The sequence below is a fragment of the Spinactinospora alkalitolerans genome (assembly GCF_013408795.1).
GTDB lineage: Bacteria > Actinomycetota > Actinomycetes > Streptosporangiales > Streptosporangiaceae > Spinactinospora > Spinactinospora alkalitolerans.
Genome location: NZ_JACCCC010000001.1, coordinates 2744777 through 2800594, shown reverse-complemented (window position 1 = coordinate 2800594; position 55818 = coordinate 2744777). Strand labels below are relative to the sequence as shown.

General features: G+C 73.4%; 57 protein-coding genes (2 of these 57 only partly in view). 22 read left to right on the top strand and 35 right to left on the bottom strand.

The features are described from left to right. On the bottom strand, positions 1-1019 hold the 5' portion of the coding sequence (locus HDA32_RS12355) for an MFS transporter (protein ID WP_179643326.1). It extends 226 nt beyond the left edge of the window; only the first 1019 of its 1245 coding nucleotides appear in the window; the start codon lies at positions 1017-1019; its stop codon lies beyond the left edge, outside the window. A 43-nt stretch (positions 1020-1062) separates the two neighbouring features. Beyond that, on the bottom strand, positions 1063-1707 hold the full coding sequence (locus HDA32_RS12350) for an ArsR/SmtB family transcription factor (protein ID WP_179643325.1): 645 nt from the start codon (positions 1705-1707) through the stop codon (positions 1063-1065). Positions 1708-1835: 128 nt separating this feature from the next. On the opposite strand from HDA32_RS12350, the gene HDA32_RS12345 reads away from it, so the two are divergent. Next, positions 1836-2498, top strand: coding sequence for a class I SAM-dependent methyltransferase (locus HDA32_RS12345; RefSeq protein ID WP_312863155.1), 663 nt, complete (start codon positions 1836-1838; stop codon positions 2496-2498). A gap of 14 nt (positions 2499-2512) precedes the next feature. On the opposite strand, the gene HDA32_RS12340 is transcribed toward HDA32_RS12345, so the two are convergent. Beyond that, positions 2513-2800 carry a sulfurtransferase TusA family protein gene (locus HDA32_RS12340; RefSeq protein WP_179643323.1) on the bottom strand — a complete coding sequence of 96 codons (288 nt, stop codon included), beginning with the start codon at positions 2798-2800 and terminating at the stop codon, positions 2513-2515. Positions 2801-2862: 62 nt separating this feature from the next. Between HDA32_RS12340 and HDA32_RS30615 the strand changes: the two genes are divergently transcribed. Beyond that, positions 2863-3417, top strand: a complete 555-nt coding sequence (locus HDA32_RS30615; protein ID WP_246334310.1) for a tyrosine-type recombinase/integrase — start codon at positions 2863-2865, stop codon at positions 3415-3417. A 148-nt stretch (positions 3418-3565) separates the two neighbouring features. Here HDA32_RS30615 and HDA32_RS12330 read toward each other — a convergent pair whose 3' ends face one another. From HDA32_RS12330 to HDA32_RS12320, 3 genes are all read right to left on the bottom strand, one after another. Continuing rightward, the gene (locus HDA32_RS12330; protein ID WP_179643322.1) at positions 3566-3859 is read right to left on the bottom strand and encodes a 4a-hydroxytetrahydrobiopterin dehydratase; all 294 of its coding nucleotides are present in this window, start codon (positions 3857-3859) and stop codon (positions 3566-3568) included. A gap of 117 nt (positions 3860-3976) precedes the next feature. Continuing rightward, positions 3977-4978, bottom strand: coding sequence for an iron chelate uptake ABC transporter family permease subunit (locus tag HDA32_RS12325; RefSeq protein WP_179643321.1), 1002 nt, complete (start codon positions 4976-4978; stop codon positions 3977-3979). A gap of 279 nt (positions 4979-5257) precedes the next feature. Then, entirely contained in the window at positions 5258-6037 is a 780-nt protein-coding gene (locus HDA32_RS12320; protein ID WP_218883485.1) for a hypothetical protein, read from the bottom strand. 167 nt (positions 6038-6204) lie between these two features. Here HDA32_RS12320 and HDA32_RS12315 point away from each other — a divergent pair, with 167 nt between their 5' ends. From HDA32_RS12315 to HDA32_RS12295, 5 genes are all read left to right on the top strand, one after another. Continuing rightward, positions 6205-7251 carry an AAA family ATPase gene (locus HDA32_RS12315; RefSeq protein ID WP_179643320.1) on the top strand — a complete coding sequence of 349 codons (1047 nt, stop codon included), beginning with the start codon at positions 6205-6207 and terminating at the stop codon, positions 7249-7251. Next, positions 7248-8216, top strand: coding sequence for a DUF58 domain-containing protein (locus HDA32_RS12310; RefSeq protein ID WP_179643319.1), 969 nt, complete (start codon positions 7248-7250; stop codon positions 8214-8216). The genes HDA32_RS12315 and HDA32_RS12310 overlap by 4 nt, the downstream gene beginning before the upstream one ends. A 28-nt stretch (positions 8217-8244) precedes the next feature. After that, positions 8245-9192: a VWA domain-containing protein gene (locus HDA32_RS12305; RefSeq protein ID WP_179643318.1), complete on the top strand. Its 948-nt coding sequence runs from the start codon at positions 8245-8247 to the stop codon at positions 9190-9192. A gap of 138 nt (positions 9193-9330) precedes the next feature. Next, complete coding sequence (locus HDA32_RS12300; RefSeq protein ID WP_179643317.1) at positions 9331-10056, top strand: HAD family hydrolase; 726 nt, start codon at positions 9331-9333, stop codon at positions 10054-10056. Next, a complete protein-coding gene (locus HDA32_RS12295; protein ID WP_312863154.1) occupies positions 10053-10883 on the top strand; it encodes an NUDIX hydrolase in 831 nt (276 codons plus the stop codon). Before HDA32_RS12300 ends, HDA32_RS12295 begins: the two co-directional genes overlap by 4 nt. 19 nt (positions 10884-10902) lie before the next feature. Here the strand turns inward: HDA32_RS12295 and HDA32_RS12290 are convergent, their stop codons facing one another. The 4 genes from HDA32_RS12290 to HDA32_RS12275 all read right to left on the bottom strand — a co-directional run bounded on the left by HDA32_RS12290 (position 10903) and on the right by HDA32_RS12275 (position 13949). Then, on the bottom strand, positions 10903-12180 hold the full coding sequence (locus HDA32_RS12290) for an APC family permease (RefSeq protein ID WP_179643316.1): 1278 nt from the start codon (positions 12178-12180) through the stop codon (positions 10903-10905). A gap of 350 nt (positions 12181-12530) precedes the next feature. Next, positions 12531-12809 carry a DUF1876 domain-containing protein gene (locus HDA32_RS12285; protein WP_179643315.1) on the bottom strand — a complete coding sequence of 93 codons (279 nt, stop codon included), beginning with the start codon at positions 12807-12809 and terminating at the stop codon, positions 12531-12533. A gap of 81 nt (positions 12810-12890) precedes the next feature. Next, positions 12891-13070: a DUF1918 domain-containing protein gene (locus HDA32_RS12280; protein WP_312863153.1), complete on the bottom strand. Its 180-nt coding sequence runs from the start codon at positions 13068-13070 to the stop codon at positions 12891-12893. A 123-nt stretch (positions 13071-13193) separates the two neighbouring features. Beyond that, positions 13194-13949 carry an SDR family oxidoreductase gene (locus HDA32_RS12275; RefSeq protein WP_179643313.1) on the bottom strand — a complete coding sequence of 252 codons (756 nt, stop codon included), beginning with the start codon at positions 13947-13949 and terminating at the stop codon, positions 13194-13196. A 188-nt stretch (positions 13950-14137) separates the two neighbouring features. Between HDA32_RS12275 and HDA32_RS12270 the strand changes: the two genes are divergently transcribed. From HDA32_RS12270 to HDA32_RS12250, 5 genes are all read left to right on the top strand, one after another. Further along, a complete protein-coding gene (locus HDA32_RS12270; RefSeq protein WP_179643312.1) occupies positions 14138-14776 on the top strand; it encodes a class I SAM-dependent methyltransferase in 639 nt (212 codons plus the stop codon). Between the two features lie 94 nt (positions 14777-14870). Further along, on the top strand, positions 14871-15446 hold the full coding sequence (locus HDA32_RS12265; RefSeq protein ID WP_179643311.1) for a TrmH family RNA methyltransferase: 576 nt from the start codon (positions 14871-14873) through the stop codon (positions 15444-15446). Between the two features lie 343 nt (positions 15447-15789). Beyond that, on the top strand, positions 15790-17184 hold the full coding sequence (locus HDA32_RS12260) for a hemolysin family protein (protein WP_179643310.1): 1395 nt from the start codon (positions 15790-15792) through the stop codon (positions 17182-17184). Next, entirely contained in the window at positions 17181-18200 is a 1020-nt protein-coding gene (locus HDA32_RS12255) for a hemolysin family protein (RefSeq protein ID WP_179643309.1), read from the top strand. The genes HDA32_RS12260 and HDA32_RS12255 overlap by 4 nt, the downstream gene beginning before the upstream one ends. A gap of 451 nt (positions 18201-18651) precedes the next feature. Beyond that, positions 18652-19584 carry a DMT family transporter gene (locus HDA32_RS12250; RefSeq protein WP_312863152.1) on the top strand — a complete coding sequence of 311 codons (933 nt, stop codon included), beginning with the start codon at positions 18652-18654 and terminating at the stop codon, positions 19582-19584. 135 nt (positions 19585-19719) lie between these two features. On the opposite strand, the gene HDA32_RS12245 is transcribed toward HDA32_RS12250, so the two are convergent. From HDA32_RS12245 to HDA32_RS12235, 3 genes are all read right to left on the bottom strand, one after another. Next, positions 19720-20142 carry an organic hydroperoxide resistance protein gene (locus tag HDA32_RS12245; RefSeq protein WP_179643308.1) on the bottom strand — a complete coding sequence of 141 codons (423 nt, stop codon included), beginning with the start codon at positions 20140-20142 and terminating at the stop codon, positions 19720-19722. Between the two features lie 2 nt (positions 20143-20144). Further along, positions 20145-20663, bottom strand: coding sequence for a MarR family winged helix-turn-helix transcriptional regulator (locus HDA32_RS12240; RefSeq protein ID WP_179643307.1), 519 nt, complete (start codon positions 20661-20663; stop codon positions 20145-20147). 85 nt (positions 20664-20748) lie between these two features. After that, positions 20749-21129 (bottom strand): MarR family winged helix-turn-helix transcriptional regulator, encoded by a 381-nt coding sequence (locus HDA32_RS12235; protein WP_312863151.1) that lies wholly within the window; start codon positions 21127-21129, stop codon positions 20749-20751. 184 nt (positions 21130-21313) lie between these two features. Between HDA32_RS12235 and HDA32_RS12230 the strand changes: the two genes are divergently transcribed. The 3 genes from HDA32_RS12230 to HDA32_RS12220 all read left to right on the top strand — a co-directional run bounded on the left by HDA32_RS12230 (position 21314) and on the right by HDA32_RS12220 (position 22949). Next, complete coding sequence (locus tag HDA32_RS12230; RefSeq protein ID WP_179643305.1) at positions 21314-22414, top strand: NAD(P)-binding domain-containing protein; 1101 nt, start codon at positions 21314-21316, stop codon at positions 22412-22414. Between the two features lie 98 nt (positions 22415-22512). Next, positions 22513-22677, top strand: a complete 165-nt coding sequence (gene rpmG, locus HDA32_RS12225) for a 50S ribosomal protein L33 (RefSeq protein WP_179643304.1) — start codon at positions 22513-22515, stop codon at positions 22675-22677. A 26-nt stretch (positions 22678-22703) separates the two neighbouring features. Continuing rightward, entirely contained in the window at positions 22704-22949 is a 246-nt protein-coding gene (locus HDA32_RS12220; protein WP_179643303.1) for a type B 50S ribosomal protein L31, read from the top strand. 55 nt (positions 22950-23004) lie between these two features. Here HDA32_RS12220 and HDA32_RS12215 read toward each other — a convergent pair whose 3' ends face one another. Genes HDA32_RS12215 through HDA32_RS12205 form a run of 3 tightly spaced genes read right to left on the bottom strand, consistent with a single transcriptional unit; the run spans position 23005 to position 25837 of the window. After that, entirely contained in the window at positions 23005-23835 is an 831-nt protein-coding gene (locus HDA32_RS12215; protein ID WP_312863150.1) for a citryl-CoA lyase, read from the bottom strand. After that, the gene (locus tag HDA32_RS12210) at positions 23832-25049 is read right to left on the bottom strand and encodes a CaiB/BaiF CoA transferase family protein (protein WP_179643302.1); all 1218 of its coding nucleotides are present in this window, start codon (positions 25047-25049) and stop codon (positions 23832-23834) included. Before HDA32_RS12210 ends, HDA32_RS12215 begins: the two co-directional genes overlap by 4 nt. After that, positions 25046-25837 carry an IclR family transcriptional regulator gene (locus HDA32_RS12205; RefSeq protein ID WP_179643301.1) on the bottom strand — a complete coding sequence of 264 codons (792 nt, stop codon included), beginning with the start codon at positions 25835-25837 and terminating at the stop codon, positions 25046-25048. Before HDA32_RS12205 ends, HDA32_RS12210 begins: the two co-directional genes overlap by 4 nt. A 357-nt stretch (positions 25838-26194) precedes the next feature. Here HDA32_RS12205 and HDA32_RS12200 point away from each other — a divergent pair, with 357 nt between their 5' ends. Genes HDA32_RS12200 through HDA32_RS12190 form a run of 3 tightly spaced genes read left to right on the top strand, consistent with a single transcriptional unit; the run spans position 26195 to position 29321 of the window. Beyond that, positions 26195-27184 carry a Bug family tripartite tricarboxylate transporter substrate binding protein gene (locus HDA32_RS12200; RefSeq protein ID WP_179643300.1) on the top strand — a complete coding sequence of 330 codons (990 nt, stop codon included), beginning with the start codon at positions 26195-26197 and terminating at the stop codon, positions 27182-27184. Further along, the gene (locus tag HDA32_RS12195) at positions 27181-27774 is read left to right on the top strand and encodes a tripartite tricarboxylate transporter TctB family protein (protein ID WP_179643299.1); all 594 of its coding nucleotides are present in this window, start codon (positions 27181-27183) and stop codon (positions 27772-27774) included. The genes HDA32_RS12200 and HDA32_RS12195 overlap by 4 nt, the downstream gene beginning before the upstream one ends. 23 nt (positions 27775-27797) lie before the next feature. Next, on the top strand, positions 27798-29321 hold the full coding sequence (locus HDA32_RS12190; protein ID WP_218883010.1) for a tripartite tricarboxylate transporter permease: 1524 nt from the start codon (positions 27798-27800) through the stop codon (positions 29319-29321). A gap of 63 nt (positions 29322-29384) precedes the next feature. Here HDA32_RS12190 and HDA32_RS12185 read toward each other — a convergent pair whose 3' ends face one another. From HDA32_RS12185 to iolB, 12 genes are all read right to left on the bottom strand, one after another. Then, positions 29385-30113 carry a DUF1295 domain-containing protein gene (locus tag HDA32_RS12185; RefSeq protein ID WP_179646642.1) on the bottom strand — a complete coding sequence of 243 codons (729 nt, stop codon included), beginning with the start codon at positions 30111-30113 and terminating at the stop codon, positions 29385-29387. Positions 30114-30184: 71 nt separating this feature from the next. Continuing rightward, positions 30185-31489 (bottom strand): class I SAM-dependent methyltransferase, encoded by a 1305-nt coding sequence (locus tag HDA32_RS12180; RefSeq protein WP_179643297.1) that lies wholly within the window; start codon positions 31487-31489, stop codon positions 30185-30187. Positions 31490-31493: 4 nt separating this feature from the next. After that, positions 31494-32753 carry a class I SAM-dependent methyltransferase gene (locus HDA32_RS12175; protein ID WP_179643296.1) on the bottom strand — a complete coding sequence of 420 codons (1260 nt, stop codon included), beginning with the start codon at positions 32751-32753 and terminating at the stop codon, positions 31494-31496. Then, positions 32750-33535 (bottom strand): DUF1365 domain-containing protein, encoded by a 786-nt coding sequence (locus HDA32_RS12170; RefSeq protein ID WP_312863149.1) that lies wholly within the window; start codon positions 33533-33535, stop codon positions 32750-32752. The genes HDA32_RS12175 and HDA32_RS12170 overlap by 4 nt, the downstream gene beginning before the upstream one ends. Beyond that, entirely contained in the window at positions 33532-34824 is a 1293-nt protein-coding gene (locus HDA32_RS12165; protein ID WP_179643295.1) for an NAD(P)/FAD-dependent oxidoreductase, read from the bottom strand. The genes HDA32_RS12170 and HDA32_RS12165 overlap by 4 nt, the downstream gene beginning before the upstream one ends. Positions 34825-35349: 525 nt before the next feature. Further along, positions 35350-36087 (bottom strand): anti-sigma factor, encoded by a 738-nt coding sequence (locus HDA32_RS12160; RefSeq protein ID WP_179643294.1) that lies wholly within the window; start codon positions 36085-36087, stop codon positions 35350-35352. Continuing rightward, positions 36084-36692, bottom strand: coding sequence for a sigma-70 family RNA polymerase sigma factor (locus HDA32_RS12155; RefSeq protein ID WP_179643293.1), 609 nt, complete (start codon positions 36690-36692; stop codon positions 36084-36086). Before HDA32_RS12155 ends, HDA32_RS12160 begins: the two co-directional genes overlap by 4 nt. An 83-nt stretch (positions 36693-36775) precedes the next feature. Next, positions 36776-37429 carry a fasciclin domain-containing protein gene (locus HDA32_RS12150; protein ID WP_179643292.1) on the bottom strand — a complete coding sequence of 218 codons (654 nt, stop codon included), beginning with the start codon at positions 37427-37429 and terminating at the stop codon, positions 36776-36778. Between the two features lie 74 nt (positions 37430-37503). Further along, a complete protein-coding gene (locus HDA32_RS12145) occupies positions 37504-39075 on the bottom strand; it encodes a molybdopterin-dependent oxidoreductase (protein WP_179646640.1) in 1572 nt (523 codons plus the stop codon). Between the two features lie 225 nt (positions 39076-39300). Continuing rightward, the gene (locus HDA32_RS12140) at positions 39301-41643 is read right to left on the bottom strand and encodes a lysylphosphatidylglycerol synthase domain-containing protein (protein ID WP_179646639.1); all 2343 of its coding nucleotides are present in this window, start codon (positions 41641-41643) and stop codon (positions 39301-39303) included. 280 nt (positions 41644-41923) lie between these two features. Beyond that, positions 41924-42652 carry a peptidoglycan recognition protein family protein gene (locus tag HDA32_RS12135; protein ID WP_179643291.1) on the bottom strand — a complete coding sequence of 243 codons (729 nt, stop codon included), beginning with the start codon at positions 42650-42652 and terminating at the stop codon, positions 41924-41926. 116 nt (positions 42653-42768) lie between these two features. Continuing rightward, on the bottom strand, positions 42769-43647 hold the full coding sequence (iolB, locus tag HDA32_RS12130) for a 5-deoxy-glucuronate isomerase (protein WP_179643290.1): 879 nt from the start codon (positions 43645-43647) through the stop codon (positions 42769-42771). A 162-nt stretch (positions 43648-43809) separates the two neighbouring features. On the opposite strand from iolB, the gene HDA32_RS12125 reads away from it, so the two are divergent. The 3 genes from HDA32_RS12125 to HDA32_RS12115 all read left to right on the top strand — a co-directional run bounded on the left by HDA32_RS12125 (position 43810) and on the right by HDA32_RS12115 (position 47755). After that, positions 43810-44610, top strand: a complete 801-nt coding sequence (locus HDA32_RS12125; protein ID WP_312863147.1) for a GntR family transcriptional regulator — start codon at positions 43810-43812, stop codon at positions 44608-44610. A gap of 175 nt (positions 44611-44785) precedes the next feature. Continuing rightward, positions 44786-46345 (top strand): aldehyde dehydrogenase family protein, encoded by a 1560-nt coding sequence (locus tag HDA32_RS12120; protein ID WP_312863146.1) that lies wholly within the window; start codon positions 44786-44788, stop codon positions 46343-46345. A gap of 147 nt (positions 46346-46492) precedes the next feature. After that, positions 46493-47755 carry a PA0049 C-terminal domain-containing protein gene (locus tag HDA32_RS12115; RefSeq protein ID WP_179643289.1) on the top strand — a complete coding sequence of 421 codons (1263 nt, stop codon included), beginning with the start codon at positions 46493-46495 and terminating at the stop codon, positions 47753-47755. A gap of 42 nt (positions 47756-47797) precedes the next feature. Here the strand turns inward: HDA32_RS12115 and HDA32_RS12110 are convergent, their stop codons facing one another. The 6 genes from HDA32_RS12110 to HDA32_RS12085 form a co-directional block, all read right to left on the bottom strand. After that, positions 47798-49519 (bottom strand): ABC-F family ATP-binding cassette domain-containing protein, encoded by a 1722-nt coding sequence (locus tag HDA32_RS12110; RefSeq protein WP_218882422.1) that lies wholly within the window; start codon positions 49517-49519, stop codon positions 47798-47800. Between the two features lie 299 nt (positions 49520-49818). Further along, positions 49819-50637 (bottom strand): energy-coupling factor ABC transporter ATP-binding protein, encoded by an 819-nt coding sequence (locus tag HDA32_RS12105; RefSeq protein WP_179643288.1) that lies wholly within the window; start codon positions 50635-50637, stop codon positions 49819-49821. Then, positions 50634-51494, bottom strand: coding sequence for an energy-coupling factor ABC transporter ATP-binding protein (locus tag HDA32_RS12100; protein ID WP_179643287.1), 861 nt, complete (start codon positions 51492-51494; stop codon positions 50634-50636). Before HDA32_RS12100 ends, HDA32_RS12105 begins: the two co-directional genes overlap by 4 nt. Beyond that, complete coding sequence (locus HDA32_RS12095) at positions 51491-52276, bottom strand: energy-coupling factor transporter transmembrane component T family protein (RefSeq protein WP_179643286.1); 786 nt, start codon at positions 52274-52276, stop codon at positions 51491-51493. The genes HDA32_RS12100 and HDA32_RS12095 overlap by 4 nt, the downstream gene beginning before the upstream one ends. Further along, positions 52273-53211, bottom strand: coding sequence for a histidine kinase (locus tag HDA32_RS12090; protein ID WP_218882421.1), 939 nt, complete (start codon positions 53209-53211; stop codon positions 52273-52275). Before HDA32_RS12090 ends, HDA32_RS12095 begins: the two co-directional genes overlap by 4 nt. Before the next feature lie 388 nt (positions 53212-53599). After that, positions 53600-54580, bottom strand: coding sequence for an NAD-dependent epimerase/dehydratase family protein (locus tag HDA32_RS12085; RefSeq protein WP_312863145.1), 981 nt, complete (start codon positions 54578-54580; stop codon positions 53600-53602). On the opposite strand from HDA32_RS12085, the gene HDA32_RS31755 reads away from it, so the two are divergent. Continuing rightward, positions 54558-55178 carry a GntR family transcriptional regulator gene (locus HDA32_RS31755; protein ID WP_312863144.1) on the top strand — a complete coding sequence of 207 codons (621 nt, stop codon included), beginning with the start codon at positions 54558-54560 and terminating at the stop codon, positions 55176-55178. The genes HDA32_RS12085 and HDA32_RS31755 overlap by 23 nt on opposite strands. 181 nt (positions 55179-55359) lie before the next feature. Here HDA32_RS31755 and HDA32_RS12075 read toward each other — a convergent pair whose 3' ends face one another. Further along, positions 55360-55818, bottom strand: the 3' portion of a protein-coding gene (locus HDA32_RS12075) for a DedA family protein (RefSeq protein ID WP_179643284.1). Its footprint extends 216 nt past the window's final position; the window shows 459 of its 675 coding nt (coding positions 217-675); its start codon lies beyond the right edge, outside the window; its stop codon occupies positions 55360-55362.

The window sequence follows — 55818 nt, the reverse complement described above, 5'->3', positions numbered from 1 at the left end:
CCCGACACGATCCCGAAGCTCCACCCCAGGCCCAGCAGTGCCAGCGCCAGGGCCAGCAGTCCCACCGAGTGGGGCGGGGCCAGGGCGGCCAGGAGCCCGGCGGCCAGCAGCGTCACCCCCGAGGCGGCGGCCACCGGCAGGCGGCCCGCGCGGTCGGCCAGCAGGCCGCTGAGCGGGGAGGGCAGGTACATCGCGCCGACGTGCACGGCGATGACCAGGCCGGCCGCGCCCACCGAGTGGCCGTGGTGGGTCATGTGGATGGGGGTCATGGTCATGATGGCGACCATGACGAGTTGGGCCAGGACCATCACGACCGCGCCCAGCAGCAGCATCCGCGTGTTCGCGGCCACGGCATCGGTCTGCGGGCTGTCCGTGGCGGTGTCCTCGGTCACGGCTTGGGCGCGGGCGGTGGTGAGCGGGTCCGGGCGCAGCGCCAGCCCCAGCACCAGGGCGGCCGAGGCGTAGGCGAGGGCCGCCAGTAGGAAGGGCCCGGCCAGTTCCGGCACCCCGACCGTGCGGGCCAGGTCCCCCAAGGGGGTGACCAGGTTGGGGCCCACGACCGCGCCCAGGGTGGTGGCCACCATGACCGTGCTCAGGGCCCGGCCCCGGTGTCGGGGGGTGGCCAGGTCGGCTCCGGCGTAGCGGGCCTGGAGGTTGGTGGCGGTGCCCGCCCCGTAGACGAACAGGGACGCGAACAGCAGCACGACGTTGTCGGCGGCGGCCGCGGCGACCACGCCCACGGCCCCCAAGGCGCCGGCGGCGTATCCGGCGGCCAGGCCGGTGCGCCGTCCCAGGCGTTGGGAGGTGCGTCCGATCAGGGCCGCGGCGGCGGCCGAGCCGATGGTGAACAGGGCGCTGGGCAGTCCGGCCCAGCCGGCGCCGCCGAGCATGTCCTGGGCCAGCAGGGCGCCGACGGTGATGCCGGCGGCCAGTCCGGCGCCGCTGAGGACCTGGGCGGTGACCAGCACGGTCAGGATGCGCCGCTGGGCGGGGTGGGGTGCGATGGCGGTGGTGGTCATGAAACGAGGCCTTGTCGTCAGAGAGGGCGAAGAGGGCGGGGGGTCAGGCGGTGACGGCTACCCCGTCCGAGCGCCACTCCAGGACCCCTTCCTCCAGCAGGGCGGCGTTGCGGCCGTGGGCGCGCAGCAGGCGCACGGCGTCGTAGGAGAGCACGCAGTAGCGGCCCCGGCAGTAGGCCACGACCTCGGTGTCGGCGGGGATCTCGGCCAGGCGCTCGGCCAGCTCCTCCAGGGGGATGGACACCGCTCCGGGCAGGTGTCCGGCCTCGTACTCCTGGCTGGGGCGCACGTCCAGGACCAGGGCGGTGCCGTTGGCGGCCGAGGTCAGCAGTTCCTCGCGCCCCACGAGGCGGATGTCGTCGTGGTCCAGATAGGCGCGGCGGGCGGCCTCGACCTCGGCCTGGTGGGTGTCGGCCACACGGCACAGCACCGTCATCAGGGTGGCCACGTCGTCACCGGCCAGCCGGTAGAAGATCCTGGTGCCCTCGCTGCGGGCGGTGACCAGCCCGGCCTGGCGCAGCACCTGCAGGTGGGCCGAGGCGGTGGACAGCTTCAGCTCCACCGCGCCGGCCAGGTCCTGCACGGGTCGCTCGCCCTGGGCCAGTAGTTCGACGATCTCCAGGCGCTTGCCGTGGGCTAGGGCCTTGCCGGTGCGGGCGATGGCGTCGTACAGGTCGGTCTTGCTCATCCCAGCGTCTCCATAGTTCCATGTATCTTTGGAATAGATGGTATGCGCAAGAGGGGACCGCGGGGAAGTGTGATGGCCCACCTGTTCGTTCCCGGCGGCGCCGTGCGCCCCTACCGAAGGAGACCGACGTGGACACCGGCCTGGGCGCGTCCCAGCGCGAGCACTGGCAGAACACCTACGAACGCCACCCGCACATGTACGGCGCCGAACCCTCAGCCCCAGCCCGGCACGCCCTGGAGGTGTTCACCGCCCGCGGTGCCCGAACGGTGCTGGAGATGGGAGCCGGGCACGGGCGCGATGCCCTATGGCTGGCCTCCCGGGGACTACGGGTGCACGCCGCCGACTTCAGCGCCACCGCCCTGGAACAACTGGCCCGCACCGCCCAGGAACAGGAAGTGGCCGACCACGTGGACACGCACCTGCACGACGCCCGCACCCCCCTGCCCCTGGCGGATGACTCCGTCGACGCGGTCTTCGCGCACATGCTGCTGTGCATGGCCCTGACCACCACGCAGATCCACGCGCTCATGGGCGAGATCGGCCGGGTCCTGCGCCCGGGCGGCACGCTGGTGTACACGGTGCGCCACACCGGTGACGCCCACTACGGGACCGGCCTCTCCCACGGCGACGACATCTTCGAGCACGGCGGGTTCGCCGTGCACTTCTTCGACCGCGCCCTGGTCGACGACCTCGCCCGGGGCTGGGACCTGGTCGAGGTCGCCCCGTTCACCGAGGGCGAGCTGCCCCGGCGGCTGTGGCGTATCACCCAGACCAGGCCCGCGTCCGGGTGAGACCGGCTCCGCCCTCACACGGCGGGGTGCCAGGGGGCATCGGGCCGGGTCGCGCGCGGCGCCTGCGCGACCCGGAGCCCGTAGGCGGACCGGTCGAAGCCGTGGACGGGGCCCAGGTAGGTGTGGCCGGTCAGGTGGCACCAGGCGGGCAGGTCCAGAGGCGCGGCGGGATCGGTGGCGATCAGGTGCACCACCGTGCCGGGCGGCAACTCCTGCACACGGCCGCGTAGTTCGAGCAGCAGCCGCACACACGAGCGGTCGCCGCCGTCGACCACCACGGGGCGTTCCTCGGCGTCGTTCATGGGCCCGGTCCTGTCATCGGTGTCCTCGGGACGGCCGTGTCACCGGGATCCTCGCACGGGGCTTGTTCCGCTCGCCAAGAGCCCCGGCGGACCGGGCTCATACTTCTGGAAACACGATCCCTGCGGGCGCGGAGCCCACCTCAGCCACTTCTGGAAACACGGCCCGCCTCGGGCGGCCGCGCCGCACCCTCGACCTTCCCGGCGACCTGGCGGACGAGCTCACCGCCTCCACCGACCTGGGCAAGGACCGCACCGTCCCCCTGCACACCCAGGCCCGCGCCTCCATCTCGGCCGCCCCACCGCGGGGGCCGCTGGTGCGCAACCGCGGCGGCGGCGCACTGCCCACCCGGGCCGCCAACACCATCGTGTCCGCCCTCGGGGCCGCGGCCGGCATCGGCCCGGCCGACGACGGCGAACCCTTCGGGCCGCACGTGCTGCGCCGCACCTTCGGCACCGACCTCGTGCGCGGCCGCGGCGAGGCGGCCGCCGCACCGGTGGATGTGGTGCTGGTGGCCGAACTGATGGGACACACCCACCTCAACACCACCCGCCGCTACGCCCTGCCCACTGACGCCGACAAGACCCGCGCCCTGGCCGGGCTCACCACCGACCGGTGAGCCGGTGAGGGTCTACCGCTGAATCCTGTAGTAATCCTCCTCGACCCCCCGGTCCTGCTGCGGGCCTCGTCCATGCGCACTCCGGCGGGACCGCGCCCGCCGCCCGGCGGCTCCCCCGCGTACTCCCCGGGCATCGGAGGCGAAGCCCTCAGCCGGCGCCCTGTTCGGCGAGCCGGTCGATGCGCGCGGCCATGTCCAGGTCGCGTTCGGTGACGCCGCCGACGTCGTGGCTGGACAGCGTGAACGTCACGCGGGTGTAGCGGATGTCGACATCAGGGTGGTGGTTGGCCTCCTCGGCCTCCCGCGCCACCGCGTTGACCAGCGCGATCCCCGACATGAAGTCGGGCGCTTCCACGGTGCGCCGGACGGCGCCCGGCTCCTGCCGCCAGTCGTGCAGGTCGGCCAGGCCCGCGCTGATCGCCGCGTCGTCCAGAATCGCCATCGCCGCTGCCTCCTCGCCTCGTCGGGATCCGGATGCCTGGCCCCACCGTAGCCGCACCGAGGCCGCGCCGGGCCGAAGCGGCCGCCGCATGTCCCCGCCCCCGCCCAGCGGGCAGGGTCACGCCGCGACCCGCGCCCGGCGCCCGGCCGCCGCCACCGCCACCGCGACGGCCAGGCCGGCCGCGCCCGTCAGATAGCCCGCCGACACCTCCAGCGGCGGCGCCACCACCCGGCCCGCCACATCGCAGGCCAGCACCACCGCCGCGCCCAGCGGCGCGGCCACCGCGGCCACCCACCCCGGATGCTCGCCCACCAGCAGCCACGCGCCGCCCGCCGCAGCCAACCCGGCCAGCGCCACCGGCCCCGCCACGGCCACCGCCGCCCCGCACAGCAGCCCGGCCACCGCCCAGGCCACCACCCGCGCCGCATCCGGCGCCGGCCGCGGCAGCAGCCACGCCACCGCCACACCGGCCACCCCCAGCACCAGCGCCGCACCCCCCACCGGCACCGCCAGCTCAGAAACCGCCGGCGTCGCCCCCACCACGACCCGGCTCACATCCACCATCGCCGCATCCGGCACGCTCAGCACCGCCACGGCCACCGCCGCCCCCGTACACGCCACATCGACCGCCACCCCGGCCGCCACCACGAACCCGCCCCCGCCGGCCCGGCCGCGACGCCGCAGCAGCGGCCACACCACCAGGCCCGCCCCCACGGCCCCGGCCACCGCGCCCACCACCACCAGCGCGGCCACCGCGGCCGGCGGCGTCGACGCCGAAGCCAGGGCGCCGGCCGCCACCGCGCCCAGCATCGCCGCACCCCCCATCCCCCACAGCCGCACATCGGCCACCGGGCCGCGCCAGGCCACCTGCAGCAGCGCCGCGGCCACCCCCAGCGCGACCCCCGCGCCCGCCCCCGACACCAGCCGCGGCACCCGCAGCTCCGCCACGATGAACCGCGCCGCATCCGGCGCCCGCTGCGGCACGGCCAACGCGGCCACCGTCTCCCACAGCGGCAGCGGGAACGGCCCCACCACCAGCGCAGCCACCGCCGCCGCCACGGCCAGCACCCCGGCCGCCGCCGTCACCGCCAACCGCCACCCAAGGTGGTCGCCCACCATCGCCGCCGCTCCCCACCGCACAGACCGCCACAGACCAACCACGAACGAGGCCGAACCTATCCCGGCGCGCCCCGCGGCGCACCCGGACCGCCCGGCACCCCGCCGGCCCCGGGGCCCGCACCACCGCGGGCGGCGGCGACCCGGCAACCACCAAGGCCGGGACTGTTCCCAGGTCTTGGCCGGGCCCGTGCGGACCTGGTGGGGCTGACGGCAGCCTTCCCAGGTCATGCGGTGGTGCACGGAGAACCGCGGCCACAGCCTCCCGTTCCCGTCAACGATTTAGGCCAGGCCGTCGGGGTCGCGCGGGTCCACCGGCGAATCGGTGAAATCATCCTCGTCCAACGGCACCGACGGCACCTGCGTGCCCGGCTCCACGCTCGGCGAGGCATCAGGATCAGGACTGGGCGAAGCATCCTGCGGCCCCTGCGACCCGCTCGGCGAGGGCTGCGGCGACGACGGCGAACCGCTCCCCCCCGGACTCGGCAGGTCCGTCGGCCGCGAACCCGCCTCCTGGTGCAGGCCCGACAGATACAGGTACAGCACCACCAGCATCGCCAGAAACAGCAGCAGCAGCATCAGCAGACCGATGACCACCCCGCGGTTGGAATTGGGGTCGGCGCCCGCCGCCGCGCCCGCGCCGCCGCGCGGCCACGCCCACCGCGACGACACACCAGCATGCGCACCCGCCCAATACGGCGCATAGCCCGGCGCACCGCCGCCACCGCCACCCCCGCCCACCGACACCGGAGCCAAGAACGCCCCCGCACCGCCGCCACCGTGCTCCGCGGCCACCCACGCCGCCGCACCCCCCCTGGTGTTGGAGGCCAGCACCCGCGGCGGCACACCCTCAACCCCCACACCCCTCGACACCGCCGCGACGAAACGGTCCCGCGCCGCCGCATCAGCGGCCGCACCCTCACTCAGCACCGCCACGCTCACCGCGCGCCCGCCCGCATCATGGGCCAGATACACCACGCCCACCGGGCTCTCACTCAACCGCTCGCGCAGCCGAAACGCCCCCACCTGGCGGGGATCCTCATCCTGCAGCGGCCCAGACACCCGACGCGCCACCTCCCACGAGACCAACACCACACACGACCCCGCGAGCCCCCACCACCGGTTGCCGTCCCCATCAGCGGGTAGTCTCGCCGTTGCGCAACCATCAACGTACCCGGCGCGCTACCGCCCGCGCCCGGCCCCGCGGCAGCCAAGAGGAGACACACCCGATGGCCGATCCCGACGCACACCGCGAAACCGGCGACGCCGCGGACGCCACCCGCCTGCTGCGCGCGGCCCTGCACGAGGTCTCCACCGTCATCGTCGGCCAGGACCAGATGGTCGAACGCACCCTCGTCGCCCTCGTCGCCAAAGGCCACTGCCTCCTCGAAGGCGTCCCCGGCGTCGCCAAGACCCTCGCCGTGTCCACACTGGCCACCGTCGCCGGCGGAACCTTCAACCGCATCCAGTTCACCCCCGACCTCGTCCCCTCCGACATCGTCGGCACCCGCATCTACCACCCCTCCACCGAACAGTTCGACGTCGAACTCGGCCCCGTCTTCGCCAACTTCGTCCTCGCCGACGAGATCAACCGCGCCCCCGCCAAGGTCCAGTCCTCACTCCTGGAGGTCATGGCCGAAAAACAGGTCTCACTGGGCGGCACCACCCACCCCCTGCCCGACCCCTTCATCGTCATCGCCACCCAGAACCCCGTCGAATCCGAAGGCGTCTACCCGCTGCCCGAAGCCCAACGCGACCGGTTCCTGATGAAGGTCCCCGTCCCCCACCCCCGCGCCCACGAAGAACTCGAAATCCTGCGGCGCATGAGCACCCGCCCACCCCAGCCCCACCAGATCCTCGACCCCACCACCCTCAAAGAACTCCAAACCGAAGCCGAAACCGTCCAAGTCCACCAACTCATCGCCGACTACGTCGTACGCCTGGTCATGGCCACCCGCGAACCCCAGGCCTACGGGCTGGGCGACCTGCGCACCATCCTGGAGATCGGCGCCAGCCCCCGCGCCACCCTCGGCCTCGTCGCCGCCGCCCGCGCCCTCGCCCTCATCCGCGGCCGCGACTACGTCCTCCCCGAAGACATCCGCCTCCTGGCCCGCGACATCATGGCCCACCGCCTCGTCCTCACCTTCGACGCCCTCGCCGACGGCATCACCACCACCCAGGTCATCGACCGCGTCCTGGCCACCGTCCCGCCACCCCGCGTCATCTGGGACGAACCCCCCGGCTCCGAACCCGCCCCGGCCGCCCTGCGCACATGAACCGGCGCCCCGCACCCATCGACCCGCGCAGCCACGCCGCACTGCGCCGCCTGGACCTGCGCGTCGTACGCCGCCTCGAAGGCCTCCTGCACGGCGAACACCTCGGCCTGCGCCCGGGCCCCGGCAGCGAACCCGCCGAAGCCCGCCTCTACCAGCCCGGCGAAGACGACGTGCGCCACATGGACTGGTCGGTCACCGCCCGCACCACCACACCCCACGTACGCGACCTCGTCGCCGACCGCGAACTCGAAAGCTGGACCCTGCTCGACCTCTCCGCCAGCATGGACTTCGGCACCGCCGCCACCGAAAAACGCGACGTCGCCATCGGCGCCCTGGCCGCCGTCAACGTCCTCACCCAACACATCGGCGACCGCTTCGGCGCCCACTTCCTGCACCGCGGCCACATCCGCCGCTGGCCCGCCCGCTCCGGCAAAAACGCCCTCCTGGCGCTGCTGTCCACCGCCGCAGCCGCCCCCCGCACCCCCGCCCAAACCCCCGCAGGCCCCCACGACCTGCCCCAAGCCCTCACCGACCTCGCCCGCACCCGCCCCCGCCGCGGCCTGCGCGTCGTCATCTCCGACTTCCTCGACACCCCCGCCGCCCCCGACACCACCCCCGCCTGGCAGCGCCCCCTGCGCCAACTCGCCAACCGCCACCAGACCCTCGCCGTCGAAATCGTGGACCCCCGCGAACTCGACCTGCCCAACATAGGATTGGTCACGATGTCCGATCCGGAGACAGGGCGCACCCGCGAAGTCCACATGACAGCGCAACTACGGCAGCGCTACGCCCAAGCCGCCGCAGCCCAGCGCCACGCCATCCGCACCGCTCTACGCCGCTGCGGCGTACCACACCTGACACTGCGCACCGACCGCGACTGGATCATCGACGTGGCCCGCTTCGTGGTCCAACAACGCCGCACCGCCCACCGCCTGGCCCGCCACACACCCGCGGTCCCCAGATGACGCCGGCGAAGAACAAAGGAGACACAGCGTGACATTCCTGTCCGCAGGCCGCCTGTGGCTACTACTGCCGTTCCTCGCCCTCATCGTCGTCTACGTCATCCTCCAGAACCACCGCACCCACTACACCCTGCGCTTCACCAACCTCGCCCTCCTCGACCAGATCGCACCCAGGCGCCCCGGCTGGCGCCGCCACATCGCCGCAGCCCTGTTCCTGGCCACCATCGCCACCCTCATCCTGGCCTTCGCCCGCCCCGCCATGCCCGTACAGGTCCCCCGCGAACGCGCCACCATCATCGTCGCCGTCGACGTCTCCCCCTCCATGGCAGCCACCGACGTACGCCCCGACCGGCTCAGCGCAGCCAAAGAATCCGCACAAGGCTTCGTCGACACCCTGCCCGACCGCTTCAACGTCGGCCTCGTCGCCTTCTCCTCCACCGCCGCCGTCATCTCCTCCCCCACCCACGACCACCAAGCCGTCGCCGACTCCGTCGAAAACCTCCAGATCGCCCCCGGCACCGCCATCGGCGAAGGCGTCTTCGCCTCCCTGCAAAGCATCCAATCCTTCGACGACGAAGCCGACACCGACCCGCCCCCCGCCGCCGTCGTCCTGCTCTCCGACGGCGAAAACACCAGCGGCCGCCCCGTCTCCTCCGCCGCCGACGCCGCCACCGACGCCGAAGTCCCCATCTCCACCATCGCCTTCGGCACCGGCGCCTCCATCATCGAGATCAACGGCCAATACGTCGAAGCCAACATCGACAAAGACGCCCTCGAAAACCTCGCCACCGACACCGGCGGCCACTTCTACGAAGCCGAATCCGAATCCGAACTCGCCGACGTCTACAACGACATCGGCTCCTCCCTGGGCACCGAAACCATCCACGAAGAAGTCGTCGCCCACTTCGTCGGCATCGCACTCCTCCTCGCCGCCGCCACCGCCACCGCCTCCCTCATCTGGTTCCAACGCCTGCCCTGACAACGGCGCCCCCGCGGACAACACCCGCCCCGCCCGCCCCGGCCAATGCCCAGGGCCGACGCCCGCGCCCACACCCAGGCCCGCTACCGTGGATCCGTTTGCCCCGCACACCCCGACCACGGAAAAAACCAAGGAACCATGCCCGAACACCACCAGGCGCCCGCGGCCATCTTCTTCGACCTCGACGACACCCTGCTCGACGACCACGCCGCCAGCTCAAACGGCCTGCGCGCACTCATGGAACGACTCGGCCACCCCGACTTCCAAGCCGCCCGCCGCCTCTGGGACGTCCAAATCGACATCTCCTTCAACGCCTACATCGCCGGGCGCCTCACCCTCACCGAACAACGCCGCGAACGCGTCCGCGCCCTGGCCACCCAAGCCGGCCACTCCTGGATCAGCGACGACCACTGCGACGACCTCTACCGCCGCTACCTCGACGCCCACCGCGCAGCCTGGCACTCCTTCCACGACGCCGCCCCGGCCCTCACCCGACTCGCCTCCCACCGCATCCCCCTCGGCGTCATCACCAACGGCATCGAAACCCTCCAGCGCGACAAACTCGCCGCCATGGACATCACCCACCACTTCACCACCATCATCTGCGCCGACACCGCCGGCGCCGGCAAACCCGACCCCCGCATCTTCCACACCGCCTGCCGCCAACTCGGCGCAGACCCCCGCCGCTGCTGGCACATCGGCGACCAACTCCGTGCCGACGCCCTCGGCGCCATCTCCGCCGGCCTGCGCCCCATCCTCCTCGACCGCCACGGCAACCACCGCGGCCAGACCGACATCACCACCATCACCGGCCTCGACGAACTCCCCGGCCTGGCCGCCCCCACCGCGGCAGGACTCCTGTGACCACCCGCCCACCCATCCGCACCCTGCGCCGGATCACCGCCCACCTCATCGCCGCCACCGGCCCCGACCGCATCGCCGTCACCAAAGCCACCGACGGCACCTGGACCCTGCCCGCCGGCCGCGTCCACTTCGGCGACGACCCCGCCCACACCGCACGCACCGCCGCAGGCCTCCCCCCCGACACCCCCCTCACCCCCGCCGACGCGCGCACCGAGATCACCACCGTCGACGACGCCACCGGCACCCTCAGCATGCACATCGACCGCGTCTACTACACCGCCCCAACCCCCACCCCACACCCCCACGCCCTGCCCCGCAGCCAAGCCCTCGCCCTCCCCGCCCACCCCACCCCCGCCGAACTGCGCACCGAAGAACCCGCCCACCACCGCCACCGCCTACACCGCTTCGCCTCCTACGGCATCGTCACCGACCCCGCCGGACGCATCCTGCTCACCAAGATCGCCCCCGGCTTCCCCGGCGCCGACTCCTGGCACCTGCCCGGCGGCGGCGTCGACCACGGCGAAAACCCCCGCCAAGCCCTCCTACGCGAACTCGTCGAGGAAACCGGCCAGATCGGCGGAATCGGCGACCTCGTCACCATCACCCACCACCACCGCACCGGCCAGATCGGCCCCCACAGCGACAACACCGACATCGACGCCGTGTGGGTGTTCTTCCACGCCCACATCCCCCACCCCGGCGATCCCCACGTCACCGAAACCGGCGGCTCCACCGTCGACGCCGCCTGGTTCACCCCGCAAGACCTGCCGCACCTGAAACTCTCGACCACCGCCCGCCGCGGCCTGACCGCCCTCACCACGCGCTGACCACCCCCGGCGCCCCGGGCTACCCCCGCACCGCCCACCAGCGCCGCACCAGCCACACCAGCGCACCCACCGCGATCACCGCAGCACCCCACAGCACCGACTCAAACGGCAGGCACAACGCCAGCACCACACACCCCACCAGGCCCACCACCGGCACCGCCAACGGCGGCCGGTTCTCACTGGGCCCCAACCGCAGCGCCGAAGCATTGGCCACCGCGTAATACAGCAGCACCCCGAACGCCGAGAACCCGATCGCGCCCCGCAGATCCACCGTCAGCACCAGCACGACCACCACCGCGCCCACCGCGGCCTCCGCCCGATGCGGCACACCGAACCGCGCATGCACCGCCCCCAGCGCCCGCGGCAGATGGCCGTCGCACGCCATCGCCGACACCGTCCGCGACACCCCCAGGATCAGCGACAGCAGCGCCCCCAGGCTCGCCAGCGCGGCCCCCACCGCCACCACCGGCACCAGCCACGACAGCCGGCCCGCGGCCACCGCGTCGGCCAACGGCGCCGAACTGTCGGCCAACCCCCGCGGCCCCAGCACCGCCAGCGCCGACGCCCCCACCGCCAGATAGACCGCCAGCGCCACCACCAGCGCGACCGTCACCGCCCGCGGAATCACCCGCTGCGCGTCGCGCACCTCACCGCCCAGCGTCGCGATCCGCGCATACCCCGCGAAAGCGAAGAACAGCATCCCCGCCGCGGCCAGCACCCTCGACAACCCGTGCCACTCACCGGCCACGGCCAGCCGCGACGCCTCGGCGCCGCCCCCGGCCAGCGACCCCACCACCACCGCGGCCAGCGCCACCAGCACACCGGCCAGCAGCACCCGCGTCAGCCACACCGACTTGCGCACACCCCGGTAGTTCACGCAGGTCAGCACCACCACCGCCGCAGCGGCCAGCCACCGCTCGTACCCCGGCCACACGTAGGCGGCGAACGTCAGCGCCATCACCGCGCACGAGGCGGTCTTGCCCACCACGAACGCCCACCCGGCCAGGTAGCCCCACACCTCACCCAGCCGCCGGCTGCCATAGACATAGGTGCCGCCCGACTCGGGGTGGCGCGCCGCCAGCCGCGCCGACGACGTCGCGTTGCAGTAGGCCACCACCGCGGCGATCAGCAGCGCCAGCGGCAGCCACGCACCCGCCAGCCGCGCGGCCGGAGCGAACACCGCGAACACTCCCGCGCCGATCATCGCACCGAGTCCGAGCACGACCGCGTCGCCGACGCCCAGGACCCGCGCGGGCCGGGTCGAAGGTTCTGGGGAATTCGAGGAAGAGGAGGTCACGGCGCTGAGTGTGCCCCATTGGGATCACGCCGGAGTGAACGACTCACCCGTTGCGCAAGGCCGAAGCTGGCCGAAATCCGCGCCCGGCGACCATTTCGCGCCCGCCCGGACACGGAGCGTGTCCGACTGCTGGCTTTGCTGTTCGTTCTGTGATCTTTTACTGATTCTGGAGAATACCGGCCACCTTTACAGCGTAGATCTTAGGGAGATCGGAGTTCCCTCCGAACGGCGAGCGCGGCGCCGCCGACGGCCCGGCCCGCAGGCCCGCCGCCGTCGGCGGCGCCGCGCTTTCCCCCGGGGGTCCGCGCGCCTGCGCCGCCCCCTCTCCCCTGTGGCGCCCCGCGACCGGCTCAGCCCTGCCGCGGCACGCCGATGCCGGAGTCGGAGATGTCCTCGGCGGCCACCTGCCGCAACTGGCGCGCCAGGTCCGACAGCGCCCGCGAGACCGCCAACTCCTCCCCGATCTCGGGGACGTCCATGTCGGCCGGGTGCTTGCGCGCCATCCCGTGGCCGCGCAGGTTCGACCCGTCCCCCGAAGCCAGGCCCGCCTCGGCCCAGGTCCGGGCGGTGTCGCCCTCGGTCTCCTCCGACACCAGGATGTCCACGTTCCACCGCTTCGTGGTGTGCACCAGACTCACCCTCCCCCGCGGCCGCCGGCCCCGCCGCGACGGCGCGCCCGCGGCCATCGATCACGACGAACCCGCACGGTCTCACCCGTGCTCGATGTGGGCGTCCGGCCCCGGATAGACCAGCACCTCGTGGCCGTCAGGGCCGTCCTCCCAGCGCACCTGGTAGGGCGGATCCCCGTCGCTGCCCCGCACGGCGACGACCACTCCGGTCCTGCGATGGGTGTCATCGCGGGCGCCTTCGACCACCAATCGGTCTCCCACCTGCGCCTTCATCGGCACTCACCCCCCGATAACGCCGACATCCCCATCCTGCGCCCAGACCCCGCCGATCGCAATGCCCCCGCCCCGCGCGCCCGGACCCCGGGCGCGCGGGGCGCTTCCCGGCTACTCCACGCCGGCGCTCAGGGTGCGGCCGCCGTCCAGGGTGTGCACCTGGCCCGTCACCCACGCCGCGTCCTCGGAGGCGAGGTAGGCGATCGCCGCGGCGATGTCCTCGGGCGCACCGAGGCGGCCCAGCGGGTAGCCCGAGGCCACCTCCTCTTCGTTGTCGGCGTACAGGGCGGTCGCGAACCGCGTCTTGACCACCGCGGGCGCCACCGCGTTGACCCGGATGCCGGGCGCGAGCTCATAGGCGAGCTGGTAGGTCAGGTTGATCAGCGCGGCCTTGCTCGCGCCGTAGATCCCGATCCCCGGGGAGGGGTGCTGGCCGGCCAGGGAGGCCACGTTGACCACCGAGCCGCCGTTGTCCTTCATCCAGGCGTGGTAGGCCGCGCTGACCCAGGAGGCCGCCGCGATCACGTTGATCTCGAAGATCTTGGCCATGGCGGCCGGCTCCACGTTGACGACGGCGTCGAAGATCGGGTTGGTGCCGGTGTTGTTGACCAGCACGTCGATGCGGCCGAACGTGGCGAGGGTCCGCTCGATCACGTCGGCGCGGTGCTCGGCGTCGTGGGCCTTGCCCGCGATCCCCAGCGCGTCGGCCGGGCCGCCCAGTTCGGCGACGGCCTTGTCCAGCGGCTCGGGCTTGCGCGCGGTGATGACGACCTTGCCGCCCTCGTCCACGATGCGCTGGGCCGCCGCCAGCCCGATCCCGCGGCTGGCGCCCGTGACGATGGCGACCTTCCCGTCGAAACGTCCCACGGAACTCTCCTTCACCCACGTTGAATTCACCTTCGGGGGCACCACAGTACCGACCAGCCGGTCTGTAGCCGAGACCGGCCGACCGACTCGCCCGCGCGCCACCGCCCAAAGCCGCCGCACCGCAGGCGATCAGCGCAGGTCGCGGCGGTGGCCGCGGGCCCAGCCGGCGCCCCTGGTAGCGTCACCGCGTGACGCAGCACTACTTCAACCCCGACCCCGACGCGCACAGCCGGCCGGCGACCGTCGACCTCGTCCTGCCCGACCTGCACCTGCGCCTGGGCACCGACCGGGGCGTCTTCTCCCCCGACAAGGTCGACCTGGGCACCCGCGTCCTGCTGGAGAGCGTGCCGGCCCCGCCGCAGCAGGGCCGGCTGCTCGACGTCGGGTGCGGCTACGGCCCCATCGCCCTGGCCATGGCCGCGCGCGCTCCGCGCGCCTCGGTGCTGGGCGTCGACGTCAACGCCCGGGCGCTCTCCCTGGCGGTGAACAACGCAGAGAGCAACCACCTTGACAACGTAAGGTTCTGCTTGATCGGGGAGGACGGCGCCCCGGCCCCCGGCACCGCGGACGACGCCGCGCCCACCCTGGCCGGCCCCTTCGACGCCATCTGGTCCAACCCGCCCGTCCGCGTCGGCAAAACCGTCCTGCACGGCCTGCTGCGCACCTGGCTGGGCCGCCTCTCCCCCGCCGGCGCCGCCCACCTCGTCGTGCAGAAGAACCTCGGCGCCGACTCCCTCCAGCGCTGGCTGGAGCAGACCGGCCACCCCACCGAGCGCGTCGCCTCCCGGGCCGGCTACCGGATCCTGCGCGCCACCCGGGCCGACTGACCCGGACCGCTCCCCTACACACGGCGGTTGACGTGCCGGTATCCTGGTTCCCGGCATCCGTCGCACGAGTCCAGATTTGAGGAACGCACACCAGGTGAGCACGCAGCTGCGCCCCACCGACGTCAAACGACTCAACCGCCAGTGGCGCAGGCGCACCGAGGGCCGCATCGCCCTCATCGTCGAATCCGTCACCCAGCCGTTCAACCTGGGCTCCATCCTGCGCAGCGGCGCCGCCTTCGGGGTCGAGGCCCTCTGGCTCACCGGCAACGCCATCGACCCCACCCACCCCCAGGTCGGCAAGACCGCCCTGGGCTCCGAGGCCAAGCTGCACTGGGAGAGGCTGCGCGGCAGCGCCGAGGCCGCCCGGGCGGCCCGCGCCGAGGGGTTCCGCGTCGTGGCCGTCGAACTCGCCCGCGACGCCGTCCCCCTGCACGAGGCGCCCCTGGAGGGCGACGTCTGCCTCGCCGTGGGCGCCGAGGACCACGGCTGCTCCCCCGCCCTGCTCGCCGAGGCCGACGCCCTCGCCTACATCCCGCAGATCGGCCGCGTCGGCTCGCTCAACGTCGCCGTCGCCACCGCGATCGCCATCGCCGAGACCCGCCGCCGCGAATGGCAGGACCCTGACCGGGCCGCCGCCACCGACGCGGCCGGCGCCGAAGTCATGAACTGAAGCGGCCCCGCCCGCGAGGGCCCCGCAGCCCGGCCCGATCCGGCCCGCGGGGGCCGCCTTTCGGCGCACCCGCCCCGCCGCAGCGCAGCGGCGACGCAGCGGGCTCCCCGGGGGGCTTGCAGGAAACTTGGCCCGCTCCCATGATTCAAGCAGGGGCCCTCGGGAACTTCTCAACCCCAATGACCGTATTCACCTACACCCGACGATTTGAGAGAGGACCATTGGACCCGTCCCGAAGTAGCGGCAACGTCCTGGCCGGACGTTGCTCCTCCGAATCCGACGAACCTCCTTCACCACCTAGCGCACGCACCGAGACCATCCGCTCCGAGGCGGTGCGCGCGTCATGAGCATCGTCCTCAACATCCTCCTCGGAGCACTGGTGGTCCTGCTGATCACCGCCGCGACGGGCTACTTCGTCGCCCAGGAGTTCGGCTACATGGCGGTCGACCGCTCCCGCCTGAAGGCCAGGGCCGCCGCCGGTGACAGCGGCGCCAAGCGGGCCCTCGACATCACCGGCCGGACCTCCTTCATGCTCTCCGGCGCACAGCTCGGCATCACCGTCACCGGACTCCTCGTCGGCTACGTCGCCGAACCGATGATCGGCGCCGGCGTCGGCGAGCTCCTCGGCGGCGTCGGCGTCCCCCTGGGCGTCGGCATCGCGACCGGAACCGTGCTGGCGCTGCTGTTCTCCACCATCGTGCAGATGGTGTTCGGCGAGCTGTTCCCCAAGAACCTCGCCATCGCCCGCCCCGAACCGGTCGCCCGCTGGCTGGCCCTGTCCACCGGGATCTACCTCAAGGTCTTCGGCTGGATGATCTGGCTGTTCGACCAGGCCGCGATCCTGCTGCTCAAGGCCGTGCGGATCGAACCGGTCGAGGACGTCCAGCACGCCGCCACACCGCGCGACCTGGAACGGATCGTGGAGGAGTCCAGGGAGAGCGGCGACCTGCCCGCGGAGCTGTCCACGCTGCTGGAGCGCACCCTGGACTTCCACGACTCCACCGCCGAGCACGCCATGATCCCCCGGCCCCAGGTCAGCTCCGTCAGCGCCGACGAGCCGGTCACCCGGGTCGTGGAGCTGATGGCCTCGGGCCACTCCCGCTTCCCGGTCCTGGGCGCGGGGCTCGACGACATCATCGGCGTGATCTGCCTGCGCGACGTCTTGGAACTGGGCGAGCAGGACCTGCAGGAGGTGCTGGTCAAGGACGTGGTGCGCGAGGCCGTGATGGTGCCCACCTCGCTGCCGCTGCCCGTCGTGCTGGAGCAGTTGCGCGAGAACGGCGAGGAGTTCGCCTGCGTGGTCGACGAGTACGGCGGCCTCGCCGGCGTCATCACCATGGAGGACATCGCCGAGGAGCTCGTGGGCGAGATCGCCGACGAGCACGACCCCGAGGACCAGGGCGAGGCGCGCGTCGGCGACGACGGCTCCTGGCTGCTGCCCGGCGCCCAGCACATCGACGAGGTCGAGCGCCTGCTCGGCCACGACCTGCCCGAGGGCGACTACGAGACGATCGGCGGACTGGTCATCAACGAGCTGCGCCGGCTGCCCGAACCCGGTGACACCATCACCGTGGAGCTGCCCCGCCACCCCGGCGCCGACGACGGCGAACCCGACCGCAGCGTCACCGTCACCGTGGAGGCCGTCGACCGGCACGTGCCCGAATCGGTGCGGATCAGCCTCGCCGAGGCCTCCCCCGACGACGAGAGCGCCGAGACCGACAAGGAGGTGCGCGCATGAGCGACATGAACCCGTGGCTGGCGATGGCCATCTCCGTCGGCATCATCGCGCTCAGCGCGTTCTTCGTCGCGATCGAGTTCGCGCTGGTGGCGGCGCGCCGTTACCGGCTGGAGGAGGCCGCGGAGAGCAGCGTCTCGGCGCGCGCGGCGCTCAAGAGCGCCCGCGACCTGTCGCTGCTGCTGGCCGGCTCCCAGCTCGGTATCACGCTGTGCACGCTGGCGCTGGGCGCCATCACCAAGCCGGCGGTGCACCACCTGCTGGAGCCGCTGTTCCACGGCTGGCTGCCCGAGGCCCTGGCCTACCCGATCTCCTTCGTCGTCTCCCTCGTGGTGGTGACCTTCCTGCACCTGGTCGTCGGCGAGATGGCGCCGAAGTCCTGGGCGATCTCGCACCCGGAGAAGTCGGCGACACTGCTGGCGGTGCCGATGCGGGCCTGGATGTGGCTGACCCGCCCGGTGCTGGTGGCGCTGAACGGGATGGCCAACTGGTGCCTGCACCGGATCGGCGTGGAGGCCGTCGACGAGGTCTCCTCCGGGCACAACCCCGACGACCTGCGCCAGCTGGTGGACCACTCCGCCAAGGCCGGTGCGCTCGACGAGGAGCGGCGCGACCAGCTCGCCACGGCGCTGGAGGTCAACTCCCGCCCGCTGCGCGAGATCATCACCCCCAGGGAGGACCTGGCCGGCGTCGGCGCCGACGCCTCGCTGGAGGAGATCAAGCGGGTCTCGCGCGAGACCGGGCACCTGCGCCTGGTCGTGCGCGACGCCGAGCAGCCGCTGGGCGTGCTGCACGTGCGCGACGCGTTGACCAGCGACCCCGGCACCACCGCCGCCGACCTGATGCGGCCGGTGCTGACCCTGGAGGCGGTCACGCCCATCTACGCGGCCCTGAGCATCATGCGCGAGAGCCGCAGCCACCTGGCCCTGGTGGAGGACAGGGGCGGCCTGCTGGGACTGGTCACCCTGCAGGACATGCTCGATGAGCTGCTGCTGACCGAGCACCAGAGCGCGGCCTGAAAAGCCCCTTCCGGGCCTGGCGCGACCGGCGGCGGCCGGCACCTCTCGGGTGCCGGCCGCCGGCCGTTGAATGAGGTCGGCACTCACCGCGGTCACCGAGACCGTGCTCACGCCGGCCGCGGCGAGTCTCCCCGTACCCTGCGGCTCACGAGCAGGAGTCGCATTCACCGACGGCCAGTGCGGCTGTGCCGGCGGTTGTGCCATGAGCCCGGCCATGTCGGAGCAGACCCACTCCTCGCACGTCAGGAAGGCTCCCCATCCGGAGGACCGCCGCTCCACGCTGGCCGTTCCCCCCCTAGCGGGGAGACGTCCACCGAGCGCCTCCAGCGGACGCGGGAAGAACCAGTGGGAATGCGCGGGTCGGCCGCGGTGTTGAGTCCGTGCGGACCGACTCCCCCGACAGTGGAAAGGCGCCCCATGGCGATGCGGACGGGCCGGCAGGACGTGGACCGTGGGTGAGGCGCGGCGCGGGGACCGCATGTGGGCGGTGGCGCTGGCGGCCGGCCTGTGGGGGACATCGGCGCTCATGCGCGAACCCCTGGCGCGGGACCTGCCCGCCCCCACCATCGTCGTCTTCGAGCACCTGGTGATCGTGGCGTGCCTGTCGCCGTGGATCTGGCCGGCGCTCAAGGCCCTGGCCTCGGCCGGCGTGCGGGTGCAGGTCGCGATGGTCGTCATCGGCGGCGGCTCCTCGGCGCTGGCCACAACGCTGTTCACCGCGGCCTTCACCGTGGGCGACCCGGTCACGCCGCAGGTCCTGCAGAAGCTGCAGCCGGTCTTCGCGATCGTGCTGGCGCTGGTCCTGCTCGGCGAACGCCTCACCCCGCGCTTCGCCTGGTACGCGCTGCCCGCGCTGGCCGGGGCGTGGGCGCTGGCCTTCCCCGACCCCTTCGCCGTCAGCGTGCACGACGCCCAGGCCGCCGGGCTGGCCGTCGGCGCGGCCCTGCTGTGGGCCGCCGGCACCGTACTGGGCCGCCTGGTCGGCATCCGGCTGTCGTTCATGCACGTCACCGCGTTGCGCTTCACCATCGCGCTGCCGGTCGCCCTGGTGCTCGCGGTGAGCTCCGGGGCGCCGCTGGCCATCGGCGCCGGCCACGTCCCGCTGCTGGTGGCGCTGGCGCTCGTCCCCGGCCTGCTGGCCTTGGCCCTGTACTACTGGGGGCTCGGCCGCACCGCGGCCAGCCGCGCCACCCTGGCCGAGCTGTCCTTCCCGCTGGTCTCGGCGCTGGTCGGCGTCACCGTCATGGGCGCGGGCCTGACCTGGAGCCAGTGGGCGGGCGCGGCGGTGGTACTGGCCGCGGTCACCGCGATGGCGCTGAGCCGCTCGCGCACCCGCCCCGGCGGCGTCGTCGACCCCGCCCGCGAGGAGCCGGTGCCGGCCTGAGGCACATCGGCGCGGCCGTGTGACCGCGGTAGCGCGGTCGGCGGGGCGCGCGGACCCCTTTTCGGTCGCGAAAGCCGACGGCCCCGGCCGCACGGGGGATGCGGCCGGGGCCGGTGCGCGCTCGGGCGCGGCCCTTTAGTCGGTGACCGTGTTGAGGGTGACCTCGATGTTGCCTCGGGTGGCCTTGGAGTAGGGGCAGTTGCGGTGGGCCTTGGCGACCAGGCCCTCCGCCGCGGCCCGGTCCAGGCCCGGGACCGTGACGTCGAGGGTGACGGCCAGGCCGAAACCGTCGTCGCCCTTGCCGATGTCGACCCGCGCGGTCACCGAGGTGCCGGTGAGCTCGACCTTGTCCTGGCGGGCCGCGCCCTTGAGCGCGCCGTGGAAGCAGGCGGCGTAGCCCACGGCGAAGAGCTGCTCGGGGTTGGTGCCCGGCCCGTCGTCGCCGCCCATGCCCTTGGGCACCGACAGGTCGACGTTGAGGCGGCCGTCGTCGGAGCGGCCCTTGCCCTGGCGGCCCTCGCCCTCGACGGTGCCTTCGGCGGTGTAGACAACCTTCATGGTCAGCCTCTCTCTTCGGGGATCGTGCGGGGGTCGGCCGACGGCGCCTGCCCGGCTCCCTCGTGGAGCTCCCGCGCCGCCGCGCCGACCGTTTCGGTGAGATGACCGAGCAGGTCGCGCAGCTCCGTCACGCGCGCATCGGGCAGGTCCACCGCGCGCAGCACGCACTCGGGGACCTCGACCGCGCGCTCGCGCAGCGCGGCGCCGGCCCCGGTCAGGGCGACGCGGACGACGCGCTCGTCCTCGCCGGCGCGCCGGCGCCGCACCAGACCCGCGCCTTCGAGCCTGCGCAGCAGCGGAGACAGGGTGCCCGAGTCCAGCCGCAGCGCGGCTCCCAGCTCCTTCACCGACACCTCCTCGTGCTCCCACAGCACCAGCATCACCAAATACTGCGGGTAGGTGAGGCCGAGCTCGGCGAGCAGCTCGCGGTAGAGCCCGGTCAGCGCGCGCGACGCCGCGTAGACGGCGAAGCAGAGCTGGTTGTCCAGCGAGAGCAGCTCTGCTGCGGGACGCTGGGGCATGGCGCCGATGCACCTCCTCGGTCGGGATTGAATTTAGCACAACTGAGTTGCGCACAATTGAATAAAGTCGACAAAGTCATCACCTTTACGACGTAGATTCACTCGATTCGCTCTGCCCGGCCTGCGCCGCGCGCAGCTTGTCCGAGAGCATGCGCAGGGTGTGCAGCTCATCGGCTGTGAGCGCGCCGCCGACGTAGCGGTCGATGGCGGCGACGCGCTCCACCAGCCCCTGCTCCTCCATGCGCTCCACCAGCCGGCTCAGGCTCGGCTGGGTCAGCAGGATGGAGTCGTTGAGATCGCGCAGCCGCGCCCGGCCGCGCGGGCACCGCTTCAGCGTGAAGAGCACGTCGTAGACGCGCATGGAGACCTCCGCCTCCCGGAAGTCCTCCTGGAAGCGGCGCATCAGCGCCACCTGCGCGCGGGCCAGCGACTCCCACGCCTCCTCGGCGAGCCTGTTCCCGGGCACCACCCTGCCCCTTTCCCGTCGCTTTTCCGGCATGATCCCACCCGGGCCCCGTCAGCGGCGCCGACGGGAACCGGCCGGGGAATAACGGTGCGGCCCCGGTGTTGACGCGCATGCGAACGCATGGGGGCGGCGGGGAGCCCCGCGAGCCGGGGACCCGCCCGCCGCGCGGCAGAAGGGGGCGACCGTGGCCGCGACCGCGCACGAGGTCGACATCGCCGTCATCGGCGCCGGGCAGGCCGGGCTGGCCTCGGGCCACTTCCTGCGCCGGCGCGGCCGCACCGGCGCCCGCGACCTGGTGCTCCTGGACCGCGGCCCCGGCCCCGGAGGGGCCTGGCAGCACGTCTGGCGGTCGGTGCGGCTGATCTCGCCCCCGGGCCACACCCGGCTGCCGGGCCTGGCCTGGGAGCGCCCGTTCGCGGGCCCGCCCGGCGGCCCCGAGGTCAGCGCCTACTTCGCCGCCTACGAAAAGCACTTCGACCTGCCGGTGCGCCGCCCGGTGCGGGTGCGCCGGGTGCGCAACGACGGACCCGGGGTGGACACCACCCGCGACACCCCGCTGCTCATCGAGACCGACGCCGGGACCTGGCGGGCGCGCGCCGTCATCAACGCCACCGGCACCTGGGACTCCCCCTTCGTCCCCGCGGTCCCGGGTGCGGCCGGCTTCGGCGGCCGCCAACTGCACGCCGCGGGCTACGACTCCCCCGAGGAGTTCGCCGGGGCACGAGTCGTCATCGTCGGCGGCGGCCACTCCGCGCTGCAGATCCTGGCCGAGATCTCGGCGGTGGCCGAGACGACCTGGGTGACGCGGCGCCCGCCGGAGTTCCGCGAGGCCTCCCCCACCGACGCCGACCTGGTGGCCGTCACCGACCAGGTGGCCGAGCGGGTGGAGCGGGGGCTGCCGCTGCGCAGCGTCGTCAGCTACACCGGGCTGGTCTCCACCCCGGAGGTCGAGGCCGCCCGCGAGCGCGGCGCCCTGACCGCCCGCCCCATGTTCGACCGGGTCACCCCCGACGGCGTGGCCTGGGCCGACGGCACGCACGTCGCCGCCGACACCATCCTGTGGGCCACCGGGTTCCGCCCGGTGCTGGGCCACCTCGCGCCGCTGCGGCTGCGCGGACCGCTGGGCGGGATCGAGATGCGCGACACCCGCACGGCGCTGGACCCGCGCGTCCACCTGGTCGGCTACGGCCCCTCGGCCAGCATGATCAGCGCGCACCGCGCCGCAGCCCACGCCGCGCGGACCCTGGCGGCGGGCCGCCCCGGACGCACCGGCGCGGCCCGCTGAAATCGACCGCCATTCGAGGGAATGAAAACGGTTATCATTGCCTTATATGGGGTGGGACCGAGCGCCCCGGTGACAGGTCACAGGAGAAGGGAACCGCCATGGCGCGCGACACTCAGCGGCCCGTGGTCAAGCTGCGCTCCACCGCAGGCACGGGCTACACCTACGCCACCCGCAAGAACCGCCGCACCAGCCCCGACCGGCTGGTGCTGCGCAAGTACGACCCCAGGGCCGGCCGACACGTGGACTTCCGCGAAGAGCGCTGAGCCGCACCCGCACAGGAGGAACCAGGATGAAACCAGGCATCCACCCCGACTACCGCCCGGTGGTCTTCCGCGACCGCACCGGCGACCTCGCCTTCCTCACCCGCTCCACCGCCGCGAGCGACCAGACGGTGGAATGGGAGGACGGCCGGACCTACCCCGTCATCGACGTCGAGATCTCCTCGGCCAGCCACCCGTTCTACACCGGCCGGGGCCGCGTCATCGACACCGCCGGACGGGTCGAGCGTTTCCGGCGCCGCTACAACCGCGCCTGAGCCCGCCCCGCGCGAAGCGCTCCCCGGTCCACTCGGGCCGGGGAGCGCCGTGCGTTCAGCGCCGCGGCACCGCGCGCGCGGCCGGACCGGTGTAGCCGGCCAGCAGCCGGCGCGGGATGGGCCCCTTGATCCTGGCGCCGCCCTGGCGCTCCTCCCAGGCATGGGCCAGGACGCCGACCGACCGGGAGAGCACGAACAGGCCCCGGCCCAGCTCAGGGGGGAATCCGAGCTCGCAGTAGACGACGGCGGTCGCGCCGTCGATGTTCATCGGCACCGGGCGCTCGCGCCCGGCCGCCAGCGCCCGCTCCAGCTCCTGCGCCAGCGCCAGGTGGGTCCCGCTCACCACACCGGCTTCGGCGGCCTCGGCCACCAGGCCCAGCAGCGGGTCGCGGCGCGGGTCGCGGGGGTGGAAGCGGTGGCCGAATCCGGGGACGTAGCGCCCGGCCGCGCGGTGCTCGGCCACGGCGGCGCGGGCCGCCTCGGCCGGATCCTCGCCCGCCTCTTGACGCGCCCGCAGCGCCTCCAGCAGCTCCATGCACTGCTGGCCCGCGCCGCCGTGCACGTCGCCGAGCAGGTTGACGCCGCTGGCCACCGCGTTGTTCAGGCCGACACCGCATGTGGCGGCCATCCTGGCCGCGGCGATCGAGGGCGCCTGCGGGCCGTGGTCCACCGAAGCGGTCAGCGCGGCCTCCAGCAGCGCCGACTGCCGCCCGGCGGGGAACTCCCCGCGCAGCAGCAGCCATATGGTGTCCACGAACGACGCCGCCCCGATCAGCTCCTGGACCGGGTAGCCCCGCAGTTCGATCTCACCGGGGGCGATGCGGGTCAGCGAGGTGCTCCACCAGCCCTCGACCTCCTCGCGCGCGATCGTCTCCTCCTGGCTCACGTGACTCCGTCCTTGCGCAGTGCGCTGATCTCGTCGTCGTCGAAGCCGAGCTCGGCGAGCAGCTGCTCGGTGTGCTCGCCCAGCAGCGGCGGGCGCGCCGCCGGGGCGCACCCCCGCCCGTCCACCCGGACCCCGCTGCCCAGGACCCGCAACCGGCGCCCCTGTTCACCGGGGAAGTCCAGCTCGTGCAGCAGTCCCCGCTCGGCGAGGTGGTCCAGGCCGAGAACCTCGGCAACGGTGAGCACCCGTGCGGCCGGGACGCCGGCGGCCGAGAGCAGTTCCTCCCACTCCAGCGCCGGGCGCGCGGCCAGCCCGGCCTCCAACTCCTCGCGCAGCGCCGCGCGGTTGGCCTTGCGCTCCTCGCGCCCGGCGAAGCGCGCGTCATCGACGAGGTCGGCCCGGTCCACCAGGCGGCACAGCGTCTCGAACTGCTCCTGCTTGTTGGCGGCGATGTTGAGGGCGCCCGATCCGGTGCGGAAGGTGCCCGAGGGCGCGGCCGTGGCGTTCTCGTTGCCCATCGGTTCGGGTTCCACGCCGGCGATGAGGTAGTTCGACACCGCCCAGCCCATCGCGGTGACCGCCGTCTCCAGCATGGAGACGTCGACGTGGCCGCCCTCGCCGGTGCGCTGCCGGCGTACCAGGGCCGCGCAGACCGCGAAGGCCGCGGCCAGCCCCCCAAGGGTGTCGGCGATGGGGAAGCCCGCGCGCAGCGGCGCGGCGTCGGGGTCCCCGGTCACGCTCATCATCCCCGAGAGGCCCTGGATCACCTGGTCATAGGCTGGGCGGTCGCGCATCGGGCCGCTCTGGCCGAAGCCGGAGACCGCGCAGTAGACCAGGCCGGGGTTGATCTCGCGCAGCCGCTCGGGGCCGAAGCCCAGGCGCTCCAGCACGCCGGGGCGGAAGTTCTCCAGCAGGACGTCGGCGCCGCGGATCAGCCGGGTGAGGACCTCGGCGCCGCGCTCGTCCTTGAGGTCGACGGTGATCGAGCGCTTCCCGGCGTTCTGGGCGAGGAAGGAGGCGCCCAGCAGCTCACCGTTGAGCCGGGCGTCGGCGCCGAGCCTGCGGGCGAGGTCGCCGGATCCGGGGACCTCCACCTTGACCACGTCGGCGCCCAGCAGCGCGAGCTGGTAGCCGGCGAAGGGGCCGGCCAGGACGTTGGTCAGGTCGAGGACGCGGACGCCGGCGAGCAGGCCGGCGGGCGGGGAGGGGGTCATCGGCGTTCTCCGGGGTCGGGGTCTGGTGCGCCGGCGGGGTCGAGTCCGATGTCGGAGACGCGGCGGGCCGCGCGGGTGACGGCGGTGGCGAACTCCGCGACCGCGGCGTCGGTGAACCGGGCGGTGGGCCCGCCCAGCGCGAGCGCCGCCTGGACCCGGCCCTCGGCGTCGGTGACGGGGGCCGCGACGCCGGAGGCGCCGGTCTCGCGCTCGCCGTGGCTGACGGCGTGGCCCTGACGCAGGGCCAGCGCCACCTGCCCGCGCAGGGCCTCGGCGTGCCGGGCGCCGTGGGGCGATGCCGCGGCGACCCGACGCAGCAGGGCGTCGTCGCAGCCGATCAGCAGGATTTTGGCCGCGGCCCCGGACCACAGCGGCAGCTCGTCGCCGACGTTGACGACGTGGCGCAGGTTGCGCGGCCCCTCCTGCTGGGCGACGCAGACGCGCGCGGCGTCGCTGCGCACGTAGAGGTTGACGGTCTCGGCGGTCTCGGCGACGAGTTCGCGCATGACCTGGCGGACCGCCTCGGGCACCTGCCAGGCCGCCCGGGCCAGGCCGGCCCATCGCAGCAGCCCCGGGCCGACCGCGATCCGGCCGTCGGGGCGGGTCCACAGCAGGCCGCGCTGCTCCAGCGTGGCGACCAGGCGCAGCACCGTGGTCTTGGCCAGCCCGCTGTGGTCGGTGAGTTCGCGGATCGAGCGGCGCTGGTGCCGCTCGTCGAACAGCGCCAGCAGGTCCAGGGCGCGCAGCACGCTGCGCACGCCCGATTCGGTCTCGCTGTCGGCCGCCACCGGGTCACCCCCTCACGGTTAGAGTCCATCGTGCAGACCATGTATACCATCTGATGGATCAATTGGTCCGGGAAGCGACGGTGCGGAGGCGTCCGCGGGGACCGCGGCGGGGGTCGCGGAGGCCTCGGATGCGGCCGGATCCCCGCGACCACAATGACGAAGACGATCAAAACGACCAAAAGATTTACCCAGTGGCAACGGGTGCGTCATGCTCGCGAAACGGAACGGCCGTGACCCAGGTCACCGAGCGGTGTGGCCCCGCCTTGACACGCCGACGTGTGACGCGCATCATGTGCCGGACCGAAAACGGACCCGAAAGTCCGCACAGTGGACCGCAATGACGGAAAGAGCGACCTGATGAGTAAACAGCGGATCCTGCGCGCCGTCGGCGCGGCCGCGGCGGCCGTCGTCATCGGCGCCGCCGTGGTCAACGCCGCGACGACCGGCGAGAACACCTCCGCGGCCCGCTCCAAGCTCACCATGATCGTCCCCGCCGCTCCCGGCGGCGGCTGGGACCTGGTGGCCCGCGAGTCCCAGAACGCCTACCGCGAGGGCGGGATCGTCGGCAACACCCAGGTCGTCAACGTCCCCGGCGCCGGCGGCACGATCGGGCTGGCCCAGGCGGTGCGCCAGGAGGGCAGGCCCAACACGATGATGGTGACCGGCACCGTCATGATCGGCGGCATCGTGGTCAACAACTCCTCCAACACCCTCGACGACGTCACCCCCGTCGCCCGGCTCGCCGACGACTACGAGGTCGTCGTGGTGCCCGCCGACTCCCCCTACGAGACCATGGACGACCTCGCGGCGGCCTGGCGCGAGGACCCCGGCGCCGTGGCCATCGGCGGCGGCTCGCTCGGCGGCACCGACCACCTGCTCGCCGCCATGGTGGCCCGCGACATCGGGGTGGACCCCCAGGAGGTCAACTACATCCCCTTCGCGGGCGGCGGCGAGGCGCTGACCTCCCTGCTCTCCGGCAGCGTCGACGTCGGCATCAGCGGCTACAACGAGTTCAGCGACCAGATCGAGGCCGGCAATGTGCGCGCCCTGGGCGTCTCCTCGCACGAGCGCGTCTCCGGCATCGACGTCCCCACGCTGGCCGAGCAGGACATCGACGCGGTGCTGCCGAACTGGCGCGGCGTCATGGCCCCGCCCGGCATCACCGAGGAGGAGCGGGCCGAGCTCACCGAGATCGTCACCGAGATGCACGCGACCCCCGAGTGGCAGGACACCCTCGAACGCAACCGCTGGGACGACACCTTCCAGACCGGCGCGGAGTTCGAGGAGTTCATGACCGCCGAGATCGACCGCATCACCACCGTCACCGAAGAACTGGGACTGGCATGAGCACCGACACCACCGCACCCGGCACGCAGCGGCCGGCATCCCCCGCATCTCGCTCAGGCTGGTGGCGAGGGCGCAGCGAACTGCTGGTCGCCGCCCTGGTGATCGCCATCGCGGCGTTCATCGGCGTCCAGACCGCCACGATGGCGGTCCCGCCCGGCACCGAATCCCCCGGACCGCGCTTCTTCCCCACCCTCGTCACCATCCTCATGGCCGGCGTGGGCGTGGCACTGGCCGTCCAGGTCGTCCTGCACCCGGCCCGGCCCCGGGAGGCCGACGGCACCCGGGACGGTGAGGCCGGCGAGGCCGGCGACGGCACGGCCTCCGAGCAGGCCCCCGGTGCGCCGCGCACCGACTGGAAGACGGTCGCGACCGTGGTCGCCTCCCTCGTGGTCTTCATCGTGGCGCTGCAGCCCGTCGGCTGGATCCTCTCCGCCGCGCTGCTGTTCTTCGGCGTCTCCTACGCGATGGGCAACCGCCGGATCCTGTTCGACATCACGGTCTCCCTCGTCTTCTCCTCCTTCATCCAGCTCGCTTTCGTCGCCGGCCTCGGCCTGAACCTGCCGGCCGGAATCCTCGGAGGCATCTTCTAGTGGACGCGTTCGATCACCTGCTCATGGGGTTCGCCCACGCGCTGACCCCGGAGAACCTGCTGTGGGCGCTGCTCGGCGTCATGCTCGGCACGGCCGTGGGCGTGCTGCCGGGCCTGGGCTCCTCCATGGCCGTGGCGCTGCTGCTGCCGGTCACCTTCCAGCTCGACCCCACCAGCGCCTTCATCATGTTCGCCGCCGTCTACTACGGCGGACTGTTCGGCGACTCCACCGCCGCCATCCTGATGAACACGCCCGGGCAGAGCTCGGCGATCGCCACCGCGATCGAGGGCCACAAGATGGCGCTACGCGGACGCGCGCCCCAGGCGCTGGCCACATCGGCCATCGGCGCCTTCATCGGGGCCGTGCTCTCAACGGCCCTGGTCGCGTTCTTCTCCCCCGCCATCATCGGCCTGGCGCTGCGCTTCGGCCCGGCCGAGTACTTCGCCCTGGCGGTGTTCGCCTTCGTCGCCACCTCCGCCGTGGTGTCGCAGTCGATGGTGCGCGGCCTGGTCGCGCTCGGCATCGGCCTGAGCATCTCCATGGTCGGCATCGACAGCCTCACCGGGGCCGAGCGGTTCACGCTGGGCGTGCCGCAGCTGTTCGAGGGCTTCAGCATCATCACCGTGACGGTGGCGCTGCTGGCGGTCGGCGAGGTGCTGCACGTCGCCGCCACCGTGCACACCGGCAACGGGGCCAAGGACACGCTGCGCCACTCGGGCACCCCCTGGCTCAAGCGCGCCGACCTGCGGCGCACCGCCCCGGCGTGGCTGCGCGGCACCGTGTTCGGCGTGCCCTTCGGCGTGATCCCCTCGGGCGGGTCGGAGATCCCCACCTTCCTCGCCTACGGCACCGAGCGCAGGCTCGCCCGGCGGCGCGCGGCCCGCGGCGGCGAGCCCGACGCCTTCGGCGAGGGCGCGATCGAGGGCGTGGCCGCGCCCGAGGCCGCAGCCAGCTCCACCGCGGGCACCGCCATGGGCGCCCTGCTCGGCCTGGGCCTGCCCACGTCGGCGACCGCGGCGATCATGCTGGCCGCCTTCCAGCAGTACGGGATGCAGCCCGGCCCGCTGCTGTTCGAACGCAACGGCGACCTGGTGTGGGCGCTGCTGGCCAGCCTGTTCGTCGGCAGCGCCATGCTGCTGCTGCTGAACCTGCCCTTCGCCCCGCTGTGGGCGAAGCTGCTGCTGATCCCCAAGCCCTACCTCTATGCCGGGATCACCGTGTTCTCGGCGCTGGGCGTCTACGCGGCGAGCTCATCGATGGCCGACCTGTGGCTGATGCTCGTCCTGGGACTGGCCGGGTTCATGATGCGCCGCTACGGCATCCCGTTGGCGCCGGTGCTGATCGCCGTCATCCTCGGCCCCGTCGCCGAGTCCGAGCTGCGCCGCGCGCTGGCCGTGGGCCAGGGCGACGTCTCGGTCCTGGTCGACAGCGGCATCACGGTGACCATCTACGGCCTGCTGCTGGTGATCGGCGGCTCCGTCGCCCTCGGGCGGCTGCGCGCCCGGCGCGCCGAGCGGGCGGCGCGGCCGGAGTCGCTGCCGCGCTGACACCGCTATCCGATGGAGCCCGCTCGCAGACCGCCCCCCTCTGGCGCTCTGCGAGCGGGCGGCTCAGCGGCGCGGGGGCAGCGGCACGAAGCCGCTGGTGCGCCGGACGTAGTCGGACCAGCCGGGGCGCCCGGACATGTGCTCCTCCAGCAACCGCTTGCCCGACCCCGCGACCAGCAGCCACGTCATCGCCGCCGGCGCGGGGAAGGTGAGCGCGCCGGGCCAGGGCTGGGCGGCGACGAGGAAGATCCCCCACCACACGCAGGCGTCGCCGAAGTAGTTGGGGTGCCGGGTCCAGGCCCACAGCCCCCGGTCCATGATCCGGCCCCGGTTGGCCGGATCGGCCCTGAACCGGGCCAACTGGGCGTCGCCGAGCGCCTCGAAGACCAGCCCCACCAGCCACAGGGCCGCGCCCGCCGCGGCGAGCGGCCCCAACTGCCCGCCGGTGTAGGCCGCGACCTGCACCGGCATGGAGATCAGCCACAGCAGCACGCCCTGGAGCCCGTAGACCATGCGCAGGGCGTAGGCGGTCGGGCTGCCCGGGGCCCCGGCCAGCAGCCGCACGTAGCGGGGGTCCTCCCCCCGGCCGCGGCCGCGCCGGGCGATGTGGACGGCCAGGCGCACGCCCCACACCGCGGTCAGGCCGCAGACCAGCCAGGTCCGCGCCGGGTCGCCGTGCCCGGCCGACATGACCGCCGTGACCAGGGCGACGACGGCGAACCCCGCGCCCCAGGCCACGTCGACCACGCTGTGGCGGCCCAGGCGCAGCGCGACGGCGAAGGTCACCGCCATCAGCGCGGCCACGGCGAGCGCGCTGATCGCGGCGTTGGCCAGGAACGGCACCGGAGCGAACAGCGGCTCGCTCACCGCGCGGTGTCGAGGTCGGCTCGGGTGGCGGGCATGCCGCTGCGCCCGTCAGGGGTGGGCCGCACGGCCAGAACCTGGTCCACGCCCATGCGCCGCTCCTCGAAGGCCAGCGCGCCGCCGACCAGGTAGAGCCGCCACACCCGCGCCGTCTCCTCGCCCACCAGCGCCACCACCTCGTCGAAGCGGCGCTCGAACTCGGCGTACCAGGCCTCGACCGTGCGCACGTAGTGCTCGCGCATCGCGTGCACGTCGCGCACCTCCAGGCCGGCGTCCTCCAGCAGGGCGACGGTTTCGCCGAGGGGGCGCATGTGCATGTCGGGGGCGATGTAGGTCTCGATGAACGGCCCGCCCCCGGGATGGGCGCCGCGCCGCGACATCTGCTGCACCAGCAGCCGGCCCCGAGGGCGCAGCAGCGCGTGCAGCCGGGCGGCGAAGGCCGGATAGTTGCGCCGGCCGACGTGCTCGCCCATCTCCACCGCCGCGATCGCGTCGAAGGGCTCCTCGTCGATGTCGCGGTAGTCGCTGAGCCGGACCTGGACGCGGTCCGCCAACCCCTGCTCGGCGACCCGGGCGCGCACGTACTCCCGCTGCCGGCTCGACAGCGTGACCGCGGTGACCCGGGCGCCGTGGCTGCGGGCGGCGTGCAGGGTGAGCGCCCCCCACCCGCAGCCGACGTCGAGGAGGCGGTCGCCCTCGGCCAGGCCCAGCTTGCGGCAGACGAGGTCGAGCTTGTCGACCTGGGCGTCGGCCAGGCCGTAGTCGGGATCGTCGCTGGTCCAGTACCCGCAGGAGTAGGCCATCAGCGGGTCGAGGAAGAGCCCGTAGAGGTCGTTGGACAGGTCGTAGTGGTGGGCGACGGCCTCGGCGTCGCGGCCGGGGGTGTTGACCCCGCCGCGCAGCCGCGCCTCGGCCTGCGGCGGGGGCGGCGGCACGCCGGGCAGGCCCAGGCTCAGCGCCAGGCGGGCCGCGCGCGCCCAGTCGGCCGGGCCCGGCAGCGAGGTGCCGTGCTCCCGGACGCTCGCCCACACCCTGCGGAACCCGTCGGCGAGGTCGCCCTCGACGTCGAGGTCCCCGCTCACATAGGCGCGGGCCGGCCCCAGTTCACCGGGCCGCGCCAGGATCCGGCGCAGCGCGTCGCGGTCGCGCAGCACCACCACGGGCGCGTCCTCGGGGCCGACCTGGCTGCCGTCCCAGGCCCGCAGCCGCACCGGCAGGACGCCGTTGAAGAACCGCTCGGCCAGGGGGGCGATGAAGTGGGCGGCGCCGCGCGGGCGCGCCGGGGTCGTCGGGGTCGGGGTCATGGGGCTACGCACGCTCCAGGATCAGTTGTTCGACGTCGAGCATGCCGGAGCGGAATCCGGCTTCGGAGTAGGCGAGGTAGAAGTTCCACATCCGCCGGAAGACGGAGTCGAAGCCCAGGGCCGCGACCTCGGCCTCGGCGGCGGCGAAGGCCTCCCGCCACAGCCGCAGGGTCTCGGCGTAGTCGGGGCCGAAGGCGTACCGGTCGACCAGGCGCATCGCGGTGCGCATGTCCACCTGCTCCTCGATCGCCCGCACCGAGGGGATCAGCCCGCCGGGGAAGACGTACTTGTGGATCCAGGTGTAGCCGGAGCGGGAGGCGCGCATCAGCTCGTGCTCCATCGTGATGGCCTGCAGCCCCACGCGTCCGCCCGGCCGGACCAGGCGGTCCAGCGCGGTGAAGTAGACCGGCCAGTACCGCTCCCCCACCGCCTCGATCATCTCCACGCTGACCACCGCGTCGAAGCGGCCGCGCACCTCGCGGTAGTCGCTGAGCCGGACCTGAACGCGGTCGGCGACCCCGGCCTCGGCGACGCGGGCGGCGGCCAGGTCGCGCTGCTGCGCCGAGAGCGTCACCGACACCACCCTGGCGCCGCGGCGCGCCGCGCGCACGGCCAGCTCGCCCCAGCCGGTGCCGATCTCCAGCAGTTCGGTGCCCTCGCCGACCCCGGTCAGGTCGAGCAGCCGGTCGATCTTGCGGCGCTGGGCCGCCGCCAGCCCGTCCGCGCCGGCCGGGTCCGCGGCGTCGAAGAGCGCGCAGGAGTAGGTCATCGTCTCGTCCAGGAAGAGCGCGAACAGCTCGTTGGACAGGTCGTAGTGGCGGTGGATGTTGCGGCGCGCCCCGGCGCGGGTGCCGCGGTCGGCGCGGGGCTGGGTGGGCAGCGCGACCGCGCGCAGCGACTGCAGCGGGCGCGGGACGAGTGCGCCGTAGCCGTCGGCGAACGCGGTGAGCAGCGCGGGCAGGTCGGGCGCCGACCAGTCGCCGGCCATGTGCGACTCGCCGAAGCCGATCAGGCCGTCGCGGCCCAGCCTGCGGAAGAAGTGGTCGGGGCGGTGCAGCTCCATCAGCGGCGCATCGGGGCCGCCCGCGGTCGGGAGTCCGCCGTCAGGCGTGCCGACCCTGATCGGCAGCCGCGCGAAGGCCTGCAGGGCCAGGGCCCGGGCGATGGGGGCGCGCAGCGTGCTGCGTGGCACGCGGGCCACGTCGGGCCAGCGCCGGGCGTCGACTCCGTCGGCGCACGGCGGGAGGGGGGTCGATGTCGTCATGCCGGGTTCCTCGCTTGCTGAACTGATGGTGTGTCCTTGCCCTGCCGGCCGTCGGCCGAGGGGGGCCTGGGCACGACGGGCAGGCCGCGCAGGAAGAGCCTGATGCCCTGGATCCGGATGCGCGCGGCGCCCACCAGGGGCGTCATCGGGTAGCGCAGCGCCAGCCGCAGCAGGGGGCCCAGCCGGGCGGGGCGCCGCCGGCCCCGCACCGAGGCCACGAAGGGGGCCGCGCCGGGGCGGTGCAGCGTGATGGTCAGCGCGAGGTCGGCGCCGGGCTCGGGCAGGCTGAGCCGGTAGTGGCCGTCGACCGGGTGGAACGGCGAGACGTAGAACTCCTTGGCCGTATCGGCCCGGCCGCGCGCGTCGGTGCGCAGCAGGTAGCGGTGGCGCTCGCCGTAGGTGTTGTGGACCTCGGCGATCACGCAGGCCAGTGAGCCGTCGGCGGCGTGGCACCAGTAGACGGTCAGCGGGTTGAAGACGTGGCCGAGCACGCGGGCGTGCGCCAGCATCAGCACCCGCCCGCCGACCGGATCGACGCCGTGGGCGCGCAGATGGTCCTCGACCTGGCCGCGCAGGCCGCGCGCAGGATCGCCGCGGTGGTCGGCGGCGTCGAACCCGGCCAGCCAGCGCAGCGGCCGCGGCAGGCGGGGCGGGTCGTCGACGTCGATCAGCCAGTAGTAGCCGCCGTAGTCGAAGGCGTTGCGGATCGGCGTGGAGCGCACGTGCCGGATTCGCGCCTCGTACAACGCGGCCGAGGGCCAGGAGGTGCGCCGCGGTCTCACCACCGCGTCCCCAGCGCCTCGGCGGCCGCGACGCCCGAGCGGCAGCCGTCCTCGTGGAACCCCCAGCCGTGGTGGGCGCCGGCGAAGGCCAGCACGGAGTCGTTGAGGTCGGGCAGCAGCCGCTGCGCGGCCAGGGACTCCGGGGTGTAGACGGGGTGGTGGTAGACCATGGCGGCCAGCACCCGGTCCTCGGGCACCGCGTCGGCGGAGTTGAGGCTGACCACGTAGTCGCTGCGGGCGTCGAGCCCCTGCAGCCGGTTCATGTGGTAGCTGACCCGCACCGTCTCGGCCGAGGCCGAGCACGACTGCAGCCGGTGGTTCCACGAGGCCCGGGCGGCCGCGGCGCGCGGGAGCAGGGAGGGGTCGGTGTGCAGCAGCGTGGGGTTGCGCGAGTAGCCGAAGGCGCCCAGCACCCGGCGCTGGGCGTCGCTGGGCCGCTCCAGCAGGCGCAGCGCCTGGTCGGCGTGGGTGGCGATGACGCCGGCGTCGAAGTGCTCCTGCGCGCCGTCCTCGGTGCGCACGCCCAGCCCCTCCGCTGTGCGCCGCACCGAGTGGACCGGGGTGGCGGTGCGCACCGAGGTGAGCTCCTTGGCCGCGCGCTCGACGTAGCCGCGCGATCCCCCGACGACGGTGCGCCAGCGGGGTGAGCCGAAGACCGAGAGCATGCCGTGGTTGGCCAGGAAGGCGAACAGGTAGCGCGCGGGGTAGTCCAGCGCCGTGCCGGGCGGGCACGACCACACCGCCGAGACCAGCGGCAGCAGGAAGTGCGACGTGAAGTAGCCGGAGTGACCGCACCGGCGGGCGAACTCGCCCAGCGTCGGCTCGGCCGCGCCGGTTCCGGGGGTCCGCAGCAGCCGGCGGGCCGCGCGGTGGAACCGCGGGATCTCGCCGAGCATGCGCAGGTAGCGCGGCCGGGCCAGGTTGCCCGCTGTGGGGAACAGGCCACGCAGGCCGCGGGCCCCTGCGTATTCCAGGCCGCAGCCCTCGCAGGTGACCGCCATGCTCATCTCGCACGGGCGGGTCCGCACGCCCAACTCGTCGAAGAGCCGGGTGAGCAGGGGGTAGGTCCTGCGGTTGTGCACGATGAAGCCGCTGTCGACCGCCAGGGGCGGGCCGTCGCCGTCGGGCACGTCGTGGGTGTGGGCGTGCCCGCCGAGGCGCTCCTCGGCCTCGAACAGGGTGACCTCGGCGCCTCCCCGTTGCAGGACATAGGCCGCGGTGAGCCCGGCGACCCCGGCACCGACGACGGCGATGCGGCGCCGCCCGGCCGGTTCTTCCGACTGCGTCATCGAATCCCTCGAGAAGTCGCGGATGTGTCACCCGTGATTCGAGGCGGCGACCGGGACGGATTGGTTCATTTTTGAAGGATCCGGACGGGCGTCGGCCCCACCGGAAGGAGCCGCACGGTGGGGCCGACGGTCTGGCGGGGCCGCGGCTTCGGGCCCGCATGGGGCGACTCGGACGCGCTGTCTCCCCGCTGGTCCTGACTTTGAGCTGCGACCTTGACCACCGCGGGTCTTTGAGCCCGACCGGAGGAGGGATCCACGGTGACCGGGCGGTCCTCTCGCGCGGCCGAAGGCCCCGCAGGGATCGCCCCGGCGCCGCGCCGCTCACGCCGCCACCCTGGGCACCGGACCGCGGTGTCGGTGTGTCAAAGGTGGCGGGTCCGCTTCGCGTGCGGGTGGGCGATTCTCTCGCGTGGCCGTCAGGCCCGTGGACGGAAATCGCCCACCCGCACGCCTGCTCCGTCCTGAAGCTGAGGTCAAAACTCACGTTAAAACGGTTGTCGGCCGTCGGTGGCGGACGACCGGTCCTCAGCCCTCCAGTTCCATCTGCATGATGGGGTCGCTGGTGGGCTGGGGGGATCCGCCCGCGGGTTCGATGGTGACCGCCACGCCCTCGGCCCCGTCCAGGCCCGAGGCCAGCAGCGGCACGGTCGAACCGTCGGAGTCGAGCCGGACCAGGCCGCCCGAGCGCACCGAGCCGTCGGCGTCGGCGAGCCAGAGCTGGTAGTCCCGGTCCTCCAGCGGGCGCAGGCCGTCGGCGGTGAACACCAGACCCCCCACGCTCTCGGCGGCGACCACCGTGGCCGAGACGCCCTCCTCGGGGCTGCCCGACACGTAGGTGGCGTCCGGCGCGGCCAGGATCTCGGCCACCGCCTGCTCGTTGCGGCGCAGCTCGTCGACCTGCCGGTCGAGGTTGACCGCGACGCCGCCCAGCACCAGCGCGATCAGCAGCGACGCCGCCAGTCCCAGCAGCATCGCCCTGTCGCGCCAGCCGCTGCGCCGGACCGCGATCTCAACGGGCGCGGGGGCGAGCTGGCGGGTGTGGGCCACCTCGGCGAGCACGCGCCGGCGCATCCCCTCGGGCGGCGCCTCCGCGGCCGCCGACCCCAGCAGCGCCGTCGTCTCGGCGAGCCCGCGGACCTCCTGGACGCAGGCCTCGCAGTGGACCATGTGCTCCTCGAACCGGCGCAGGTCCTCCGCCGGCAGGGCGTTGAGAGCGTAGGCTCCGGCGAGCGTGTGCAGGTCCTGGCGGAGTCCTCTACTCACCACTCCACCCCCAGGCAGTCGCGCAGCCGGATGAGACCGTCGCGCATACGGGTCTTGATGGTGCCCAGCGGCACCGACAGCAGGCGTGCGACATCACGGTAGGTGTATCCACCGTAATAAGCCAGTTTGACCGACTGCTTCTGAATGTCGGTCAGCGAGTCCAGGCAGCGGCGGACGCGCTCGCGCTCCAGCCGGCCGGTCACCTCCTCCTCCACCTCGTCGTAGGGCGTGGTGACCTCGGCGGCCGCGACCCTGGTCGCGCGGTCGGAGGCGGACTGCTCCGAGCGGACCCGGTCCACCGCGCGCCGGTGCGTCAGCGTCATGATCCAGGCCAGCGCGCTGCCGCGCCCGGCGTCGTAGCGGCAGGCGCTGCGCCAGACCTCCACGAGGACCTCCTGGGCGACCTCCTCCGACTGGGCCGGATCGCGCAGCACCCGGCGGATCAGGCCGTAGACCGACGGGGCGATCCGGTCGTAGACGTCCTCGAAGGCCCGCTCGTCCCCGCGGGCGACCTGCTGGAGCAGTTCGGCGAGATCAGGGCCCTTTGACACCGCCGCTTCGGCGGGGCCTGGTCCGGGCCACCGCTGCGGGGATTCCTCGTTCATCCGTGACTCTTTCCCTGGCGGACCGCTCATGGGTCCCGGATGGGCCCGCGTCACCGCAGAGCCCATCCGGGATGGGGTCGGGGTCAGTCCCCCGGCATGAGAACGCCGTCGATGACGTAGACCGTGGCGTTGGCGGTCTGGACGTTACCGCAGACGACCGAGGCGGCCTCGTCGTTGACCGTGAACTCCTCACCGGAGCCCGAGGTCGTGACCTCCTCGCCCTGCAGCGAGGTGAAGGTGCCGTCCTCCAGGTCCGAGGGGCCGTGGCGGCCCTCGACCACGTGGTAGGTCAGCACCTCGGTGAGCTGATCCTGGTCCTCCAGCAGCGCGTTGAGGTCCTCCTCCGGGATCTCCTCGAAGGCGGCGTTGGCCGGCGCGAAGACGGTGATGTCCTCGGCGTCGTTGAGCGTGTCCACCAGATCGGCCTGGGTGACCGCGTCCACCAGCGTCGACAGCAGCGGGTTGTTGGAGGCTGCGGTGGCCACCGGGTCGTCGGCCATGCCCTCCACGCTGCCCTCGCCCTCCGTGGGCACGTCGGCGCAGGCCGGGCCGAACGGCTGGTCCATCGCCATCTCGGTCCCGTCGGTCTCCATCGGCGACTCCTCGGTCATCTCCGGGGAGGCGCCCGTGTCCTCGCCGCCGTCCTCTTCGGCGCCGCCGCCACCGCCGCCGCAGGCCGCCAGGCCGAACGCCAGGGCCGCCGCCGCGGGGAACGCCATGAACCGCTTCGCACTCATTGCACTCGCTCCTTCACTCTGTGTTACTGCGTTTGGGTGGGCGGTCCCGGACGGGGCCGCTCCCCGTGGTCAGATCACTCGACGATGACCTGGACCGAATGCCAGCCGCTGGCCCCGTCGGGGATCGGCTCGGCACGTTCTGAAGTCTGGGTGTAGCCGGTGGCGTCGGTCGCGCGGACCTCCAGGGTGTGTCGGCCCTCGGTGGCCTCCCACTCCCAGATCCACTGACGCCATGTGTCGATGTCGGGCACTTCGGCCAGCTCCGCCCGCGACCACTCCCCCTCGTCGACGCGCACCTCGACCGCCTCCACCCCTCTGTGCTGGGCCCAGGCGACGCCGGCCACCGCGATGGTTCCCGGCTCAAGCCGTTCCAGCGGGCCGGGCACGTCGATGCGCGACATGGTCTTGATGGGCGCCTTCACCGCCCAGCCGCGCTGCGCCCAGTAGGCCTGCTCGTCGGCGAACCGGGTGAGCTTGATGTCGGTGACCCACTTGGTGGCGCTGACGTAGCCGTACAGGCCCGGGACCACCATCCTCACCGGGAAGCCGTGCTCGAAGGGCAACGGCTCGCCGTTCATCGCGAAAGCCAGGATCGCGTCGCGGCCGTCCATGACCACATCGGTGGGCGTCCCGCAGGTCCAGCCGTCGGTGGAGGTGCTCAGGATCTGGTCGGCGCCGCCCTGCACGCCGGCCTCGCGCAGCAGCTCGGCCAGGCTCACCCCCAGCCAACGGGTGTTGCCGACGAGCTCGCCGCCGACCTGGTTGGACACGCACGTCATCGTGATGTCGTACTCGCCGACCGAGCGGCGCAGCAGGGTCTCGAAGTCCAGCTCGACCGGGCGGTCCACCAGGCCGTGCACGCGCAGGCCCCAGTCCTGCGGGGAGACGCGCGGCACGGTCAGCGCCGTGTCGATCCGGTAGAACTCCCGGTTGGGCGTGGTGAAGGGGGTCAGGCCCGGGACGTCGAGGTCGACGCCCTTGGGCAGGGGCGGCAGCGGGGAGTCCGGGGTCGGCAGCCGCACGGCCGAGCGCGAGGCCCCCGCCGCGGACCCGCCGACCAGGAACCGCCCGATGCCGCCCGAGGCTCCGGCCAGCGCCAGGACTCCGGCCCCGGCGAGCATGAAGCGCCGCCGCTCCATGCCCCCGCCCTGCCCGGCCTGCGAGCCGGTTCGCAGCAGCGGGACCGCGCGGGCCGACAGCAGGTACAGGGCCGCCGCGCCGACCAGGACTCCGACCAGGACCGGCAGCACCGCCAGGGGCTCGACGTTGCGGCGCGCGAAGGCCGCGACGACGCCGACCGCGGCGAAGACAGCGAGACCGGCGTAGCCGACCGCCGGACGGCGCAGCGCCGCGTACCCGATCGCCACGGCGAACAGCGCGAGGACCGCGACGATGCCGGCCAGGAGCACGACCTTGTCGTAGATCCCGAAGACCGCGATCGCGAACTCCTTGAGCGGAGCCGGGCTGTAGTCGACCACGGCGTCACCGACCACCACCACCGGGCTGGCCTGCGGCGAACCGAGCAGACCGGCGGTCAGCTCGGCGGCGCCCAGGGCCGCGGCGGCGGTCAGCAGGCCGGTCACCGCGCCCAGGGCGATGCGCCGGCCCCGCGGGGGTCGGTCGGTCCGGTTGCTCGCGGTCGTCATCACGTCGGGTATTCGACGCGGTGGACCGGGCCGGATTGGTGTTCGGCGGATTTTTTCGAGATTGGTCCCGAACCAGGCCCCGACCAGGCCGGAAAGGGCCATCGAACTTCGACCACCGGACTTGCGGGACGAGACGGACATCCGACACACAGACCCGCTATGCCGCCGGCGCTACGCGCACCGCGACAGCCGACCCCCCGTACACACCCGGTCTTCCAACACCAATCAGATCGCCTTCTTGCGCTGCAGGTGGTGGAAGGCGCCCCAGCCGGGCAGAACCGGCAGCCAGAACGTCAGCAGCCGGAACAGCAGCACCGCCGGCAGCGCGACGGCGGCGGGCACGCCGGCCACCGCGGTCAGGCCGCCGAGCAGGGCGGCCTCGACCGCGCCGAGCCCGCCCGGCGAGGGCGCGGCCGAGCCGATCGCGTTGCCGGCCAGGAAGACCACCGCCACCGCGGCGATGCCGGGGGCGCCGCCGAAGGCCGCGACCGAGAAGTACAGGCACAGGATGAAGCCCACGGTGAGCAGCAGCGTCCCGCCCACGCCCATGGTCAGGCGTCCGGGCTTTTGCAGCAGGTCCAGCAGTTGCGGCAGCACGCCCTGGAAGTAGGGCCTGGCGCGGTTGAGCACCGCCCTGCGCAGGCCCGGCAGCAGCAGCACCGCGGCGACCAGCACCGAGAGCAGGGCCGCCACGACGATCAGGGTCGCCGACGGGGAGAAGTCGGCGGGGTAGGACGTGCCGGTCAGGTAGGCGCACACCAGCAGCAGCGGGACGTGCAGGACCAGCCCGACCATCTGGGAGACGCCGACGGCCGAGATCGCCAGCCCGGTGGAGGCCCCGGCCTTGGCGACGTAGCGGGTGTTGAGGGCCAGCGACCCCAGCCCCGCGGGCGCGGCGATGCGGACGAAGGAGGCGGCGAACTGCACCAGCACGGTCCGCCACAGCGGCAGCCGGATCGGCACGAACCCGATCAGCGCCATCGCGGCGGCCACCATGCACATCAGCGCCATCGCCAGCGCCGCGGCCGCCCACCCCAGCTCGGCGTCGCGGATGGTGGTCAGGTCGACGCCGGCCAGTTGGTAGGCCAGCACGAACCCCACGACGGTGGCGACGACGACGCTGACCACGGTGCGCGGCCGCATGCGCTCGATCCTGGCCTGGCCGGCCGGGGCGTCGGGGGCGATCCGGGTGATCTCGGCCCGGATCTCGCCCAGCGACTGCGAACTGCTGCGCAGGCGCTGGCGCAGCGCGCGCGGCAGCCCTGCGGTCTGCAGGAACGGCAGGGTCGCGGCGACGGCCGCCGTGCCCAGCCGCCGCACCGCCGAGTCCACCGCGCGGCGGGCGCCCACGCGCAGCGCGAGCGCCGTCATCAGCGCCGCGATGTCCAGGGACGCGGTGAACGCCCCGGCGGCGACGCTGCCGGTGGACATGCCGGCGAAGACGATCCGGCCGTCGGTGCGCACCCCGATGGTGCGGCCGCTGAGGTTGCGGTGGGCGATGCGGTGCCGGTGCAGCAGGCTCAGTTCGGCCCAGATGTCGGCGAGGCGGGCGTCGGTCAGCTCCGCGGCGTCGAGGTCGTCGAGGGGGCGGGCCCTGCGGTGCTCGCGCACCAGCACGGCGGTTCCCGGGCCGAGCTCGCCGATGGCCAGCAGTCGGGGCGAGGCCGCGCCGGCGGCCTGGGTGGCGTAGTCCAGCAGCGCCGCGTGCTCGATCCGCCGGGACAGGCTCAGCAGCACCGGCGGCGCGGCCGGGTCGCGCAGAGCTAGGCGGGCGAACAGCCGGGTCCAGACGCCCGTGGCGATGTCGGCGCGCAGCAGCACCACGTCCAGGCGCCGGTCGGTGGTGTCCGCGGCGAAGCGCTGGTTGCCTTCGGTGTCGGTGCCCTCGCTGACCAGGTCGAGCGGTTCCAGGCCGAAGCTGCGCAGTTCGCGGATGAGCCGCTCGGAGGCCGGGGCCGGGCTGGCCAGCCCCACGGCGTAGCGGGCGATCGAGGCGCAGGTCCAGCCGAGCAGGAAGGTCAGCAGCAGCCCCAGGGAGGTGGTGAACCCCGACAGCAGGACGGAGGCGGAGGTGACCGCGATCCCGATCCACATCGCCAGCCGGATTCTGGGCAGGTGCGCGGGGCGCACCGCGCGGGCGTAGCCGATGACCGCGGCGAGGTAGCCGTGCAGCGGGTGGTTGAGCACGCCCTGGGGCCCGGAGGCCGACAGCACGTCGGGCAGGCCGGTCGGCCCCGCCAGCGCGATCACCGTCGCGTTGACGCCCGCGGCGAGGGCCACGCCCAGCCCCGCGGCGGCCAGCGAGCGCCCGATCTGGCGGAACTCGCGGTGGATGAGCCGCTCGACGGCGATGGCGCAGACCAGCACGATGACGGTGAGGTTGGCGATCCCGGCCGTCAGCGCCAGCAGCGACGGCGAGACCAGGGCGCGCAGCTCCTCCGGCCGGGCGGTGTCGGTGCCGTCGGAGGTGACCCGCACGATCAGCAGGATCACGGCGAGCAGGAGGGCTCCCACCAGCGCCAGCAGCAGGTCGAGGGGGCGGCGCGCGATCGTGCGCACGTCGTCCATCGCGTTGCCCGCGGCCCCGCGCGGATCGGCCTCTGCGACTCTCACGCTCTACAGACTGCCGCACCCGCCGCGGTCCCGGCACCAGGGTCCCCGCGTGTCTTGCGGAGGGGCGGGCCGGACCCGGCCAGCGGCCCCGGCCCGCCCCGCGCTCATCGGACTCCGACCGCTGCGCTCGCGGGGCGAGACGGGAGTTTCAGGGACCGGACCCGCTGTGCCGCCGGCGGCTTGCGTGCACTGCGACAGCCGCTCTCCCTGCGCGAACCCGGTCGCCGAACATCAGTCAGGTGATGGGCGCCTCCCAGGCGGCGCGCCAGGTGACCGGGCCCACGATGCCGTCCCGCCCGATGTTCTTCTCGGCCTGGAAGCGCTCGCACACGCGTTTGGAGGCCGGGCCGTAGGCGCCGTCGACGGCGATCGTCCAGCCGCGTTCGCGCATTCGCCCCTGCCAGGTGGTGACGGAGGGGTGCCGGGTGATCGGCGGGTAGCTGAGGTAGACGCCGGGCCAGGGCGGCGCGGTGCCGCCGTCCCCGCCCCCGCCTCCGGAGCCGTCGGCGGGCATGCCGGCGCGCACCCATGCGTAGAGGTCGTCTCCCGGGCAGTCGGTGGAGTTGACGTCGCGGTGCCCCCTGCGCGCCAGCGTGCGGCCGGCCAGCCGGTTGGCCTCGTCGTAGAGGGTCCTGATCGCCTTCTTCGCCGCCGGTGTGGCGTCGCCGTCGCGGCCGATGAAGCACACGCCGACGCCCGAGGTGTTGTGGCCGGTGGCGTGCGCGCCGACGACCAGCCAGCCGCGGCCCTCGTAGGCCCTGCCCTCGCGGTCCACCAGGAGGTTGTAGCCGATGTCGGACCAGCCGTTGGAGTCCATGTGGAAGTCCTGGATGGAGCGCACGGACTGGGTCGGCGGCCCCTCGGAGTAGTGGACGACGAACTCGGTGCGGGCCGACCACGAGGTGGTCGAACGATCACGGGGAGCGCGGGCGCCCCATTCGGAGCGGGTGATGATGTTGACCATGCCCCCAGCATGAGCAATCACGAGGAGTCATGGAAGACGGACGCAGAATAATCATCCGGTTTTCTCCGCCGCCGACCGGAAGGCGCCCTGCGGGCCACCGGGCGGGCCCGCCCGCATCACCCGTCGGCGGCGGGCGCGGTGTAGAAGGGCAGGCGGGGGTCGGCCTCCTGGGCGGCCCATGTGCCGCGCACCCAGGCGTGGGCGGGGTCGTCGCAGATCAGCCAGGCGCGCTCGGGCGAGGGACCGGCCATGACGTTGAGGTAGTACATGTCGTAGCCGGGGACCGACATCGACGGGCCGTGCCAGCCGTCGGGGATGAGGACGACGTCGCCGGTGCGCACCTCGGCGAGCACGTCGGTGGGGCGGTCGGGCCCCGAGGGGTAGACGCGCTGGTAGCCGATGCCCTCCCCGGCCGGGCCGGGCGCGATCTCGAAGTAGTAGATCTCCTCCAGCCGCGACTCTCCCTCGCGGTCGGTGTCGTGCTTGTGCGGCGGGAAGGAGGACCAGTTCCCGGCGGGGGTGATCACCTCGACGGCGATCAGCCTGTCGGCCTCGAAGACGTCGGCGGCGCAGAAGTTGTTGACCTGGCGGCTGGCCCGGCCGGCCCCGCGCAGCTCCACCGGGACGCCGGAGGCCGGGCCGTAGCGGGCGGGCAGCCGCCGCTCGCAGCGCGCCCCGGCGAGCGCGAACCGGCCGCCCCCGGCCGAGGTGATCTCGGCGCGGGCGTCGCGCGGGAGGTAGGCGAAGTCGGTGACGCCGGTGAGGACGCCCTCCCGCCCGTGGAGCTCGAAGGTCCGGCCGTCGCAGGCCACCGTGCAGCCGCCCGACAGCGGGAGCACGACCCATTCGGAGTCGCCGGTGTCGAAGGCGTGGCGCCGCCCCGACCGCAGTTCCAGGACGCGCAGCGAGGAGTGGTCCCAGCCGGCCGACTCCGGATCGACGCGGGTGGCGTAGGGGCCGGTCGCGGTGCTGCCGGCGGGGCGGTGCATGCTCATGGTCGCAGACCTCCTGGAGACGGGTGTCGCGGCGGCCTCGACGCCCGTGGAGGCCGGCGGCGACGGCTCGACAAAGTACTACTAGGCGCCGGGAAAGCGCGTCAAGTATTTGTCTTGACATACTGACTTCACGACCTCCTGTCCGATTGGTATGGTGATCGCGTGACGACCTCCGAGACCGCGCCCCAGAGCACACCGGCCGGCCGCGACCGGGCCTGGGACCCGGGCGCCGAGATCGCGGTCGACCACTCAAGCCCGATGCCGCTGTACTTCCAGATCGCCTCGCAGATGGAGGCGGCGATCGACTCCGGAGCGCTGCCCCCGGGCACCCGCCTGGACAACGAGGTGCAGTTGGCCCGCCGCCTGGGCCTGTCCAGGCCGACCGTGCGCCAGGCGATCCAGACGCTGGTCGACAAGGGACTGGTGGTGCGCAAGCGCGGCGTCGGCAGCCAGGTCGTGCACAACAGGGTGAAGCGGTCGCTGGAGCTGAGCAGCCTCTACGACGACCTGGCGGCCATCGACCAGCAGCCCACCACGCGGGTGCTGGCCAACGTCGTCGAACCGGCCCCGGCCTCCGTGGCGCGCGCCCTGGACGTCGCGGAGAAGAGCCAGGTGTGGCGGCTGGAGCGGGTGCGCTTCGCGCGCTCCGAGCCCATCGCGCGCATGTGCAACCACCTCCCGGCCGACCTCATCCCCCTGCCCGCCGACGATGTCCTGGAGGACAAGGGGCTCTACCAGCTACTGCGCGGCGCCGGCGTGCGGCTGCACGCGGCGCGCCAGACGATCGGCGCCCGCGCGGCGACCCGGGCGGAGTCGGAGCTGCTGGAGGAGGCCGAGGGCGCCCCGCTGCTGACCATGGAGCGCACGTCCTACAACGCCGAGGGCAGGGTCGTGGAGTACGGCACGCACCTGTACCGCGCCTCCCGCTACTCCTTCGACTTCTCCCTGCGCGGCTCGGGCTGACCCCGCCCGGGGCGCGCCCCTGCGGACGCCCCGAGCCACGCGCCGCGCCCGCCAGGTTTCGGCCGCCCCCTTCGCGGCTACATCAGCAGCTGACCCCGGACACACCTGGTGTCACGCACCGTCGGCCCCTCGGGACCGACGGTGGTCCCATCTGTCCAAGAGCAATGGAGCACCTGTGACAGCGACGCCCCTCGACCTCCGTTCCGTCATCGCCGGTGAGCGGCTGGCCGCCGCCGACCGACCGCTGGCCTCCGTCAACCCCTCGCGCACCGCCGAGGTGGTGGCGCAGGTGAGCCTGGCCGGACGGGCCGACTTCACCGCGGCCTGCCGCGCGGCACAGGAGGCCCAGGCCGAATGGGCGCGGGTGCCCGCGCCGATCCGCGGCCAGGTCATCGCCAACATCGGCGAGCTCGTGGCCGCCAACAAGGAGGCGCTGGCCCGCTCGGTCACCCGCGACATCGGCAAGACGCTGGGCGAGGCGCGCGGCGAGGTCCAGGAGATCATCGACACCTGCGAGTACTTCCGCGGCGAGGGGCGCAGGCTCTACGGCCAGACCGTGCCCTCGGAGATGCCCGACAAGCAGCTGTTCACCTTCCGCAACCCGCTGGGCGTCGCGGCGATCATCACCGCGGGCAACTTCCCGGTCGCGGTCCCGTCCTGGTACATCATCCCGGCGCTGCTCACCGGCAACGCCGTGGTGTGGAAGCCGGCCGAGTACTCCGCGGCCTGCGCGTGGTCCTTCTACGAGCTGTTCTCCCGCGCCGGCATCCCCAGGGGCGTGCTCAACATCGTCTACGCCGACGGGGAGGAGACCTTCGCCGGGCTGGAGCAGGCGCTGGGCGAGGGGCTGGTCGACAAGGTCGGCTTCACCGGCTCCAGCGCCGTGGGCGCGCGCATCGGCGAGCTGTGCGGCCGGCACCTGCAGACGCCCTGCCTGGAACTGGGCGGCAAGAACCCGATGGTGGTCACCGAGGACGCCGATCTGGAACTGGCCGCCGAGGGCGCGCTGTTCTCCGGATTCGGCACCGCGGGGCAGCGCTGCACGTCGCTGGGCACCGCGATCGTGCACGAGGGGGTGCACGACCGCTTCGTGGAGCTGCTGGCCGGGGCCACGGCCGCGGCCAGGGTCGGCGACCCCACCCGCGACGTGCTCTACGGCCCGATGATCAACGAGCGCTTCGCCGCACGCTACGAGTCCTACCTCGGCTGGATCGGCGACCACCACCGCGTGCTCGGCTCCACCTCCACCGGCCGCATCAGCGCCGCCAACCCGCGCGAGGGCTTCGTCGGCGACCCCGGGGACGGGCTCTTCTACCACCCGGTGATCCTGGACGGGGTGCGCCCCGAGGACAAGGTGTTCACCGAGGAGACGTTCGGCCCGATCATCGGCGTGACCACCTACCGGCACCTGGAGGAGGCCGTCGAACTGGCCGACCTGCCCGGCTACGGGCTGTCCTGCGCGATCTACACGACCGACCCGAAGAAGGCGTTCGACTTCCGCTCCGGCATCGGGGCCGGCATGGTCAGCGTCAACAACTCCACCTCCGGGGCAGAGGCCCACCTGCCCTTCGGCGGCAACGGGCGCTCCGGCAACGGCGGCCGGCTGTCGGGAATGTGGGTGCTCGACCAGTTCACCCGCTGGCAGTCGATGAACTGGGACTACTCGGGCCGGCTGCAGAAGGCCCAGATGGACGTGCTGGAGATCGACGCCGAACTCGGTTTCCGGCTGGACTGAGAGCCCGACCGGTGCCGCGGTCCCGAGCACGGCCCGGGGCCGCGGCACCGGCGTGTCCCGGGCCGACGCACTCCGGGTCGACTCCTCCCGGTCCGATGTAGTACGTTCCGACGGGTGATTTCGCGGATCCGGAGGGTGATAACCGAAATGCGTTCCACGATGGCGCGGGTGTCGGCGAGCGCGCTGGTCATCGCACCGGTGCTGGTCGGCGTCGCCCCCGCGCACGCCGAGCCCGGCGGCTGCCTGGACTCCTCGCTCCCGGTCACCATCGAGGAGGCCCGCGTCGCCGAGGACGTGCCCCGCGACATCCTGCGCCGGTCCGGGTTCGACACCGCGGCCGCCGACTTCGCCGAGGCGCTGTGCGGCGCGCGCGGCACCGAGGACGCGCGCGAGGCGGTCGAGCGGCACGGCTCACGCCTGTGGCGCGACGCGGTGCGCCGCGTCCAGGGCAAGGGGCCGTCGAGCGGGGACCTCAGCGCCGGCGACGACCGGCCGCTGTACTGGGCGCGGCTGGGCATGACGGCCGCGCTGCGCCAGTGGCGGCCCTCCTTCGACCTGGACGAGGCCGAGCGGGCCGGGCTCATCGCCGACCTGGAGCGCCGCTCCCGCGGCCACGACACGATGGACTTCCCCGCGGGCTCGGGTGTGACGCGCATCGTGGTCACCGGCTTCGACCCGTTCGGGCTCGACACCGACATCCGCCAGGCCAACCCCTCCGGCGCCGCGGCGCTGGCCCTGGACGGGCGGGTGGTCCGGACCGCCGACGGGATCGCCGTCGTCCAGACGGCCATGTTCCCGGTGCGCTGGCGCGACTTCACCGACGGCATGGTCGAGGAGGCGCTGCTGCCCCACTACGCCGGGGAGCACCCGGCCGACGCGGTGATCACCGTCAGCCAGGGCCGGGCCGGACGCTTCGACCTGGAGGCCCACAACGGCGCCTGGCGCGGCGGTTCGCCGGACAACGAGAGGGCCGGCCGGGCCGAAACGGTTCCGATCCCCGAGGGCGTGCCCACGGTCGAGCCGCAGCCGCAGTGGTCGGACTCCACCCTGGCGCGCGGGGCCGTCGCGGACGCCGACACCGGCCGCTTCCCCGTCTACGACAACACCGAGGTCACCGAGATCCCCGCGGGCGGGACCGAGCCGGTGGTCCGGCCCGACGGGCCCACCCCCGGCTCCACCGCGCGCAAGGGCGGCGGCGGGAACTACCTCTCCAACGAGATCGCCTACCGCAACACCCTGCTGCGCGACGCCACGGGCCGCGACGTCCCGGCCGGCCACGTGCACACCCCGATCCTGGCCTTCGGCCGGGGCAACACCGGCGAGATCACCGATCCCGGGTTCGAGCGCGACCGCGCCGACATCGTGGCCCAGGTCCGCGCGATCACCACCGCGGCGATGGAGGCGTCCTGACACGGGGACCCGCACCTGGCCGCTGACGCCGGTTCCCCGTCGTCAGCGGCCGTTGCCGTCGCCGGAGGCCGTCGTCGACCGACTACCTTTACGGCGTGGATTCACCTCCTCCGCGGCGCGGCCGGCGACCAGGTGCAGTCGCGGTCCGTCCCATCCGCGCCGCAGCCACCGATCGTGGGTGGCGGCCACGACCGCGCCGGGGGCCGTCCGCAGCGCCTCCTCCAGCTCATCGGCCAGGGCGAGCGAGATGTGGTTGGTGGGCTCGTCCAGCAGCAGCACCTGCGGGGCCGCGGCCACCAGCAGCGCCAGCGCGAACCGGCGCCGCTGCCCCACGCTGAGCACCCCCACCGGCCGGTCGATGTCGCGCGGCGCGACCAGGCCCAGCTCCGCGAGCGCGGGCGGGCCGGTGCTCGCGGCCGTCATGGCCGCGTACAGCCGCCGCGGCGTCAGTTCCGGGCGCCGGAACCCGACGTCCTGCTCCAGCAGCGCGACGGTGATCCCGCACCGCCACCGCACCGACCCGGCGCCCGGCTCCAGGCGCCGGGCCAGCACCTGCAGCAGCGTCGACTTGCCCGCGCCGTTGGGCCCGGTCACCAGCAGCCGCCCGTCGACGGGCAGGTCGAGGCGGTCCAGCGCGAGCCGGTCCGGGACCTCGATGCCGCGCGCGATGAGCGCGCTGCCGCCGGCCGCGGTGCCGCCGGTGAGCGCGGAGTCGAAGGACAGCGGCCTGGGCGGCTTGCGGACCTGGTCGCGCTCCAGTTCGGCCAGGCGGCGCCGGGCGTTGCGGACGCGGCGCGAGATCTGCTTCTGCACCGCCTTCCCCATGCCGTCGTAGTCCACCTTGTTGCCGTCCTTCATCGGGCGGAACTGCCCGACCTGGCGCGCGGTGGAGCGCACCGACTGCCGCAGGCGGCGCAACCGGTCCTGCTCGGCGCTCCACTGCTGCTCCCAGCGCTGCCGCTCCACCTTCTTCTCCCGCAGGTAGTGGGTGTAGGCGCCGCCGTAGCAGGCGGGGCCGGACCGGGAGGGGTCGAGGTCGAGGATGCCGGTGCACACCTCGTCGAGGAACACCCGGTCGTGGCTGGCCAGCACCACCGCGCCCGGCAGAGCACGCAGGTGGGACTGCAGGAACTCCACCGCGTCGTCGTCGAGGTGGTTGGTGGGCTCGTCCAGCAGCAGCGCCCGGGGGCGGCGGACCAGCAGCGCGGCCAGGCCCAGCCGGGCGCGCTCGCCGCCCGACATCTCCGCCGGCCGGCGCTCCCGCTCGATCCCGGCCAGGTCCAGCCCCGCCAGCACCACCTCGGCGCGCCGGTCGGCGTCCCACACGTCGTGGCCCTCGGCCTCCTCCAGCGTCTCGCCGTAGGCGGCGAGCAGCGCCGCGTCGCCGGGGCGGTCGTTGAGCGCCTCGGCCTGCTCGGTGAGGCGCCGCTCGATCGCGCGGCTCCCGGCCAGCGCCTCCTCGACGACCTCGGCGAGCGTCATCTCGTCGGGGTAGGGCACCTCCTGGTGCCCGAACCCGATGTCGCGGGGCCGGGCGACCTCCCCTGCGTCGGCGTCCTCGACACCGGCCAGCAGGCGCAGCAGCGTGGACTTGCCCGCGCCGTTCTCGCCGACCAGGCCCAGGCGGTGGCCCGGGGCGACGTCGAGGGACAGGCCGTCGAAGACGGGGTGCGCGCCGTAGGCCTTGGCCAGGTCGCGGGCGCGCAGGACCGGTGCGGAACCGGCGTCGGCCGGCGCACCGAGGAGAATCGAGGAATGCGGCAAAACGGACCACCCTGCTCTCTTCAGCGGGCGTGGTCCCCGATGTGCGCCGACGCGCGGGCACGGCGACGAGAAAAGCCGCGGGCGGGTGCGGAGGAGGACATCGAGGCCACGCCGAAAGGACGTTCGGCAACACCCGCCGGGCAGTGGCTCAGCGGCCCTGATGCGGGGCGAACCGCCTCGGACGCGGGTTGGACTCGATGTCAGTGACGCACGGAACCGACGCTAACCGGGCCGCCCCCGCGGAGGCAATCGGTTTTTCCACCGGGAGCGGTGCGGGGGCGGCGCGGCCGGGCGCAGGGTCAGCCGGCGGCGCGGCGGGCGCGCAGCTCGTCCAGGAACTCCGGGACGGTGGTGGCCGTCGCGCCGTCCCAGCCGAGCTCGGTGGCCAGCCGCATCGTCTGCGGCGGCTCGACCGCGGCCTCGGCCAGCTTGTCGGGGCGGCCGAACACCTGCGCGGGCGTGCCGTCGGCGATCACCCGGCCCTGCGCCATGGCGACCACGCGGTCGAAGTGCTCGGCGCAGAAGTCCATGTCGTGGCTGATCGCGATGACCGTCGTGCCCCGTCCGTGCAGCTCGGCGATGATCTCGACGATCCGGCGCACCGCGTCGTGGTCCTGGCCGGTGGTGGGCTCGTCCAGCACGATGACCGGGGTGTCCATGGCCAGCACCGAGGCCAGTGCGACGCGCTTCCGCTCGGCCGGGGACAGATGGTAGGGGTGGTGGTCGGCCTGCTCGGTCAGCCCGGTCACCTCCAGCGCCCATTCGGTGAGCCGCACGGCCTGGGCCTCGTCGGCGCCCAGGTTGCGCGGGCCGAACTCCACGTCGGCCCGGACGGTCTTGGCGAACAGCTGCTCCGAGGGGTTCTGGAAGACGTAGCCCACCTTGGCGGCGAGTCGCGCGATGCTCTTGCCCGCCGCGTCCTCGCCCGCGATGGTGATCCGCCCCCGGCCTGGCTGGTAGATGCCGTTGAGGTGGCGGGCCAGCGTGGTCTTGCCCGCGCCGTTCTGGCCGATGACGGCGACCCGCTCGCCCCGGGCGATCTCCAGGTCGACCCCGTTGAGCGCGCTGACCCCGCTGGGGTAGCGGAAGTGCAGGTCCTGGATGTCGATGATGGTCATGCCCCCGCCTTCCCTTCGAGGACGCCGCGGAAGCCCTCGGCCGCGGCGTCCAGCGTCACCGGCAGCCTCCGGTCCTGCTCCCACAGCCCGTCGCGCCGGGCTTCGGCGGCCGCCGTGGTGAATCGGGTGGCGCCCAGCCCCCATCCCGCCATGCGCGCGTCGGTGAGGATCCGGCCCGGCTCGCCCTCGGCGACGATCCGGCCGTCGACGAGCACGTGCAGCTCGTCGGCGTGGTCGGCCAGCAGCTCCAGCTTGTGCTCGATGAGCAGCACGGTCATGCCCGACTCGCGGATCGCGGCGAGCGACTCCACCACCATGCGCGAGCCGGCCGGGTCGAGCTGGGAGGTGGGCTCGTCCAGGATGAGCGCCTCCGGCCGCATGACCAGCATGGAGCCGACGGCCACGACCTGCTGCTGGCCGCCGGAGAGCTCGTAGGGCGAGCGGTCGGCCAGGTGCTCGATGCGCAGCAGCTCCAGCACCTCTGCGACGCGGTGCCGCATCTCCGCGTGCTCCACCCCGAGGTTCTCCAGGCCGAACGCCAGCTCCTCGCGGACGCTGAACCGGGCGCCGGAGATCTGGTTGAACGGATCCTGCTGGACCAGGCCCACGCGGGTGACCAGCTCCGGCAGCGGGGTGTCGGCGACGATCCGCTCGTCGACGGTGACGCTGCCGGTGTGCTCGCCGCCCTGGGCGTGCGGGATGAACCCCGCGGCGGCGAAGGCCAGCGTGGATTTGCCCGATCCGCTCGGCCCGACCAGCCCGTGGAACCGGCCGGGCCGGATCCGCAGGTCGACGCCGTGCAGGACCGGGGCCTCGCTCGTCGGGTAGGCGTAGCTGAAGTCGTGGAAGGTGATCACAGGACCCCCAGCGTGTTGAGGACGATCGCGGCGATCGCGAGCAGGATCATGATCCACCGGGCCGCGCGCTGGGCGGTGGAGTCGGGCACGATGGTGTAGGCGGTGGGGTGCACCGACGCCCCGAAGGCGCGGCTCTCCATGGCCAGCGAGCGGTTCTCCACCTCGGTGAGCGCGCCGAGCAGCAGCGGCCCCATCAGCGGGATCAGCCTGCGTCCGCGCGCGAGCGCGCCGCCGGCCCCGATGTCGAACCCGCGCGCCTGCTGGGCCTGCAGGATCGCGTTGGCCCGCTCCTGGAAGGCCGGGATGATCTGCAGCGTCGCGCTGACGACGTAGGCGATCTTGGGCGGCAGGCCGGCCTGCGACATCGCGGTCATCAGCGTACCGGGGTGGGTGGTGAGCAGCAGCAGGATGAACGCCCCGACCATGACCAGCAGCCGCAGCGCGGTGGTGCCGGCGAAGAGCAGGCCCTCGGTCTTGACCGCCAGCGGGCCGAACTCGGCGAGCACGGTCCCCGGGTCGGGAAAGGTCAGGCCCTGGATCAGGAACAGGATGACCAGGAACGGCGCGAAGAAGCCGAAGACGAGTTTGACGAACCGCCCGAAGACGCCGGCCGCCAGCGCGCCCGGCACCTCCAGCAGCACGAACAGCGCGGCGGGCCACCACAGGTCCTCGGCGCCGAACGCGGCGACGGTGACGGAGACGACGAACGCCAGCTTGGTCACCGGGTTGAGCCGGTGGATCCAGCCCTCGCCCGCCTGGTAGAAGGTCAGCGACGAGCTCATGAGCGTCCTCCCTCGGCCGGACCGTCGGCGTCGCGGGCGTCGCCGCGGGTGGCGCCCGCGCCCTGGGAGCGCGGGTCCGGGGAAGCGAGGACGCCCTCGCCCTCCGCCGGCCGCGCCCCGCCTCGCAGGACCGATCTGGTGCGCGGGGAGAACACCGAGTGCGTCCGCGCGAACGGGAAGCGCTGGGAGAAGCGCATCGGCAGCGCCCGCAGGATGACGATGGCGACGAGGAAGGCGATGGCCTTGTCCAGCGGGTCGACGGTGAGTCCCTGCAGGATCGCCGCGCCGAGGGTGTCGATGCCCAGCGCCTGGAAGATCGCGACGATCGCCGAACGGCCGGCCGAGGCGTTGGCTCCGCCGAAGACGAACGCCGAGATCGGCCCGGACACGACCGCAGCGGCGACCCCGGTGACGGCCCCGGCGATGACGGCGGTGAGGATCCGGCGGGTCCAGCCGTAGCGGGCGAACAGGCCGGCGAGCAGGCCGATGACCACCTGGGTGGTGGAGAAGGGCAGGGACGCGGGGCTGATGCTGATGCCCCAGATGACGTTGCTGAGCGCGCCGGTCGCCGCGCCGGCCGCTGGACCGGCGAGCACGCCCACCAGGACGGTGCCGATGGAGTCCAGGTAGAGCGGCAGGCCGACCATGTTGTTGATCTGGCCGGCCACGATGTTGATCGCGATGGCGATGGGCAGCAGGGTCACCGTGGAGGTCGGCATGCGGACCATGGCTCCGGCGATGATGAGTACCGAGCCCAGCAGGTAGCCGACGAGCGCGATGAGCGCGGCCGGTCCGACTCCGGCGCCGCCCACCAGGCTTTCGGGCCGCCACACGACCAGGTACAGGTAGGTGGCCGCGATGACCGCGGCCCCCACGGCGATCAGCAGCCACGGCGGGAAGCGGCGCGCGGCTGGAGTGGCTGGGGCGTTCCCCATTGATCCCCCCGGTGCAGGCATGATGGTGCGGCGGCGACGGCGCCGGCCGCGCCCCTGGTGGGCGGCGTGCGGCACGGCGTCGCTTGTCGCGCCACTTGAGTCACGGCCCGCAACGATACCGGTCGGCGCGCGTGCACCGGCCCTCCCGGTCCCCTCCTCCGCCGCGCCGGGCGGGCGAGGGCTGCTGTACGGCCCCGCCGGCTGCCGGGCGGCGGGCGGTCCGCGGTGGAAAGGCGGCACCGAGGGCGGCGACGGGGCCGGGGAGCCCACAAGGTGGCTGCTCTCTCGGCGGCCTCGGCCTTATCGGGCTTGTTCAGGCGGTTTCAGGCCCCGCGGCGTCAAGGCCCCACGGCGTCAAGAGGCGTCGGCGGAGGCGGGCGGAGCCGGGTCAGGCGATGAGGCCGTCGCCGATCAGACCGGTCTCGGCGGCGCGGGTCTCGGCGACGGCGGTGATGATCCCGTCCAAGGCGGTGGTGGGCGCCCATCCGATGAGGTCGCGGGCCAGCGCGACGTCGGGGACGCGGAAGTGGACGTCGGTGTAGCCGGGACCGTGCACGGCCTCGTGCGGGACGGTCACGATGCCGCTGCCGGAGTCGGTCAGGGCGCGGACCCGGCGGGCGAGGTCGGCGATGGTCGTCTCCTCCGCGCCGCCGAGGTTGACCGCCCGGCCGTGCGCCCGGGGCTGCTCGACCAGTGCGACCAGCGCGGGCGCGATGTCGCGCACGGAGCAGAAGGAGCGCCGCTGCGTGCCGTCGCCGTGCACGGTCAGGGGGCCGCCCCGCAGGGCCTGCTCCACGAACACCGGGATGACCGGGGCGCACCGGCCGTTCTGCCGGGGCCCGGTCACGCCGAACAGCCGCACGGTGACCGTGCGCAGGCCGTACTCCCGGCGGTAGCGGTCCATCAGCAGCTCGCCGAGTCCTTTGGTGACGGCCGAGCACCAGCGGCGGCTCAGGGGCGAGCCGAGCACCCTGTCGTCGTCCTCGCGCAGCGGTTTCCCGTGGCTGCGGCCGTAGATCTCGCCGGAGGAGGCGAACAGCACCCGGCGGTCGCCGTCGGCCGCGGCCTCCAGCACGGTCTCGGTTCCGGTGACGTTGGTCCGCATCGTCTCGATGGGGCGGTGCTCGGCCGGGCTCGCCCGTACCGGGGCCGCCAGGTGGAACACGGTGTCGCACCCGGCCATCACCCGGCGCACGCACGCGGTGTCCAGCACCGAGCCGCGCACGCATTCCAGGTCCGGGTGGTGCCTGAGGTGTTCGAGGTTGCGCGGGGAGCCGGTGGACAGGTCGTCCAGGACGACGACCCGGTGCCCGAGGCCGAGGAGGTGGTCGACGAGATGGGAGCCGATGAACCCGGCTCCCCCTGTCACCAGGGCTTTCATGTCTCTCGCAATCTGCCGGCGCGCGGTCGCCGCGGACGCGGCCCGCCCGGCGAACGGACCCGTTTTCACTGCCGGTAGCCATACAACTACACCCGATCGCGATCCGGGGGAAGGGCGGGCGGGCGTGTTTCCCCGGCCGGACCAGGGCGGACGCGGATCGGGCGCACCCGGGCGGCACCGGCGGCGAGGCGCAAGAGACGAAGAGAGGCCACGGCCCGAAGCAGGTTCGCGGACCGGGGCCTTCGCGCCGAGGACCAAAGGCTCTATGCGGCTTCTTCTCTCTGCGGCATTGAGGCCACCGCGGTCCGGGATGGCCGCTTCGGCGTGCTCACCGTTGACCGTCGAAGTCCGTGGTACGTGCCCGAAGAAGGACGACGAACCCGAGTGGGTGCAGATCGCAGACATTCTCCGTGGCCGGATCGAAGACGGGACCTATGCGCCGGGTACCCGGGTCCCCTCGGTACTCCAGCTACAGGAAGAGTTCGGAGTCGCGGTCACCACCGCGCAGAAGGCGCTGACGGCCCTGAGGTCCGAAGGTCTGACCAAGACAGTCCGAGGCATGGGTTCCTACGTCGCCCGGGCATGAGAAGCACCTCGGACACTCTCGCGTGTCCGAGGTTCTGTGTCTCAATCAGGTCACGGTTCTACGAGAGGTTTCCCGCCCTAAAACCGGTGTCTTCCCAGCTCAGGACCTAACCACCTTTAGCGGACTCTAAGGCCGCACAGCAGGCCGTGGCCGCTCGATCGCCGCCGGCGCAGGCGGAGCGCTACCGGTCGCGGTCCTCCTCCTCGTCGGCGCGGCGGCGGGAGCGGCGGACCTGTGCGGTCCGGGAGACGACGAAGTAGCCGACGGCCAGGACCATGGCGGCGACCACGACCCATTGGAGCGCGCCGGTGTAGGACTGGACGACCGCCCAGCTCTCCCCCAGCAGGTAGCCGGCCGTGATCAGGGCGGTGTTCCAGATCAGGCTGCCCAGGGCGGTGAAGGTCAGGAAGGTGGTCATCCGCATGCGCTGGATGCCGGCGGGGATGGAGATGAGGCTGCGGAAGATCGGGACCATCCGGCCGAAGAACACCGCCTTGGCGCCGTGCCGGTCGAACCACGCCTCGGCCCGGTCCACGTCGGAGACCTTGACCAGCGGCATCCTGGCCGCGATCGCGCGGGTGCGGTCGCGGCCCAGCAGCGCGCCGACGTAGTACAGGACGAGCGCGCCGGCCACCGATCC

What these genes read in the sequence shown, in the direction of transcription:
- HDA32_RS12330 (WP_179643322.1), bottom strand. Translation starts at nt 3,859, where the DNA reads ATGGCGATTCTGGACGACGCGGCGATCAGCGCGGGCCTGGCCGACCTG.
- HDA32_RS12150 (WP_179643292.1), bottom strand. Translation starts at nt 37,429, where the DNA reads ATGAGTGCGAAGCGGTTCATGGCGTTCCCCGCGGCGGCGGCCCTGGCG.
- HDA32_RS12350 (WP_179643325.1), bottom strand. Translation starts at nt 1,707, where the DNA reads ATGAGCAAGACCGACCTGTACGACGCCATCGCCCGCACCGGCAAGGCC.
- HDA32_RS12140 (WP_179646639.1), bottom strand. Translation starts at nt 41,643, where the DNA reads ATGGACGACGTGCGCACGATCGCGCGCCGCCCCCTCGACCTGCTGCTG.
- HDA32_RS12180 (WP_179643297.1), bottom strand. Translation starts at nt 31,489, where the DNA reads ATGACCCCGACCCCGACGACCCCGGCGCGCCCGCGCGGCGCCGCCCAC.
- HDA32_RS12315 (WP_179643320.1), top strand. Translation starts at nt 6,205, where the DNA reads ATGGCCGATCCCGACGCACACCGCGAAACCGGCGACGCCGCGGACGCC.
- HDA32_RS12165 (WP_179643295.1), bottom strand. Translation starts at nt 34,824, where the DNA reads ATGACGCAGTCGGAAGAACCGGCCGGGCGGCGCCGCATCGCCGTCGTC.
- HDA32_RS12185 (WP_179646642.1), bottom strand. Translation starts at nt 30,113, where the DNA reads ATGGCGGTGACCTTCGCCGTCGCGCTGCGCCTGGGCCGCCACAGCGTG.
- HDA32_RS12325 (WP_179643321.1), bottom strand. Translation starts at nt 4,978, where the DNA reads ATGGTGGGCGACCACCTTGGGTGGCGGTTGGCGGTGACGGCGGCGGCC.
- HDA32_RS12135 (WP_179643291.1), bottom strand. Translation starts at nt 42,652, where the DNA reads ATGGTCAACATCATCACCCGCTCCGAATGGGGCGCCCGCGCTCCCCGT.
- HDA32_RS12115 (WP_179643289.1), top strand. Translation starts at nt 46,493, where the DNA reads ATGCGTTCCACGATGGCGCGGGTGTCGGCGAGCGCGCTGGTCATCGCA.
- HDA32_RS12090 (WP_218882421.1), bottom strand. Translation starts at nt 53,211, where the DNA reads ATGGGGAACGCCCCAGCCACTCCAGCCGCGCGCCGCTTCCCGCCGTGG.
- rpmG (WP_179643304.1), top strand. Translation starts at nt 22,513, where the DNA reads ATGGCGCGCGACACTCAGCGGCCCGTGGTCAAGCTGCGCTCCACCGCA.
- HDA32_RS12220 (WP_179643303.1), top strand. Translation starts at nt 22,704, where the DNA reads ATGAAACCAGGCATCCACCCCGACTACCGCCCGGTGGTCTTCCGCGAC.
- HDA32_RS12145 (WP_179646640.1), bottom strand. Translation starts at nt 39,075, where the DNA reads ATGACGACCGCGAGCAACCGGACCGACCGACCCCCGCGGGGCCGGCGC.
- HDA32_RS12095 (WP_179643286.1), bottom strand. Translation starts at nt 52,276, where the DNA reads ATGAGCTCGTCGCTGACCTTCTACCAGGCGGGCGAGGGCTGGATCCAC.
- HDA32_RS12300 (WP_179643317.1), top strand. Translation starts at nt 9,331, where the DNA reads ATGCCCGAACACCACCAGGCGCCCGCGGCCATCTTCTTCGACCTCGAC.
- HDA32_RS12105 (WP_179643288.1), bottom strand. Translation starts at nt 50,637, where the DNA reads ATGACCATCATCGACATCCAGGACCTGCACTTCCGCTACCCCAGCGGG.
- HDA32_RS12175 (WP_179643296.1), bottom strand. Translation starts at nt 32,753, where the DNA reads ATGACGACATCGACCCCCCTCCCGCCGTGCGCCGACGGAGTCGACGCC.
- HDA32_RS12260 (WP_179643310.1), top strand. Translation starts at nt 15,790, where the DNA reads ATGAGCATCGTCCTCAACATCCTCCTCGGAGCACTGGTGGTCCTGCTG.
- HDA32_RS12245 (WP_179643308.1), bottom strand. Translation starts at nt 20,142, where the DNA reads ATGAAGGTTGTCTACACCGCCGAAGGCACCGTCGAGGGCGAGGGCCGC.
- HDA32_RS12200 (WP_179643300.1), top strand. Translation starts at nt 26,195, where the DNA reads ATGAGTAAACAGCGGATCCTGCGCGCCGTCGGCGCGGCCGCGGCGGCC.
- HDA32_RS12195 (WP_179643299.1), top strand. Translation starts at nt 27,181, where the DNA reads ATGAGCACCGACACCACCGCACCCGGCACGCAGCGGCCGGCATCCCCC.
- HDA32_RS12190 (WP_218883010.1), top strand. Translation starts at nt 27,798, where the DNA reads ATGGGGTTCGCCCACGCGCTGACCCCGGAGAACCTGCTGTGGGCGCTG.
- HDA32_RS12310 (WP_179643319.1), top strand. Translation starts at nt 7,248, where the DNA reads ATGAACCGGCGCCCCGCACCCATCGACCCGCGCAGCCACGCCGCACTG.
- HDA32_RS12155 (WP_179643293.1), bottom strand. Translation starts at nt 36,692, where the DNA reads ATGAACGAGGAATCCCCGCAGCGGTGGCCCGGACCAGGCCCCGCCGAA.
- HDA32_RS12340 (WP_179643323.1), bottom strand. Translation starts at nt 2,800, where the DNA reads ATGAACGACGCCGAGGAACGCCCCGTGGTGGTCGACGGCGGCGACCGC.
- iolB (WP_179643290.1), bottom strand. Translation starts at nt 43,647, where the DNA reads ATGAGCATGCACCGCCCCGCCGGCAGCACCGCGACCGGCCCCTACGCC.
- HDA32_RS12255 (WP_179643309.1), top strand. Translation starts at nt 17,181, where the DNA reads ATGAGCGACATGAACCCGTGGCTGGCGATGGCCATCTCCGTCGGCATC.
- HDA32_RS12240 (WP_179643307.1), bottom strand. Translation starts at nt 20,663, where the DNA reads ATGCCCCAGCGTCCCGCAGCAGAGCTGCTCTCGCTGGACAACCAGCTC.
- HDA32_RS31755 (WP_312863144.1), top strand. Translation starts at nt 54,558, where the DNA reads ATGAACCCGGCTCCCCCTGTCACCAGGGCTTTCATGTCTCTCGCAATC.
- HDA32_RS12210 (WP_179643302.1), bottom strand. Translation starts at nt 25,049, where the DNA reads ATGACCCCCTCCCCGCCCGCCGGCCTGCTCGCCGGCGTCCGCGTCCTC.